This window comes from Actinacidiphila sp. bgisy144 (assembly GCF_057708105.1).
In genome coordinates this window covers 170,225-215,601 of record NZ_JBYIRM010000013.1, presented here as the reverse complement: position 1 = coordinate 215,601, position 45,377 = coordinate 170,225, and the positions used below count along the sequence as shown (strand labels likewise).

35 protein-coding genes (1 of these 35 cut by a window edge) are annotated in these 45,377 nt (G+C 74.6%); 5 read left to right on the top strand and 30 right to left on the bottom strand.

All coding sequences use genetic code 11. The features are described from left to right. Positions 1-85: 85 nt before the first annotated feature. The 3 genes from AC3EVP_RS17715 to thyX form a co-directional block, all read right to left on the bottom strand. The gene (locus AC3EVP_RS17715; RefSeq protein ID WP_335981422.1) at positions 86-1,771 is read right to left on the bottom strand and encodes a ribonuclease J; all 1,686 of its coding nucleotides are present in this window, start codon (positions 1,769-1,771) and stop codon (positions 86-88) included. A gap of 256 nt (positions 1,772-2,027) precedes the next feature. Beyond that, on the bottom strand, positions 2,028-2,927 hold the full coding sequence (gene dapA / locus AC3EVP_RS17710; protein WP_335981425.1) for a 4-hydroxy-tetrahydrodipicolinate synthase: 900 nt from the start codon (positions 2,925-2,927) through the stop codon (positions 2,028-2,030). A gap of 183 nt (positions 2,928-3,110) precedes the next feature. Further along, positions 3,111-3,866 carry an FAD-dependent thymidylate synthase gene (gene thyX, locus AC3EVP_RS17705; protein WP_435130927.1) on the bottom strand — a complete coding sequence of 252 codons (756 nt, stop codon included), beginning with the start codon at positions 3,864-3,866 and terminating at the stop codon, positions 3,111-3,113. Positions 3,867-4,029: 163 nt separating this feature from the next. Between thyX and AC3EVP_RS17700 the strand changes: the two genes are divergently transcribed. Then, positions 4,030-4,572 (top strand): hypothetical protein, encoded by a 543-nt coding sequence (locus AC3EVP_RS17700; protein WP_335981428.1) that lies wholly within the window; start codon positions 4,030-4,032, stop codon positions 4,570-4,572. A 34-nt stretch (positions 4,573-4,606) separates the two neighbouring features. Here AC3EVP_RS17700 and AC3EVP_RS17695 read toward each other — a convergent pair whose 3' ends face one another. The 6 genes from AC3EVP_RS17695 to AC3EVP_RS17670 form a co-directional block, all read right to left on the bottom strand. Further along, positions 4,607-5,107: a tetratricopeptide repeat protein gene (locus AC3EVP_RS17695; protein ID WP_335981430.1), complete on the bottom strand. Its 501-nt coding sequence runs from the start codon at positions 5,105-5,107 to the stop codon at positions 4,607-4,609. 5 nt (positions 5,108-5,112) lie between these two features. Continuing rightward, positions 5,113-5,910: a 4-hydroxy-tetrahydrodipicolinate reductase gene (gene dapB, locus AC3EVP_RS17690; protein ID WP_435130925.1), complete on the bottom strand. Its 798-nt coding sequence runs from the start codon at positions 5,908-5,910 to the stop codon at positions 5,113-5,115. A 91-nt stretch (positions 5,911-6,001) separates the two neighbouring features. Then, positions 6,002-7,378 carry a M16 family metallopeptidase gene (locus AC3EVP_RS17685; RefSeq protein ID WP_435130923.1) on the bottom strand — a complete coding sequence of 459 codons (1,377 nt, stop codon included), beginning with the start codon at positions 7,376-7,378 and terminating at the stop codon, positions 6,002-6,004. Continuing rightward, positions 7,375-9,594 carry a polyribonucleotide nucleotidyltransferase gene (locus AC3EVP_RS17680; RefSeq protein ID WP_335981436.1) on the bottom strand — a complete coding sequence of 740 codons (2,220 nt, stop codon included), beginning with the start codon at positions 9,592-9,594 and terminating at the stop codon, positions 7,375-7,377. Before AC3EVP_RS17680 ends, AC3EVP_RS17685 begins: the two co-directional genes overlap by 4 nt. A 411-nt stretch (positions 9,595-10,005) precedes the next feature. Further along, positions 10,006-10,293 carry a 30S ribosomal protein S15 gene (gene rpsO / locus AC3EVP_RS17675; protein WP_033173003.1) on the bottom strand — a complete coding sequence of 96 codons (288 nt, stop codon included), beginning with the start codon at positions 10,291-10,293 and terminating at the stop codon, positions 10,006-10,008. A 152-nt stretch (positions 10,294-10,445) separates the two neighbouring features. Beyond that, positions 10,446-11,102, bottom strand: coding sequence for a chloramphenicol phosphotransferase CPT family protein (locus AC3EVP_RS17670; RefSeq protein WP_435130920.1), 657 nt, complete (start codon positions 11,100-11,102; stop codon positions 10,446-10,448). A 317-nt stretch (positions 11,103-11,419) separates the two neighbouring features. Here AC3EVP_RS17670 and AC3EVP_RS17665 point away from each other — a divergent pair, with 317 nt between their 5' ends. Next, positions 11,420-14,797: an SCO5717 family growth-regulating ATPase gene (locus AC3EVP_RS17665; protein ID WP_435130917.1), complete on the top strand. Its 3,378-nt coding sequence runs from the start codon at positions 11,420-11,422 to the stop codon at positions 14,795-14,797. 199 nt (positions 14,798-14,996) lie between these two features. Here AC3EVP_RS17665 and AC3EVP_RS17660 read toward each other — a convergent pair whose 3' ends face one another. From AC3EVP_RS17660 to rimP, 12 genes are all read right to left on the bottom strand, one after another. Beyond that, positions 14,997-15,956 carry a bifunctional riboflavin kinase/FAD synthetase gene (locus AC3EVP_RS17660; protein ID WP_335981450.1) on the bottom strand — a complete coding sequence of 320 codons (960 nt, stop codon included), beginning with the start codon at positions 15,954-15,956 and terminating at the stop codon, positions 14,997-14,999. Positions 15,957-16,090: 134 nt separating this feature from the next. Then, a complete protein-coding gene (locus tag AC3EVP_RS17655; protein WP_435130915.1) occupies positions 16,091-16,849 on the bottom strand; it encodes a protein tyrosine phosphatase family protein in 759 nt (252 codons plus the stop codon). An 81-nt stretch (positions 16,850-16,930) separates the two neighbouring features. Continuing rightward, positions 16,931-17,860, bottom strand: coding sequence for a hypothetical protein (locus tag AC3EVP_RS17650; RefSeq protein WP_435130912.1), 930 nt, complete (start codon positions 17,858-17,860; stop codon positions 16,931-16,933). Then, positions 17,857-20,322 carry a PEP/pyruvate-binding domain-containing protein gene (locus AC3EVP_RS17645; protein WP_435130910.1) on the bottom strand — a complete coding sequence of 822 codons (2,466 nt, stop codon included), beginning with the start codon at positions 20,320-20,322 and terminating at the stop codon, positions 17,857-17,859. The genes AC3EVP_RS17650 and AC3EVP_RS17645 overlap by 4 nt, the downstream gene beginning before the upstream one ends. Before the next feature lie 261 nt (positions 20,323-20,583). Continuing rightward, the gene (locus tag AC3EVP_RS17640) at positions 20,584-24,621 is read right to left on the bottom strand and encodes a serine protease (RefSeq protein ID WP_435130908.1); all 4,038 of its coding nucleotides are present in this window, start codon (positions 24,619-24,621) and stop codon (positions 20,584-20,586) included. A gap of 296 nt (positions 24,622-24,917) precedes the next feature. Continuing rightward, positions 24,918-25,814: a tRNA pseudouridine(55) synthase TruB gene (gene truB, locus AC3EVP_RS17635; RefSeq protein WP_435130906.1), complete on the bottom strand. Its 897-nt coding sequence runs from the start codon at positions 25,812-25,814 to the stop codon at positions 24,918-24,920. Next, a complete protein-coding gene (gene rbfA / locus AC3EVP_RS17630; RefSeq protein ID WP_435130903.1) occupies positions 25,811-26,350 on the bottom strand; it encodes a 30S ribosome-binding factor RbfA in 540 nt (179 codons plus the stop codon). The genes truB and rbfA overlap by 4 nt, the downstream gene beginning before the upstream one ends. 44 nt (positions 26,351-26,394) lie before the next feature. Next, entirely contained in the window at positions 26,395-26,688 is a 294-nt protein-coding gene (locus AC3EVP_RS17625) for a DUF503 domain-containing protein (protein WP_335981463.1), read from the bottom strand. A gap of 109 nt (positions 26,689-26,797) precedes the next feature. Further along, positions 26,798-29,881: a translation initiation factor IF-2 gene (infB, locus tag AC3EVP_RS17620; protein ID WP_435130901.1), complete on the bottom strand. Its 3,084-nt coding sequence runs from the start codon at positions 29,879-29,881 to the stop codon at positions 26,798-26,800. A 173-nt stretch (positions 29,882-30,054) separates the two neighbouring features. Beyond that, positions 30,055-30,333, bottom strand: a complete 279-nt coding sequence (locus AC3EVP_RS17615; RefSeq protein WP_335981467.1) for a YlxR family protein — start codon at positions 30,331-30,333, stop codon at positions 30,055-30,057. Between the two features lie 97 nt (positions 30,334-30,430). Beyond that, positions 30,431-31,414 (bottom strand): transcription termination factor NusA, encoded by a 984-nt coding sequence (gene nusA / locus AC3EVP_RS17610; RefSeq protein ID WP_335981468.1) that lies wholly within the window; start codon positions 31,412-31,414, stop codon positions 30,431-30,433. 2 nt (positions 31,415-31,416) lie between these two features. Next, positions 31,417-31,998 carry a ribosome maturation factor RimP gene (gene rimP, locus AC3EVP_RS17605; RefSeq protein ID WP_435130899.1) on the bottom strand — a complete coding sequence of 194 codons (582 nt, stop codon included), beginning with the start codon at positions 31,996-31,998 and terminating at the stop codon, positions 31,417-31,419. A 137-nt stretch (positions 31,999-32,135) separates the two neighbouring features. Here rimP and AC3EVP_RS17600 point away from each other — a divergent pair, with 137 nt between their 5' ends. The 3 genes from AC3EVP_RS17600 to AC3EVP_RS17590 are packed head-to-tail and all read left to right on the top strand — an operon-like array spanning position 32,136 to position 34,134. Then, positions 32,136-32,663: a hypothetical protein gene (locus tag AC3EVP_RS17600; protein WP_435130896.1), complete on the top strand. Its 528-nt coding sequence runs from the start codon at positions 32,136-32,138 to the stop codon at positions 32,661-32,663. A 7-nt stretch (positions 32,664-32,670) separates the two neighbouring features. Then, positions 32,671-33,096, top strand: a complete 426-nt coding sequence (locus AC3EVP_RS17595; protein WP_335981474.1) for a ferritin-like domain-containing protein — start codon at positions 32,671-32,673, stop codon at positions 33,094-33,096. Positions 33,097-33,138: 42 nt separating this feature from the next. Then, entirely contained in the window at positions 33,139-34,134 is a 996-nt protein-coding gene (locus AC3EVP_RS17590; RefSeq protein WP_435130893.1) for an aminoglycoside phosphotransferase family protein, read from the top strand. A 15-nt stretch (positions 34,135-34,149) separates the two neighbouring features. Here AC3EVP_RS17590 and proS read toward each other — a convergent pair whose 3' ends face one another. From proS to AC3EVP_RS17545, 9 genes are all read right to left on the bottom strand, one after another. Beyond that, positions 34,150-35,403, bottom strand: coding sequence for a proline--tRNA ligase (gene proS / locus AC3EVP_RS17585; protein ID WP_435130891.1), 1,254 nt, complete (start codon positions 35,401-35,403; stop codon positions 34,150-34,152). A gap of 80 nt (positions 35,404-35,483) precedes the next feature. Continuing rightward, positions 35,484-36,026, bottom strand: coding sequence for a GNAT family N-acetyltransferase (locus AC3EVP_RS17580; protein ID WP_335981478.1), 543 nt, complete (start codon positions 36,024-36,026; stop codon positions 35,484-35,486). A gap of 170 nt (positions 36,027-36,196) precedes the next feature. After that, entirely contained in the window at positions 36,197-37,042 is an 846-nt protein-coding gene (locus AC3EVP_RS17575) for a GNAT family N-acetyltransferase (protein ID WP_435130964.1), read from the bottom strand. 133 nt (positions 37,043-37,175) lie between these two features. Beyond that, complete coding sequence (gene ispG, locus AC3EVP_RS17570) at positions 37,176-38,330, bottom strand: flavodoxin-dependent (E)-4-hydroxy-3-methylbut-2-enyl-diphosphate synthase (protein WP_335981482.1); 1,155 nt, start codon at positions 38,328-38,330, stop codon at positions 37,176-37,178. Positions 38,331-38,431: 101 nt separating this feature from the next. After that, positions 38,432-39,751: a M50 family metallopeptidase gene (locus AC3EVP_RS17565; RefSeq protein WP_435130889.1), complete on the bottom strand. Its 1,320-nt coding sequence runs from the start codon at positions 39,749-39,751 to the stop codon at positions 38,432-38,434. Further along, complete coding sequence (gene dxr / locus AC3EVP_RS17560; protein ID WP_435130887.1) at positions 39,748-40,998, bottom strand: 1-deoxy-D-xylulose-5-phosphate reductoisomerase; 1,251 nt, start codon at positions 40,996-40,998, stop codon at positions 39,748-39,750. Before dxr ends, AC3EVP_RS17565 begins: the two co-directional genes overlap by 4 nt. 316 nt (positions 40,999-41,314) lie before the next feature. Next, positions 41,315-43,237 (bottom strand): acyl-CoA dehydrogenase family protein, encoded by a 1,923-nt coding sequence (locus AC3EVP_RS17555; protein ID WP_435130885.1) that lies wholly within the window; start codon positions 43,235-43,237, stop codon positions 41,315-41,317. A 140-nt stretch (positions 43,238-43,377) separates the two neighbouring features. Continuing rightward, positions 43,378-44,838: an aldehyde dehydrogenase family protein gene (locus tag AC3EVP_RS17550; protein ID WP_435130883.1), complete on the bottom strand. Its 1,461-nt coding sequence runs from the start codon at positions 44,836-44,838 to the stop codon at positions 43,378-43,380. A 94-nt stretch (positions 44,839-44,932) separates the two neighbouring features. Then, a protein-coding gene (locus AC3EVP_RS17545) for a PucR family transcriptional regulator (protein ID WP_435130881.1) crosses the window boundary here: on the bottom strand, positions 44,933-45,377 show its 3' end. 1,139 nt of this gene lie beyond the right edge of the window; only the last 445 of its 1,584 coding nucleotides appear in the window; its start codon lies beyond the right edge, outside the window; the stop codon is at positions 44,933-44,935.

Genomic DNA, 45,377 nt, shown 5'->3' with positions numbered 1-45,377 from the left:
CCCCCCCCCACCCCCCCCCCCCCCCCCCCCCCCCCCCCCCCCCCCCCCCCCCCCCCCCGCTCCCTGGAACGATCTTGACGGTGCGTCAGACTTCGACGACCACCGGCAGGATCATCGGACGGCGGCGGTAGGTGTCGGACACCCACTTGCCGACCGAGCGACGGATGATCTGCTGGATCTGCCGGGTCTCCATGACACCGTCGGAGGCCGAACGGGACAGCCCCTCCTCGATCTTGGGGATCACGGCGGCGAACGCGTCGTCCTCGATGCCCGAGCCCCTGGCGTGGATGTGGGGACCGCCGACGAGCTTGCCCGTGGTGCTGTCGACCACGACGAAGACCGAGACGATGCCTTCCTCGCCCAGGATGCGACGGTCCTTCAGGGACGACTCGGTGATGTCGCCGACCGACAGGCCGTCGACGTACACATAGCCGGCCTGGACCTTGCCCGCGATCTTCGCCTTGCCGTCGATGAGGTCGACGGCGACGCCGTCCTCCGCGATGACGGTGCGGTCGCGGGGGATGCCGGTGAGCATGCCCAGGTCGGCGTTGGCCCGCAGATGGCGCCACTCGCCGTGGATGGGCATGAGGTTGCGCGGCTTGCAGATGTTGTAGAAGTACAGCAGCTCGCCGGCCGAGGCGTGCCCGGAGACGTGGACCTTCGCGTTGCCCTTGTGGACGACGTTGGCGCCCCAGCGGGTCAGTCCGTTGATCACGCGGTAGACCGCGTTCTCGTTGCCCGGGATGAGGGACGAGGCGAGGACGACGGTGTCGCCCTCGACGATGCGGATCTGGTGGTCGCGGTTGGCCATCCGGGACAGTGCGGCCATCGGCTCGCCCTGGGAACCGGTGCAGACCAGCACGACCTTCTCGTCGGGCAGGTCGTCGAGCACCTTGACGTCGACGATGAGCCCGCTCGGCACCTTGAGATAGCCGAGGTCGCGGGCGATGCCCATGTTCCGGACCATGGAGCGGCCGACGAACGCGACCTTGCGGCCCCGCTCGTGGGCGGCGTCCAGCACCTGCTGGATGCGGTGCACATGGCTGGCGAAACTCGCGACGATGATCCGCTTCTCCGCCTTGGCGAAGGTCTGCCGGAGCACCTGCGAGATGTCGCGCTCCGGCGGCACGAAACCGGGGACCTCGGCGTTCGTGGAGTCGGCGAGGAGCAGGTCGATGCCCTCCTCGCCGAGCCGCGCGAAGGTCGGCAGGTCCGTCAGGCGCCCGTCCAGCGGGAGCTGGTCCATCTTGAAGTCGCCGGTGACGACGACATTGCCGGCCGGGGTGCGGATGGCGACCGCGAGCGCGTCCGGGATGGAGTGGTTGACCGCGACGAACTCGCAGTCGAAGGGGCCGATCCGCTCCCGGTCGCCCTCCTTGACCTCCAGGGCGTACGGGCGGATGCGGTGCTCCTGGAGCTTCGCCTCGACCAGGGCGAGGGTGAGCTTGGAGCCGATCAGCGGGATGTCGTCCTTCTCGCGGAGCAGGAAGGGGACGGCGCCGATGTGGTCCTCGTGGCCGTGCGTCAGGACGATGCCGACCACGTCGTTCAGCCGGTCGCGGATGGAAGTGAAGTCCGGCAGGATCAGGTCGACGCCGGGCTGCTCCTCTTCGGGGAAGAGGACACCGCAGTCGACGATGAGCAGCCGGCCGGCGTATTCGAAGACGGTCATGTTGCGGCCGATCTCGCCCAGTCCGCCGAGCGGGGTGATGCGCAGACCGCCCTCCGCGAGTGCCGGCGGGGGACCGAGTTCAGGGTGCGGATGACTCAAAGGGTTTCTCCTTACCGCGCATGCCAGAGGGCCCCTCGTGGGGGCCGCGGCCGGCGCGACGCTGTTCCGGTGTTCGAGTGGTGCTGCCGCGTTCGGAAGGCTTTTCCGACGCTGCCGTTTTCGTGGTCCGGCGTCCTGCGGACCGAAGTGTGGCGTCCGGCGTCTCCGCGGGCCGCGCGCGGCCTGCCCGGGCCCGGGCGGTGCCGCGGAGCGCTGCGGTATTCAGTTGTGAGGTCCTGTGGTGTTCCGGCCGTGCTCAGAGGTGTACCCCGCCCGCGGCGAGATCCTTCCTGAGCTGCTCGGTCTCCTCCTCGCCGAGGGGGACCAGGGGCAGCCGGAGCGGGCCTGCGGGCAGTCCGCGCAGCGCGAGGGCGGTCTTGGTGGTGATGACGCCCTGGGCGCGGAACATGCCGGTGTAGACGGGCAGCAGGCACTGGTGGATCTCGGTGGCCTTGGCGACGTCCCCGCTGGTGTACGCGTCCAGGAGGGCGCGCAGCTCGCTGGAGACGAGGTGGCCGACGACGGAGACGAAGCCGGTGGCGCCGATCGACAGCAGCGGCAGGTTGAGCATGTCGTCGCCGGAGTACCAGGCGAGGCCGCTGCGGGAGATGGCCCAGCTCGCGGCGGCGAGGTCGCCCTTCGCGTCCTTGTTGGCGACGATCCGGGGGTGGTCGCCGAGCCGGACCAGGGTCTCCGTCTCGATGGGGACGGCGCTGCGGCCGGGGATGTCGTAGAGCATGACCGGCAGGGCGGTGGCGTCGGCGATCGCGGTGAAGTGCCGGTACAGGCCCTCCTGCGGGGGCTTGCTGTAGTACGGCGTCACGGCGAGCAGGCCATGGGCGCCGGCGCGCTCGGCCTGGCGGGCGAGGGCGGTGCTGTGCGCGGTGTCATTGGTCCCGACGCCGGCGACGACGTGGGCGCGGTCGCCCACGGCTTCGAGGACGGCGCGGACCAGCCGGTCCTTCTCGTCGTCGCTGGTGGTGGGCGACTCACCCGTGGTGCCGTTGACGACGAGTCCGTCGTTGCCCTGGTCCACGAGGTGGGCGGCGAGCCGCTGTGCGCCGTCGGCATCGAGGGCGCCGTCGGCGGTGAACGGCGTGACCATGGCGGTCAGCACCCGCCCGAAGGGGGCGTCAGGGGTGGAAGTCGGAGCCATACGTCCCACGTTACTGGGTGTGTGTGCGGCTGCGCAGCCATGGTCGGCGCGGCCTGTGGACAACCGGGTCCGCGATGAGGACTCCAGCGCTGCCTGCTCGGGGGTTCAGGCAGCACCGGAGTCCGTTTCCGCAGCCTAGATGAACTTCGTGAATGCCTGCAATCCGAACACTTCGGACATTTTCTAGGGGGCGACTCGGCCGTTCGCGTTGAACGCGGCGTGCGTGAGCGGCATCAGCTTCGCCCACTCCGCCTCCATCAGCTCGCCGACCATCTCGATCTCCCGCTGCGGGAAGGACGGGACCCGGGCCAGCTCGTGCTGTGTCCGCAACCCGAGGAAGTGCATCAGCGACCGGGCGTTGCACGTGGCGTACATCGACGAGAACAGCCCCACCGGCAGCGTCGACCTGGCCACTTCCCGGGCCACCCCGGCCGCCAGCAGCTCCTGGTAGGCCGCGTACGACCGCTCGTACGACTCCGCCATCACGGCGAGCGCCGCCTCGCGCTGCTCATCGCTCCCGGCCACGAACTCGTACTTCCCCGGCCGGCCCTGCTGCACGAGCTTGCGCTCCTTGCCCGGCACGTAGAACACCGGCCGCAGCTCCCGGTACCTCCCGGACTCCTCGTTGTAAGACCATCCGGCGCGGTGGCGCATGAACTCGCGGATGACGAAGATCGGGGCGCTGATGAAGAAGGTCATCGAGTTGTGCTCGAAGGGGCTGCCGTGGCGGTCGCGCATCAGGTAGTTGATCAGGCCCTTGGAGCGCTCGGGGTCCTTGGTCAGCTCTTCGAGGGACTGCTCGCCCGCGGTGGAGACGCGGGCCGCCCACAGGACGTCGGTGTCGGACGCGCTGTGCTTGACGAGCTCGACCGTGACGTCGTCCCGCAAGTGGACGGGGGCGGGGGCGGGGGTCTCGGTGGCGGGCTGGTCGGTGGACACCGGCGGGTCCTTCCTGTTGTCTGTTGTGCGCCGCTCAGCTTATGGGGTGGGTCCGGGCGGCAGCCGCAGCCGGGCCGACCCGGAGCTTGGCCGCCGCGACCGGGCCGGATAATCTCACCCGTCAACAGCCCTTGCACCTGACAGCAGCCGAAGGATTCTCCGCGTGTCCTTGCCCTTCCGCTCCGCCGCCGCCGTTGACGACGAGTACGCGACCGGCCGGCCGCTGCCCGCCGACCTGCGGGACCGCTGGATGCGCCCGTACCGTCCGGGCCCCTGGCGGGTCGCCGTCGCCGCGCTGGCGCTGATGCTCGCCGCCTACCTGCTGTTCGCCGCGCTGATCATGGTCGCCGCCAAGAGCGTGCAGGGCGGGGGTGTGCTGGTCCTGTTGGCCGCACTGGTGATCGCGGGCACGCTGCGGCTGCTGCGGATGGGCGTGTGGCTCAGCGGCAGGGGGCTGCGGCAGGTCGGGTACTTCACCACGGTCACCGTGCCCTGGCCGCAGGTGACGTCGGTGCGCACCGCGCAGCAGCCGGTGCGGGTGCTGGGGCTGCCGCGCAGCGTGCAGGGGCAAGCGCTGGTGATCAGCCGGCGCGGTACCGCGCTGCGGCCGCTGATGACCGACCACAACGCGGACTTCCTGGGGCGGGCGGAGGCGTTCGACGTCGCCGCGGACGCCATAGAGGGCTGGTCGCTGGAACTGCGCTGAGGGCACCGCGCGCCTGCGGTGGGCCCGTTGTCGGCTACCGCGGGTCGTCCGCGGCCTGCTGGGCGGCGCCCGCCGCCCGTACGGGCGGATGTGCCGCCTGCGCGTCATGGAGGCGGATGGCGCGCTGCATGGCCTTGCGGGCGCGCGGGGTGTCGCGGGCGTCGAAGTAGGCGACGGCGAGGCGGAACCAGTTGCGCCAGTCCTCGGGGTCGGCCTCGGTCTCGGCCTGGCGCCTGGCGAACACGGCGTCGGCCGAGGCGCGGTCGATACGGCCGCTGGGGGTGCGGGCCAGCTCGTCCACGGGCAGCCCGCCCTCGGCCTCGAGCTCCCGGCCCAGCCGTCCGGCGTGCCGGGCGAACTGGGTGGTGTGCCACAGGAACCAGGCGCCGATCAGCGGGAGCACCAGGACGGCGAGGCCGAAGGCGACGGTGACGGGCCGGCCGTCGGCGATCAGCAGCACTCCGCGGTCGCCGACGAGCACGAAGTAGAAGACGAGGACGACCGCGGAGACGGTGTAGCTGAGCTTGGCGCGCATCGGGTTCAGTCTCCCTGGTGCCCGGCGGCGGTGGTGCCGTCCGCCGCGCCGGGTCCGTCGGTGAGGAAGTGCTCCAGGCCGAAGGTGAGGCCGGGGACGCCGGGGACGGTGCGGACGGCGAGCAGGATGCCGGGCATGAAGCTGCCGTGATGCAGCGAGTCGTGGCGGATGGTGAGGGTCTCGCCGGTGCCGCCGAGCAGGACCTCCTGGTGGGCGAGCAGGCCGCGCAGCCGTACGGAGTGCACCGGGACGCCGTCGACGTCGGCGCCGCGGGCGCCGTCGAGGCCGTGGGTGGTGGGGTCGTGCTGTGCCGGGCGGCCGGCCTCGGTGCGGGCGGCGGCGATCAGCTGGGCGGTGCGGGTGGCGGTGCCGCTGGGCGCGTCGGCCTTGTTGTCGTGGTGCAGCTCGATGACCTCGACGGACTCGAACCAGGGGGCCGCCTGCTGGGCGAAGCGCATGGTGAGGACGGCGCCGATGGAGAAGTTGGGGGCGATGAGCGCGCCGGTGCCGGGCGAGGCGTCGAGCCAGCCGCTCAGGGTCTCCAGCCGCTCGGGGGTCCAGCCGGTGGTGCCGACCACGGTGTGGATGCCGTGGCCGACACAGAACTCCAGGTTGGCAAGGACGGAGTCGGGGTGGGTGAGTTCGACCGCGACCTGGGCGCCGGATTCGGTCAGCGCCTCCAGCCGGTCGCCGCGGCCGACCGCGGCGACCAGGTCGAGGTCGTCGGCGGCCTCGACGGCGCGGACCGCCTCCGAGCCGATCCGGCCCTTCGCACCGATGACGGCCACTCGCAGCTTGCTCATCGTTGGGGAGTCCTCCGGGTGTAAGGGTCACGCAGCAGGGCGTGCGGGTGTTACACGGTGCCTGCCTGCGCACCTGCGGACAGTGCGCAGGCTACGCGATGGCCTCGTGCAGCCGTGCGGCCTGCTTCTCCTTGACCGGCCCTATGACCGCCAGGGAGGGCCGGTGCCCCAGTACATCGCGGGCCACCTCGCGTACCTGGGCCGGGGTCACCGCGGCGATCCGGGCCAGCAGGTCGTCCACGGACAGCTGCTCGCCCCAGCACAGTTCGCTCTTGCCGATCCGGTTCATCAGGGCGCCGGTGTCCTCCAGGCCCAGCACGGTGGAGCCGGAGAGCTGGCCGATGGCGCGGCGCAGTTCCTCGTCGCTGAGGCCCTGCTCGGCGACGTGGTGGAGTTCGTCGCGGCAGATCTTGAGGACGTCGGGCAGGCGGCGCGGCTGGCAGCCGGCGTAGACGCCGAACATGCCGCAGTCGGCGTAGGAGGAGGTGTAGGAGTACACGGAGTAGGCCAGGCCGCGCTTCTCGCGGACCTCCTGGAAGAGCCGGGAGCTCATGCCGCCGCCGAGCGCGGTGTTGAGGACGCCCAGGGCCCAGCGGCGTTCGTCGGTGCGGGACAGGCCGGGCATGCCGAGCACCACGTGGGCCTGTTCGGTGCGCCGGTCGAGGATCTCGACGTGTCCGCCGCCGCGGATCGTCCGCTTCCCGGCGCGGGGCGGCTGGGGTGCGGCGCCGGTGTCGGTGAGGGCGCCGGCGCGTTCGAAGGCGCGGCGGACCTGGCGGACGACGGTGGCGTGGTCGATGTTGCCCGCAGCGGCGACGACGAGCCGGGTGGGGTCGTAGTGCTTGCGGTAGAAGCGGGCGACCTGGTCGCGGGTGAGGGCGTTGACGGTCTCGACGGTGCCGAGGACGGGGCGGCCGAGCGGGGAGTCGCCCAGGAGCGCGGTGGTGAACAGGTCGTGCACCTGGTCGCCGGGGTCGTCCTCGGTCATGGCGATCTCCTCCAGGACGACGCCGCGTTCGGCGTCGATGTCCTCCTGGCGGATCAGGGACCCGGTGAGCATGTCGCAGACCACGTCGATGGCGAGCGGCAGGTCGGTGTCGAGCACCCTGGCGTAGTAGCAGGTGTACTCCTTGGCGGTGAAGGCGTTCATCTCGCCGCCGACGGCGTCGATCGCCGCGGAGATGTCGAGGGCGCTGCGCCGCTGGGTGCCCTTGAAGAGCACGTGCTCCAGGTAGTGCGTGGCGCCGTTGAGGACGGGGGTCTCGTCGCGGGAGCCGACGCCGGCCCAGATGCCGAAGGTGGCCGAGCGCACGGTGGGCAGTGTCTCGGTGACGACGCGCAGGCCGCCGGGGAGCACTGAGCGGCGTACGGTGCCGGTGCCGTCGGTGCCGGGCAGGAGGGTCCGTGTGCGGACGGCCCGCCCCTTGGTGGAGGGGCGGGCCGTCACTGCGGTGGAGCGGGTCGTCACTTGGCCGACTCGTCCTTCTGCTCCGCGCCGTCGTCCTCGCCCTCGATGACGGGGATCAGGGAGAGCTTGCCGCGCTGGTCGATCTCGGCGATCTCGACCTGGACCTTGGTGCCGACGCCGAGGACGTCCTCGACGTTCTCGACGCGCTTGCCGCCGGCGAGCTTGCGGATCTGCGAGATGTGCAGCAGTCCGTCCTTGCCGGGCATCAGCGAGACGAAGGCGCCGAAGGTGGTGGTCTTCACCACGGTGCCCAGGTACCGCTCGCCGACCTCGGGCATGGTCGGGTTGGCGATCTGGTTGATCATCGCCCGCGCGGCCTCGGCCTGGGAGCCCTCGGTGGCGCCGATCAGGACGGTGCCGTCGTCCTCGATCGAGATGTCGGCGCCGGTGTCCTCCTGGATCTGGTTGATCATCTTGCCCTTGGGGCCGATGACCTCGCCGATCTTGTCCACGGGGATCTTGATGCTGATGATCCGCGGGGCGTTGGGGGACATCTCGTCCGGGGAGTCGATGGCCTCCATCATCACGTCGAGGATGTGCAGGCGGGCGTCGCGGGCCTGCTTGAGGGCCGCGGCCAGCACCGACGCGGGGATGCCGTCGAGCTTGGTGTCGAGCTGGAGGGCGGTGACGAACTTCTTGGTGCCGGCGACCTTGAAGTCCATGTCGCCGTACGCATCCTCGGCGCCGAGGATGTCGGTCAGCGCGACGTAGTGCGTCTCGCCCTCGATCTCCTGGGAGATCAGGCCCATGGCGATACCGGCGACGGGGGCCTTGAGCGGCACACCGGCGTTCAGCAGCGACATGGTGGAGGCGCAGACCGAGCCCATGGAGGTGGACCCGTTGGAGCCGAGCGCTTCGGAGACCTGCCGGATCGCGTAGGGGAACTCCTCGCGGGTGGGCAGGACCGGGAGCAGGGCGCGCTCGGCGAGCGCGCCGTGGCCGATCTCGCGGCGCTTGGGGGAGCCGACTCGGCCGGTCTCGCCGACGGAGTACGGCGGGAAGTTGTAGTTGTGCATGTAGCGCTTGCGCGTCTCGGGCGCGAGCGTGTCGAGCTGCTGCTCCATGCGGAGCATGTTGAGGGTGGTGACGCCCAGGATCTGGGTCTCACCGCGCTCGAACAGCGCCGAGCCGTGCACCCGCGGGATCGCCTCGACCTCGGCGGCCAGGGTGCGGATGTCGGTGACGCCGCGGCCGTCGATGCGGACCTTGTCGCGGATGACGCGCTGGCGGACCAGCTTCTTGGTCAGGGCGCGGTAGGCGGCGGAGATCTCCTTCTCGCGCCCCTCGAACTGCGGCAGCAGCTTCTCGGCGGCCAGGCCCTTGACCCGGTCCAGCTCGGCCTCGCGGGCCTGCTTGCCGGGGATGGTGAGCGCCTGCGCGAGCTCGCCGGTGACCGCGGACTCCAGCGCCTCCAGCACGTCGTCCTGGTAGTCCAGGAAGATCGGGAACTCGGCGGTGGGCTTGGCGCCCTTGGCGGCCAGTTCGGACTGCGCCTTGCACAGCACCTTGATGAACGGCTTGGCGGCCTCCAGGCCGGCGGCCACGACCTCCTCGGTCGGCGCCTCGACACCGCCCTCGACCAGCTTGATGGTGTGCGCGGTGGCCTCGGCCTCGACCATCATGATCGCGACGTCGCCGTCGTCCAGCACGCGGCCGGCGACGACCATGTCGAAGACGGCCTCCTCCAGCTCGCTGTGGGTCGGGAACGCCACCCACTGGTTCTTGATCAGCGCGACCCGGACACCGCCGATGGGGCCGGAGAACGGCAGGCCGGCCAGCTGCGTGGAGCAGGAGGCGGCGTTGATGGCGACCACGTCGTAGAGGTGGTCGGGGTTGAGCGCCATGACGGTGCAGACGACCTGGATCTCGTTGCGCAGGCCCTTGACGAAGGACGGGCGCAGCGGGCGGTCGATCAGCCGGCAGGTGAGGATGGCGTCCTCGGAGGGGCGGCCCTCGCGGCGGAAGAAGGAGCCGGGGATGCGGCCGGCGGCGTACATGCGCTCCTCGACGTCCACCGTGAGGGGGAAGAAGTCGAAGTGCTCCTTGGGCTGCTTCGAGGCGCTCGTCGCCGACAGCACCATGGTGTCGTCGTCCAGGTAGGCCACGGCGGAGCCGGCGGCCTGGCGGGCCAGGCGGCCCGTCTCGAAGCGGATGGTGCGGGTGCCGAAGGAACCGTTGTCGATCACGGCTTCGGCGTAGTGGGTCTCGTTCTCCACTATCGGGTTTCTCCTCGTTTTTGCCCGCAGGGCGTGTCCCTGCCGGGCCTTCGGTGGAGGTGCGTCGTCCCGCCGGGGCCGGTCTTCGATCGAAGCCTCCGGTGGCGGGTGCCACCCGGGGGCCACTACCGAGGACCGGCGTATGCGGCGGTCAGGAGGACGCTCCTCCTCGTGCGTTGCCAACACCCGAACGGTGTCAACAGCCCCATTGCACCAGACGCGGGCCGGATCGCGCACGTCATGCGCGCGGCCCGGGCGGGTGCCGCGGGTCCGTCGAACGGCTGCTCGGAGCCGTCCGCCGGAAAGTCGTACGGAACATACGGATACGGAACATACGGAACGGTCGTACGGAAGGCCGTACGGAAAAGGGAGCGGTCCCGTGTCGAACGGGGACCGCTCCCTGGTGGCTTCCTAGCGGACGCCGGCCGCACCGGCACGGATGCCGAGGCGCTCGCGCAGCTCACGGAAGCGCGTGATGTCCTTCTTGGCCAGGTACTGCAGCAGACGGCGGCGCTGGCCGACCAGGATCAGCAGACCACGACGCGAGTGGTGGTCGTGCTTGTGGGTCTTGAGGTGCTCGGTCAGGTCCGAGATCCGGCGCGACAGCAGTGCGACCTGGACCTCGGGGGAGCCGGTGTCGCCCTCCTTGGTGCCGAACTCGGCGATGATCTGCTTCTTCGTCTCGACGTCGAGCGACATACGGACTCCTCAGGGTGTCTACGGCCTTCGAGCGCCCCCGGTCTGCATCGCGGGGGAATCTCACATGACTCGCAAGGCGCTGCCACGCGGTGCGTGCACACGCGTGGCCGCCAGCCAGGGTAGCAGGGCGCGTCGACCTCCCTACCCGCGGGTCACCCCGGGTGGGCGGCGTGGCCGGCCGGGTACGCCGACCAGGGCGCGCCCGGGTACGCCGCGCGGGCCGCCCGGGCCGCCTGTGCCTCCCGCGCGGCCCGGATCGCGCGCAGCCGGCGGAAGGCGGTCGGCGGGCGGCCGCAGGCGACGCGCGACTCGACGTACTCCTTGACGAGCTCCGCGCAGGCACGCGGCGAGGCGGTGCCGGTGTCGCACTCGAAGTCGTACACGCCGTGGGCGTGCACCCGGGTGTACTGGTAGGCGGCCAGGCCCGGCGGGCGGTCGGCGCGCGCCTGCTCGCGGCGCTTGAGCTCCGGCAGCGGGCAGTGCACGCCGATGAGGAAGACCTCGGCGTCGGCGAGGACGGTCAGGCAGTCGTCCAGCCGCCACGGCTCGCTCAGCACGTGGTCGACGACGAGGTCGTTGCCCGCGGCGGCCATTCCCGCCACGGCGCGGTGGAATCCCATCCGGGTGCGGGTGAGCACCGCGTCGAGCGCGTCGGGGGCGACGTCCTTGGCCGCGCGCATGGCGTTGATGCCGTCGACCGGGAAGTGGAAGTAGGGGTCGCCGTCGAGGATCGCCAACAGCTCGCGGGCGATGCTCGACTTGCCCGCGCTGGACGTGCCGTTGAGGAAGATGATCCGCCCGGGGCGCATGGAGGCGATCGTATACGCGCTTCACAGCGCGGCGACAGCACGGCCGCGCGGGCGGTGGCAGGCGGTGGCGGGTGGCGGCGGGTGGCGGCACGCGGCGGCGGGCCGGGCGGGGCGGGGCCGAGGCGCGGCCGAGGTGTCCGGGGCGATTCGGGCGGGAAGGAGCGGAAAGGGTGTCCGAACGGCCTGACGGCGTACGGCGACCGGCTATTAGGCTGTCCGTCGAAGTGGCGGGGACCGCGGGGCACAGAAGAGCCCGTGCGGCACACGGGGTGGGGAGACGGTGACGCGTTGCTCCCCGACGCAGACCTGGAGGCATTGTGAGCAGCGATCGGGACGACAACCGCGCGGGCGGGGCCGCCCCTGTCGAGGGCCCCTCCGGGGGTGAGGTCACGGACATCACCGGCGAATACCGCTTCGATTTCACCCCTCCGGCCTGGTACATGCAGAGCGGCAGCGACCCGGACGCCGACAGCGGCGCCGACGCCGAAGCGGAGCCGGACAGCTCCGCCGCGGCCGCGGCGGAGCCCGAGGGCTCGGGGTCGCGCGCGCCGGTCTGGGAGCCGCGGCCCGAGGCGGGCGCGGGTGCCGCGCCGGGTGACGCGTCGTCGTGGTCGGCCGCCTCGCTGCCTCCGGTGGGGGGCCTGGGCAGCGGTTCGGCCTCCGGCGCCCGGGTCGCCGCGGGCGGCTCGGCGCAGCCGGAGGACGCCAGGCCCTCCTGGTCCGCCTCCTCCGTACCGTCCGTGCCCGCCCCTGCTGCCGTCGAGCCGAAGGACGCGCCTGCCGGTGCGCCGGAGCCGGAGGACGCCAAGCCCGCCTGGACGCAGGACGAGGAGGAAGAGGACGACGGCTTGCCCCCGCTTCCGCCCGGGTCCGAACTCATGGCCAAGAAGAGCGACGCCCCGGCGGCACGGGGGTCGTCGGCCGAGGGCGACCACCGCTCCCCCGCCGCGATGCGCCGCGAGATCGAGGAGCGGGCGGCCGCGATGCTGGCGAAGGCGGAGTGGCCGCCGCGGGACACGCGGCCCGCGGCCGAGCCGGCGGCGCCCCCGCAGGACGCCCGCCCGCAGGACACCCGCCCGCAGGCCCGGCCGGAGAACGAGGCCCCCGAGGACGCGCGGCCGGCTGCCGCCCAGGAGCCCGAGGCGCAGGACGCGCCGGCGCAGAAGCGCGCGCCGGTGTGGACGCCGCTGCCGGTGCCGCCCGCCGAGGACCCGAAGCCGTGGACGCCGGACGCGCCGCGCGGCCCGATGCCGCCGCTGCCCCCGCAGTTCCAGCGCGCCGAGGAGCCGGCGCCGCCCGCACCGGCTCCCCCGGCCGCGCCCGTCGCCGGCGGCCCGGGGGCGGACTTCCCGCCGCCGGTCGGGCAGCCGGTCGTCCCGGCCGGGTACGGCTTCCCGCCGCCGTCCGCGCAGCCGCAGCCCGCCCAGCAGCAACCGCAGCCCGAGGCGCCGCAACCGGCCGCGCCTGCCGAGCAGTTGCCCGCGCCCACGGGGTACGCGCAGCCGCAGCCGGCCGCCGCGCCGCTGCCGCCGCCCGCGCCCCAGGCCCAGCCGTCCGGTTTCGAACTGCCGCGCCCGACGGGGTACGCGCAGCCGCAACCCGCCGCGACGCCCCCCGCTCCCCCGGCGCCGGCGCCTGCTCCGACCGCGCCTCAGGAGCCCCAGGCGGCGCAGACCGCCCCCGCCGGGCCCGGTTACGGCTTCCCGCAGCAGCAGCCCCCCGCGCCCGCCGGTCCGACCGGTTACGCCCAGCCGCAGCCCGCCGCGGCTCCCCCGGCACCGGTACCGGCCCCCGCCCAGGAGCCCCCGGCCGCCGCCGGATACGGCTTCCCGCAGCAGGGCCCGCCCGGTCAGCCGGCCCAGCCGCACGCCGCGCCCGCGCTCCCCGCCGCGGAAGGCCCGCAGCCGCACGCCCCGGCACCCGCACCGGCCCCAGCTCCGGCCGCCGCACCAGTGCCGCCCGGCGGCATCCCGCCGCAGCCCGGGTACCCGCAGCCGGGCCCGTCGCAGCTTCCGGCGGCCGCCGGGGCCGGACCGGACGGCGGGTACGGCTACCCGCGCCAGCCCGGCCAGCCGCAGCCCGAGGCCGGTTCGCTCCAGCCGCTGCCCCAGCACGGCGCGTACGGCTTCCCGCAGCAGAACCCGCCGGGTGCGGCCGCCGCGCCCGAACCGGCGCCCCAGGCGCCCCCGGCGGCCGCCCCGCCCGTCGACCCCCGCGCGGGCGGCTGGCCGACGGTGACGCCCGACCAGCGCCAGCGCACCACGCAGGGCGGCGCGCCGCTCGGCTACACCGCGGCCGTCGAGCTGAGCTCGGAGCGGCTGCTGCGCAACCAGCCGAAGCCGAAGCGGCCGGGTGCCAACGCGCAGCCGTCGCGGTTCAAGCTCGGCGGCAAGAAGGAGGAGGCCGAGCGGAAGCGGAAGCTGGAGCTGATCCGCACCCCGGTGCTGTCCTGCTACCGGATCGCGGTGATCAGCCTCAAGGGCGGCGTCGGCAAGACGACCACCACGACCGCGCTCGGCGCGACGCTGGCCAGCGAACGGCAGGACAAGATCCTCGCGATCGACGCCAACCCGGACGCGGGCACCCTCGGCCGCCGGGTGCGGCGGGAGACCGGCGCGACCATCCGCGACCTGGTGCAGGCGATTCCCTACCTCAACAGCTACATGGACATCCGGCGGTTCACCTCGCAGGCGCCCTCCGGCCTGGAGATCATCGCCAACGACGTGGACCCGGCGGTGTCCACCGCGTTCAGCGACGAGGACTACCGGCGCGCCATCGACGTGCTGGGCCGCCAGTACCCGGTGATCCTCACCGACTCCGGCACCGGCCTGCTCTACAGCGCGATGCGCGGCGTGCTGGACCTGGCCGACCAGCTGATCATCGTCTCGACGCCGTCCGTCGACGGCGCCTCCAGCGCCAGCACCACCCTCGACTGGCTGTCCGCGCACGGTTACGCCGAGCTGGTCTCCCGCAGCCTGACCGTCATCTCCGGGGTGCGCGAGACCGGCAAGATGATCAAGGTGGACGACATCGTGGCGCACTTCCAGACCCGCTGCCGCGGCGTGCTGGTCGTGCCCTTCGACGAGCACCTGGCCGCGGGCGCCGAGGTCGACCTCGACATGATGCGGCCGAAGACCCGCGAGGCGTACTTCAACCTCTCGGCGATGGTCGCCGAGGACTTCGTACGGGCCCAGCAGGCGCAGGGGCTGTGGACGCAGGACGGCAACAACCCGCCGCCGGTGCAGGCGCCGCCGATGCCGGGGCAGCCCGGCCAGCCCGCGGCGTTCCCGCCGCCCGGTCCGTACGGCGCCCCCCAGGACGGCGGCGGGCCGTACCCGGTGCCGGGCGGGCAGCCCGGCCCCGAGCAGCCCCCGAACCCGTACGGCGCCCCGCCCGCGGGCCCGTACGGGCAGCCGCAGCCCGGGCCGTACGGCGGGCAGCCGATGCCGCCCGGCCAGGTCCCGCCGGGCCAGTACGGCGCCGCGCCGGCCGGTCCGCCGCAGCCGTACCCGCCGGCGCCGGGGCAGCCGGGGGCCGGGCAGCCGGGCTTCCAGCCGGAGTCGGCGCAGCCGCAGGCGCCACAGGCCCAGCAGGGCTGGCCGGGACAACCGGACCAGCCCGGGCAGCCGCAGAACCCGCAGCCTCCCCAGCAGGGCTACGGCTACCCCTCGCCCCCGCCGCCCCCGCAGCACTGACCGCCCGCGCCCGACGCGTCCGACGACGCGCCGGGCGCGCGCACGCGCGACCCCAGGGCCGCCGCCGTGGCGGCGGCCCTGGCGGCGTACGAACGGCCCGCCGGACGACGACCGGATGGAGCGGCAGCCGGGTGCTGGTCACACGCGAAGTCCGCGACCGCGTGCAGGCCGTCGGCTACGCGTACGGCCGGCCCGGCGGTCAGGTGCGGGGCGGTTCGGCGGTCTCCAGGAGTTCGCGGGCGCGCTTGACGTCGTCGGACATCCGCTCCAGCAGCGCGTCGATGGTGTCGAACTTCTCCATGCCGCGCAGGTAGGCGAGGAAGTCGACGGCGACGTGGAGGCCGTAGAGGTCCAGACCCACGCGGTCGATGGCGTAGGCCTCGACGGTGCGGGCGGTGCCGTCGAAGGTGGGGTTGGTGCCGACGGAGATGGCGGCGGGCATCGGCTCGCCGTCGACGTGCAGCCAGCCCGCGTAGACGCCGTCGGCGGGGATCGCGGTGTGCGGGAGCGTCTCCACGTTGGCGGTGGGGAAGCCCAGTTCGCGGCCGCGCTGGGCGCCGCGCACCACCACGCCCTCGACGCGGTGCGGGCGGCCCAGCACCTCCGCGGCGCCGGCCACGTCGCCCTCGGCGATCAACCGCCGGGTCAGCGAGGAGGAGAACGGCTCGCCGCCGCCGGCGGTGCCCCGGACGAACAGGTCCACGACCTCCAGGTCGTAGTCGTACTTCAGGCCCAGTGCGGACAGGAAGTCCACGTCGCCGGCGGCCTTGTGGCCAAAGCGGAAGTTGGGGCCCTCCACCACGAGCTTCGCGTGCAGCCCGTCCACCAGCACGGTGCGCACGAACTCACTCGGCGTCAGCTTGGAGAACTCACTGGTGAACGGCAGGATCAGCAGCGCGTCCACCCCCAGTTCCGCGACGAGTTCGGCCCGCCGGTGGTGCGCCGACAGCAGCGGCGGGTGGGTGCCGGGCCGGACCACCTCGCTGGGATGCGGGTCGAAGGTCACCACGACCGAGGGCAGCCCCAGTTCCTTCGCCCGCTGCACGGCCCGCCCCATGATGAGCTGGTGCCCGCGGTGCACACCGTCGTACGACCCGATGGTGACGACGCTGCGGCCCCAGTCACCGGGAACGTCCTCCAAGCCCCGCCACCGCTGCACCTTGACGCTCCGCTTCTGCTGGTCGGCCGCTGCTGGGCCGGGTCTTCACTGTCTCAAGCCGTCATCGCTCTACCGCGCTGCCGTCATGGCTCTACCGCGCTACGGACAAGCCTGCCATGCCGCCGCGCGCCGCCTCACAGCGACGCCTTGATCCGCCGGGGCGCGTCGAGCAGCCGGCTGATCCCGCTGACCAGTGCGGGCGGCTGCCTGCTGTCGTGCCGGCCGGCGTGCAGCACGTAGTAGACCTGCTCGATGGAGGGCGGGCCGACCGCCACGGTGCGCAGCGCGGCCTGCTCGGGGGTGGCCTGGCCGGTGCGCACCAGATACGCGGCGACCATCGCGCCGGTGCGCCCGACGCCCGCGCCGCAGTGCACGTAGACCGGCCCGTCGGAGGCCCGCACCACCCGCAGGAAGGCGTCGACCTGCGGCCCGGTCGGGGTCTGGCCGTCGCGGATCGGCAGCCGCACGGCGGTCAGCCCGGCCCGGGCGGGCAGCGCGGACTCCCGGGCGGACAGGTCCTCCGCGCGCAGGTCCACCACCGTGCGGATGCCGTCGGCGGCCAGTTCGCGGTAGCCGGCGGCGGTGGGCGCGGAGCCGCGGTAGACCTTGGCGTCGACCTTGAGGAAGTGGTTGATCCCGGCGGGCGTGTGGCGGCCGCCGGACGCGTCGTGCCGGGCCCACGCGGTGAGCGCGAGCATGCCGCCGGCTGCGCCCGCCCACAGCACGCCGTAGCCGAGCAGGCAGCACACCAGCACCTTCGCGGTGCGCCGGACCAGCGCCTGTACGGTCCAGGCGTCCGTGGCCGCGTCCCCGTCCACCGGAACGGGGAGCGGGGGCGCGGTCGGGAGGGCGGGGGCGGGTGGAGCCGGGGCCTGGGACAAGGCGCTGTTCACCACCTGGGTGGAAAACGGGGGACGGTGGCCACAGGCTACTCCGCCGCGGCGCCGGCGCGGTCAGAGCGACCGCGGCCGCGGTCAGTGCGGAGGCGCGGCCTGGCCGTCGCCGAGGACCTTCGCCGACACGCGGTTGGCGGAGGCGTCGGTGAGGCAGCCGCGCAGCCGCAGTACGTCATGGGGGCTCAGCGCGGGCCGGATCACGCCCGCGTACACGCCGTCGGACAGCACGCCGAGACTGGCGTCCGGGCTCGGCGCGGAGGTGGAGCGGCGGCAACCCTCCCACAGGTCGCGGGCTGCCAGTTCACGGGCGGGCGCGTCGGCCCGGCCGTGCACCTTGACCTGGAAGACGACCGTGGTGGCCGCGGCGTTCGGCCGCGCCTCCTCCCGGGTCTCGGTGGCGTCGGCGAGCGCGTACACGCCCCACACCAGCAGGGCGACCGCGGCCACCGCCCCGGCCACCGACAGCAGTACCCGCAGCCGCCGGGCCGGCGGCACCGCGGGCCGGTCCTCCAACTGCGGTACGGCGCCGTGCACTCCGCCCGGCGGCGCGGCCAGCGGCGCCAGCCGTCCGGCGAGGCGGCGCTCGGCGCCCGGCCGGGCGGTGGCGGCCGCGATCCGCTGGATCACCCACGCCACGCCGGACAGCGCGGCCCCGGTCACCATCAGGATCGGCACGAAGACGAAGGTGCGCGAGGCGCCCTCGCCGGGGTCGGCGCCGTCCCCGCGGCCGTCGCCGAGCCAGCGGAAGGGGTGGGTGGCGGACTGTTCGCGGGCGTGCTCCAGCCGGCGCCGGATCTCCTCGGCGCGGGCGTCGGAGTCGTTGAGCCGGCGCTCCAGCCGCCCCATCCGGCCGAGCAGGATCGCGAGGACGAGGAAGCCCTCGACGGCGAGCAGCAGCACCCCGCAGAGCACCGCGCGCTGCCACTCCCAGCGGTACAGGTAGACGACGAGGTAGACCGCGGCGGCGAGGGTGGACAGGCCGCCGAACAGGTAGCTGACGTACTTCATGCCGCGGCCCCCTTGCCCTGCGCGGCGCCCCCGGCGTCCGGCGGCGGTACGGGCGCGGCGGCGGGTACGCCCGTCGCCGCCGACGACGGGTCAGCGGGCCCGTCAGCCGCGGCAACGGAATCACCTCCCGTGCCGAGCCCCTTGCCGCCGTCCGGCGGCGGATCGCCGCCGGGGAAGGCGTCCTCGCCCGGACCGCCGGGGTTCCGAGGACCGGGCACGGTGCGGACCGGCCCAGCGGGACTCCCAGGACCGGTGGCGCCAACCCGCCCGCCGGGGCTGCCGGGTGCGGGTGAGGTCTCGGGCTCCTGGCCGGGGGCAGGACGTCCGCCGGGGGCCGGCTCGCCGGAGTGCCCGACCGCGCCGGTCACGCCGGTCACGCCGTCCACTGTCAGCGCCGTGCCCGGGACGTAGCGCTCGACGGCGCGGGGGACGCCCACCGCGGTCGGCACGCCGTACTCGCGGGCCAGCACCGCCAGGTGGGACAGCACGCTGCCGGTCTCCGCGACGAGCCCGGCCAGACCGGGCAGCAGCGGGGCGAGCGCCGGGTCGAGGGTGCGGACGACCAGCACCGGGTGGGGCGGGCGCGGCTCGCTGCCGTGCCACGCGGTGCCTGTGCCGCGGCCGCCGCCCGCGCCCTGGCCGGTCTCCGCGCCCCGCGTCCCGCGGCCGGTGCGCACCGCCTGCGGCCGGCCGTCGGCGGCGAGCCGGAACGCCGCCGGGAGCGGGGCGGCCGCGGGGCGCGGCAGCCGCTCGGCGAGGTCGGCGGGCCGGGGGCCGCCGTCGGCCACCGCCATGAGTTCGCGCCAGCGCAGCTGGGCGATCCGGCCCCGTTCGGCGGCCGGGCCGTGCGTGTCGATCCGCCCGCCGATCTCCCGCACCATCGCGGCCTGCATCTCCTGCACCCACCGGATGCGCAGCCGCAGCCCCTCGCGGACGGACAGGAACCCGACGCCGCGCGGCACCCCGTTCCATCCCACGCGCTCCGGCAGGTCGGGGTGCTCGCCGAGCGACGGCGGCAGCAGGGCCAGCAACACCGGCTGGCGGCGGAGCAGTTCGCGGTCGGGACGGCCGCCCGCCCGGCCCTCGGCGAGCACCGCCAGGGCCTCGCCCGCGGCGGTGCTCCCGGGGTCGGCGTCCAGCAGGGCGCCGGCCAGGGACTCCTGCGCGTGCAGCGACGCGAGCACCGTACGCCCCCAGGCGACCGCGGTCAGCAGCTCGCCGCTGAGCATGTGGCGGGGCGCGGCGAAGTTGTGCAGTTGCCGGTCGACGTCGGCCATCAGGTCCCGGGCGAGCAGCGGCAGCGCCGTCCGCAGCCGGCCGACCCGCCACGCGGCGGCGGCACGGCGGGCGCCGGGCGCGGGGTTGACGAAGTCGAGCACCGGGTGCGCGGCGGGCACCGCCCCGAGCAGCCGCAGGTCGGCGGCGGCCCGGCCGTCCACCGCGGTGGCCACCGGAAGTCTGCGCAGCTTGCGGCGGGGCGCGGCCCCGGCGATGTCCAGGGCGAGGGCCAGCCCCTGGTTCATCGGGGCCAGCCACAGGTCCTCCTCCAGGGGTTGGAGGACGCCCGGGAGTGTCTCGGCGACCGGCCCGGGGCCCAGCAGCCGCGCGCCGCGGGGCGAGCGGGACGCCATCGCGGTGATCGGCCGGGTCTGGAAGAGCCAGAGCCGGCCGGCCGGGTCGAAGCCGAACTCGACGTCCTGCGGGCCGCCGTGGACCGACTCGGTGCGGCGGGCCAGCCGGACGAGTTGGGCCAGTTTCCGGCGGTCGAGCGGTCCGGTGCCGTGCGGCTGGGCCGGTTCGGTGTGCAGCAGCCGCCCACGGCGGGTGAGTTGGTAGCGCACGCCTTGGGTGCTGCCGTCCACGAGCCGGTCGGGGCCGCCGGCGACCGCGCTGACCAGGATGTGGTCGTAGCGGCCCTCGACGGGGTCGGCGCCGAACATCACGCCGCCCGCGGCCGCTTGGAGCATCGGCTGCACCAGCACGGCCATCCCGTACAGCGGGTGGCCGGCCTCCGCCCCGTCCGCCGGTGCCACCCGCAGCGCGGAGTCGAGCACCTGGCGGACCGCCCGGGTGAAGGCGTCCCAGCCGCGTACGTCGAGCACCGAGTCGAAGCGGCCGGCCATCGAGGAGTCCTCGGTGTCCTCATGGGCGGAGGAGGAGCGCACCACCAGCGCGGCCGGTTCACGGGCCTCTTGCGGTGCGGGTCCCGCTGTGCCGCCCGCCAGCTGTTCCCACGCCGCGCGCACCGCGCCGGCCCCGGCGGGTGCGTCCGGCGCCCGGTCGGCGGCGACCAGGACGAAGCCCGGCAGCACCGGCAGGCCCGCGGCGGCGGCCCGCGCGAGGTTCGCCGCTTTCGCCCCGGCCACGGACGGGTCGGCGGCCGCCGCGGTGTCCAGCGGCGCCACCGCCATGGCCACGGCTGTCGTGTCGAACCCCTCGATCCCCTCGATCCCTTGGGCCATTGCCTGCTCCTTCCGGCGGTCGCCGTCCCTCGGGGCGCTCCGCGGCGGCGGCCGCGGAGCGCGCGACCGCCTCCGACCACCCTCAGCGTCAAGGACAACGCCTCTTCACCTACGAGACTTTCCGCCGTCGCCGCCGAGTTGCCTCGCGGTGGGGGCCGACCGATCCGTTCCGGCCACGGCCCGATGAACAGAGGAACCGACGGACCGACGAACCGACCGGTCGGCGGGCCGATGTGACCGGCCGTCGGCCCGCCGGATCTTTCAGGAGGCCACGAGCAGGTCGTGGCGGGCGCTGGGGCCCAGCAAGGTGTCCCAGGTGACGTCAGTGAGCCACGTACGCAGCAGGTGGGCGAACGGGGGGTACTCCGCGGCGAGCGCGACGACGGTGCGGTCGAAGCGGACGGCGCCCTCGGGGGTGCGGGTGAGCAGCATCGCCAGGCGGTGCACGAGGTCGCGGGTGAGCAGCGGGTGCTGGGTGGGCGCGGCGCGGGCCGCGGCGGCCAGGAGCGCGGCGAGCACGTCCGGATCGCGCTCGGTCTCCAGGGCGGCGTCCAGCAGTTCGTGGCGCAGCGGCTGCGAGAGGTGGGTGCCGGGTGTGGCGAAGACCGGCAGCAGGACCGCCCGGACGGGCGCGGGGTGCTCGCGCAGCAGCTCGGCGGTGACGCTGAGCAGCAACGGACGGGCGCCCGGGCCGTGTTCGAGCCGCAGGTCGAGGTAGCGGGCGACGTCCGGGGCGGCCTCCGGGTGCTGCCGCAGGTGGTCCTGGACGAGGACGGCGGCCCGGCGGGCGAGCACCGGCTCCCGTACGGCGGCCAGCGCGGCGAGCACCTCGGCCGCGCGCGCCGCCGCGCGGCCCTCGACCGCACCGGCCGGCCCGAGCACGCCCGCCGGCCCGAGCACGCCCGCCGGCCGCGCGCCGCCGATCGCCGCTTTCGCGCCGGTCTCGCCGTCCACCGCCCGCAACCGGGTCCGGAAGGCGTCGAGCACCATCTCCGGGTGGGTGTCCATCGCCTCCACCAGGGCGTCGGGCGAAAGCCCCGGGTCGCCCGCGGCGAAGCCGCGCAGCGCGGCCGGCAGGTAGCGCACCCGGGTCGGGAGGTCGCGGACCAGCACCCCCAGCGCCGCGCCGTGCAGGCCGGTCTCGTCGGCCCGGGCGAGCAGGGCGAGCGCGGCGTAGCGCAGCAGTTCGCGGTCGGCGGGGCCGCGGGCGAAGCGGGCGACCCGGGCGCCGTAGGTGGCGGCGGCGACCCGGCGGGCGGGGCGCGGGTCGTGCGCCCAGCGGTCGACGGCCCGGCAGATCGCGCCCGGGTGGTCCTCGGCGAGTGCGGCGAGCACCGCGTCGGCGCCCGGGTGCCCTGCGTCGACCAGCGCCTCGGTGAGCGCGTCGGGCGCGCGGCGGCTGTGGGTGTGCAGCAGGGCCTGCGCGGCCGAGGCGACGGTCAGCCGCCCGCCGACGGTGAACGGGTGCGCCGCTTGGAGCGGGCGGTCGTCGTCGAACCAGCCGCACACCACGGGCAGCGCCGCCCCGCCCTGCTCGCGCAGCAGCTGCGCCGCGACCCCCAGGAACCGGTCCTGCCGCGGATGCTGGCCGGGCGGCCCGTCGGCCGGCAGCAGCACCCGCAGCAGCTCGAGCCGGTCCGGCACCGCCAGCGGCACCGCCCGCCAGAACCACGGCCCGAACCCGCCCAGCGCGCCCAGGTGTTCGGGGACGAAGCCGCCGACCGCGATCGCGCGCACGACGATCCGCCCGGCCAGCGCGCGCAGCACGGGCAGCAGCGGCCCGGCGTCCTCGACCCGCAGCAGCGCCTCCCGCAGCAGGTGCGCGGCCCACCACTGGGCCTCGGCCCGGCGCCGCGCCGCCCCGGGCGCCGCCCCGGCCGGCCGGGGCGGCGCCGTCCAAGGGCCGGCCGCCCGGACCCGCCCGTTCGGCACGGTGTCCGCGTCCAGGTCCGCGCCCTCGGGCTCCCACCGGACGGGCGGGCGCTCCTGGCGCGCCCGGGGCCACGACGGCCCGGGGGGGCCGGTCCGCCCGTCGTCCAACACCTCGACCAGCGCCCCGAGATGCTCCGCCAGAGCCTCGGGCGGCGCCAGCAGCAGGGCGCCGACCACCGGCCCGGCCCGGTGCCGCGGCACCGGCAGCGAACGGGGGCGCCCGGACGGGCCGACCGCCGGTGCGGGCGGCACCGGCGGCGCCCCGGGCGTCAGCCCCGGGCCGCCGGTCCCGCCGAACCGGCCCGCGGTGCGCGCCGGCAGCCGGACCGGCGCGTCACCGGGCACCAGGGGCGGTACGGAGTGGCCCGCGGCGGGCGACCAGCGGTGCACCAGGGCGTTCAGCGCGGTCGGCAGGTCGAGGTGGAGGGACTGGACCCAGTCGCCGAACTCCTCGTGGGCGAAGCGGTAGCCCGCGCCGGCCGGCACGAGCAGGCCCTCGGCGAGGACCGCCGACGCCCAGCCCGTACGCCACGGGAACAGCTCCTCGAACGCCTCCCGGTCCAGTTCGCCCTGGCCCGGGCCCAGGCAGCGCCGGGCCGCCTCATGGGTCTGCCCGGCCACCCGGGCGGCGAGCCGGCGCAGCCCCCGGCCGCGGACCGGCGGCGCGTCCGGTGCCGCGGCGCCCAGCCGCACCGCGATCCGCAGGCACGCCGCGTCCAGGTGGGCCGCGAAGACCTCCGCGCGGCTGGGCGGCGGGCCGGGCGCCACCCGCGGGCCGATCTCGGCCCGCACCTGGGACAGCAGCCGCAGCGCCAGCACGTGCCCGGCGTCCTTCGCGCGCAGCGCGCCCTCGGGCAGGCCGTGCCGCGCGCGGGCCTCGGCGGCCTCCGCCCCGGCGAGGTCCCCCACCCGCACGCACGGCGGCAACGGCCGTACGGGGACGCCGGGTTCGCCCTGCCCGTCCCCCGCGCCCGCGCCCGCCCTCGGCTCGTGGACCAGCTCGGCGGGGAGCAGCGCGCCGGCCTGCTCCCAGAACTCCGGGCGGCACGCCACGACCAGCCGGGCCCGGCTGGTGCGCAGCCACCCGGCGGTCGCGGCGATCCACCCGGCCAGTTCGTGGGCGAGGACAGGCGGCATCTCCTCGGGCGCGTCGAGCAGCACGACCAGCGGGCGGCCGGCGGCGCGAGCGAGGGCCGCGACCTCCTCGGCGGGGTCGGCCGCGCCGTACGCGAGCGGTGCGGGCAGCGGCCGCCCAGGGGTGTGGCTGTCCGGGCCGACCACCCGGGCGGCGGCCCGCAGCGCGCGCTCCACGGCGTCCTTGACGCTGCCGTCGCCCGGCCGCAGTTCCGCGCCGCGCACCCACACCGTGGGCGCCGGGTCGGCGGCCTCGCGGCGGCGGGCGGCCAGGGCGGCGAGTTCGGTGCTGCGGCCGGTGCCTGGCTCGCCGACCAGGCCCGCGGCGAGCGGCGCGGCCTCGCCGCGGCGGCTGAGGAAGTGGTCGAGCGCGGCGGCGATCCCGGGTCTGGGCACCGCCTCCCGGCACGGTTCGCCGGCGCCCGCGGCGGCATCGACGCTCGCGTCGGCCAGCCGGAGGGCCCCGGCGAGGTTGAGGTGCGCGCCGTACGCCGGGACGGTCGCGGCGGCCCGGACGATCAGCTCGGCCAGCGGCGCGGGCGCCGCCCCGGAGTGCAGCGGCACCGCGAAGCCGCCGGCGCGGTGCCCGGAGTGCAGTGCGGTGACCACCACCGCGAGCACCGCGCCGGTCGCCGCGTCGACCACCGGGGTGCCGGACGCCTGCGGGCCGGCCGCCGCCAGGTCGGCGCCGTCGAGCGCCAGTTCATGGACGCCCTCCAGCAGGTGGAAGCGGTCGGTGGCGGTGTACGTGACCGAGGTGGTGCCCAGCACGGTCGCCGCGGCGGGCTGCGGCAGCCGCAGGACGGCCCGCCGGTCGCGGTGCCCGGCGCCGGAGCCTGGGGGCGCGATCGGCAGGGGGCGCACGTCGAGCCCCTCGGTCGCCACCAGCGCGAGCCCGCACCCCGGCAGCGGGGTGACCGCCTCGGCCTCGACCAGGCACACCTGGTCGCCGGGGGCGTGCAGCACCAGCCGCGCCAGCCCGTCGACCGCCTCGTGACTGGTGATCAAGGTCCCCTCGCGGTCGGCGAGGAAGCCGGTGCCGCGCGGGCGTCCGGCCAGGTCGCAGACCCGGATGAGCGCACCCGCGCCCCCCGAGCCGCCGCCGGCCCCGCTCCCGGTGCCGCCGGGCGCGCCGTCCCGTACGCCGTCGCGTGCGCCGGTCCGTCCGCCGGCCTGCTCGCCGATGTGCCCGCCCCGTCCCCGGGTCCTGCCGCCGCCGCGCACCACTGTCATGGCCTGCACTCCCCCACTCCACCCGCCCCCCACGCCCCGTTTCGTCCCGCTATCGACGGTAGGTGGCGGACGGTCCGGCGCCAAGATCGCCTGGGGAACGCGCCCCCTCCACGACCCGCCCTTCACTCCGAGCGCCCCGCCATCCGGGTGATTTCGGCGGCCCGAATGGATAGGGACAGCTCGGGGGGCGGAGGGGGTCGTGGGGCGGGACCGCCAAGGGGACAGGCAGTCCCGCCGTACGGCGAGGCGTTCGCCGTACGGCGGGCAGGGGTCCGGCCGTAGAAGCGGGCGGGCGGCTACTGGCCGAAGCCCGCCACGATCTTCGCACGGCCCTGGTGCTCCTCGACCAGCGCCAGGAAGCGGCCGTCGGGCCCGAACACCGCGTGGGTGCCGGCGCCGAGCGCGGGCGTGCCGATCCGGACCCCGTTGCCGAGCAGCCGCGCCTGGTCGGCGTCGACGTCCCAGCGGGGGAAGGCAGCCGCCGCGGCCCGCTCGATCGGCAGCACCTCGAAGGACTCCTCCAACTGCTCCAGGGTGCGCGCGACGGTGAGGTCGTACGGCCCGACGCGGGTGCGGCGCAGCGCCGTGAGGTGGCCGCCGACCCCGAGCCCCGCGCCGAGGTCGCGGGCGAGCGCGCGGATGTACGTGCCGGAGGAGCAGGTCACGGTGACGTCGAGGTCCAGCAGGCCGGGCGCGCCCTCGGGCACCCGCACCTCGCCGACCGTGAACGCGCTGACCGTCACCGGCCGGGCGGCGAGTTCGAACTCCTCGCCCTCGCGGACCCGGGTGTAGGACCGCACCCCGTTGACCTTGATGGCGCTGACCTTGGAGGGCACCTGGAGGATCGGCCCGGTGAGCGCGGCGACCCCGGCGTCCACGGCGGCCCGGGTGACCGCGGCGGCGGACGTCTCCGCGGTGACCTCGCCCTCGGCGTCGTCGGTGACGGTGGACTGGCCGAGCCGGATGGTGGCCGCGTACTCCTTCTCGGTGAGTGCGAGGTGCCCGAGCAGCCGGGTGGCGCGCTCCACCCCGATCACCAGCACCCCGGTGGCCATGGGGTCGAGGGTGCCGGCGTGGCCGACCCGCCGGGTGCCGGCCAGCCGGCGCATTCGGGCCACCACGCCGTGCGAGGTGAGCCCGCCGGGCTTGTCGACGACGACCAAGCCCGAGGGGCCTTCCTTCCTGGGACTCATGCCTGGCCGCGACCGTCCTCGTCATCGGCCGCGCCGGCCGCTGCCTGCTCGCCGGTCTCCTCGGCGCCGGTCTCCTCGGCGGCGTCCGTTTCTTCGGCGTCCTCGGCGTCCTCGTCGTCGGCCGGCTTGCGGTACGGGTCGGCGTCGCCGGCGTACTGCGCGTCGGTGGCGGTCTTGCGCACCTGCTCGTCGGCCGCGCGGGCCTTGGCGAGCAGGTCGTCGATGGTGCGGGCGTTGTCGGGCAGCGCGTCGGCGACGAACGCCAGGGTCGGGGTGAACCGCACCCCGGTCTGCCGGCCGACCTCGGAGCGCAGCACACCCTTCGCGCTCTCCAGGGCGGCGGCGGACGCGGCGCGCTCCTCGTCGTCCCCGTAGACCGTGTAGAAGACCGTCGCCTCCCGCAGGTCACCGGTGACCCGGGTGTCGGTGATCGTCACGTATCCCAGCCGCGGGTCCTTGATCCGCCGCTGGAGGGTCTCGGCGACCACGACGCGGATGCGGTCCGCGAGCTTTCGCGCCCGCGCGGTGTCGGTCATCGTGTTCTTCTCTCTTCACTCGGTTCGTTCGGTCCGTCGTCCGGTCACTCGTCGTCGCCGTGGATGCGCTGCCGGGCGGAGAGCAGATCCACCTCCGGCCGGGCGGCCATCCAGCGCTCGCACCGGTCGAGGACGTCCCTGACGTGTCCGAGGTCGCCGGAGACCGTCGCGATCCCTATCTCCGCCCTGCGGTACAGGTCCTGGTCACCGGTCTCGGCCACGCTCACCGCGAACCTGCGGTGCAGTTCGGCGACGATCGGGCGGACCACGGACCTCTTCTCCTTCAGCGACCGTACGTCACCGAGCAGCAGGTCGAAACGCACTGTGCCTACGTACATGACCATGAACGGTACAGGCGACGGCCGGGGCCGATCGACGGCTTTTTCTGCCGTCGACCGGCCCCGGACCGGTGGTGCCGCCCGCCGCGGTCGGCAGCGGGCCGTGGGATCAGCCGCGCGGCTTCTCCCGCATCTCGTAGGTGGCGATGACGTCGTCGACCTTGATGTCGTTGTAGTTGCCGAGGTTGATACCGCCCTCGTAACCCTCACGGATCTCGGTGACATCGTCCTTGAAGCGGCGCAGGCCCTCGATGTTGAGGTTCTCCGCCATGACCTTGCCGTCGCGCAGCAGGCGGGCCTTGGTGTTGCGCCGGACCTCGCCGGAGCGCACCAGCACACCGGCGATGTTGCCGAGCTTGGAGGAGCGGAAGATCTCGCGGATCTCGGCGGTGCCGAGCTCCACCTCCTCGTACTCGGGCTTCAGCATGCCCTTGAGCGCCGCCTCGATCTCCTCGATGGCCTGGTAGATCACCGAGTAGTAGCGGACGTCGACGCCTTCGCGCTCGGCCATCTGGGTGGCACGCCCGGCGGCGCGCACGTTGAAGCCGATGACGATGGCGTCGGAGCCGGTCGCCAGGTTGATGTCGGACTCGGTGACCGCACCCACGCCGCGGTGCAGCACGCGGATGTCGACCTCCTCGCCGACGTCGAGCTGGAGCAGTGCCGATTCCAGCGCCTCGACCGAACCGGACGCGTCGCCCTTGATGATGAGGTTGAGTTCCTGCACCTCACCGGCCTTGAGCGCCTCGTCCAGGTTCTCCAGCGAGAACCTGCGGCCCTTGCGGGCGAACGCCGCGTTCCGCTCGCGGGCGGCACGCTTCTCGGCGATCTGCCGGGCGGTGCGGTCCTCGTCGACGACGAGGAAGTTGTCGCCCGCGCCGGGCACGTTGGTCAGACCGAGCACCAGCACCGGAGTCGACGGGGTCGCCTCCTCCACGCTGGCGCCGCTGTCGTCGAGCAGCGCCCGGACCCGGCCGTACGCGTCGCCGACCACCATGGTGTCGCCGACCCGCAGGGTGCCGCGCTGGACCAGGACGGTCGCCACGGCGCCGCGGCCGCGGTCGAGGTGCGCCTCGATCGCGATGCCCTGCGCGTCCTGGTCCGGGTTGGCCCGCAGGTCGAGCGAGGCGTCCGCGGTCAGGACCACGGCCTCCAGCAGGCTGTCGATGTGCAGGCCCTGCTTGGCGGAGATGTCGACGAACATCGTGTCGCCGCCGTACTCCTCGGCGACCAGGCCGAACTCGGTGAGCTGGCCGCGCACCTTCGTCGGGTCGGCGCCCTCGACGTCGATCTTGTTGACCGCGACCACGATCGGCACGTCGGCGGCCTTGGCGTGGTTGAGCGCCTCGATCGTCTGCGGCATCACACCGTCGTTCGCCGCGACCACGAGGATCGCGATGTCGGTGGACTTCGCACCGCGGGCACGCATGGCGGTGAACGCCTCGTGACCGGGGGTGTCGATGAAGGTGATGGCGCGCTCTTCGCCGTTGACCTCGGTGGCGACCTGGTAGGCACCGATGTGCTGGGTGATGCCGCCGGCCTCGCCCGCGACCACGTTGGTCTTGCGGATCGCGTCGAGCAGGCGGGTCTTGCCGTGGTCGACGTGACCCATGACGGTCACCACCGGCGGGCGGGAGACCAGGGCCTCTTCGCCGCCCTCGTCCTCGCCGAACTCGATGGAGAAGGACTCGAGCAGCTCGCGGTCCTCCTCCTCCGGGCTGACGATCTCCAGCACGTAGTTCATCTCGCCGGCGAGCAGCTCCAGGGTGGAGTCGGACACCGACTGGGTGGCGGTCACCATCTCGCCGAGGTTCAGCATCACCTGGACGAGCGACGCCGGGTTGGCGTTGATCTTCTCGGCGAAGTCGGTGAGCGAGGCACCGCGCGACAGGCGCACGGTCTGGCCGTTGCCGCGGGGCAGCAGCACGCCGCCCACGGACGGGGCCTGCATGGCCTCGTACTCCTGGCGCCGCTGGCGCTTGCTCTTGCGACCGCGCGCCGGACGGCCACCGGGGCCGCGACCGAAGGCACCCTGCGTTCCGCCACGGCCGCCCGGGCCGCCCGGACGCCCGCCGAAGCCGCCGGGGCGCGGACCGAAGCCGCCACCCGGGGCGCCGCCACCGGGACGGGGGCCGCCGAAGCCGCCACCGCCACCACCGGGACGACCGCCGCCGCCGGGACCGGCCGGACGGCCGGCGAAGCCGCCGCCACCACCGGGACGACCGCCGCCGCCACCGGGACGGCCACCGGGACCGCCCGGACGGCCGCCGGGACCGCCGGGACGCCCACCGGTGGAGGGCGCGGGGCGCTGCGGCATCATGCCCGGGTTCGGGCGCGGGCCCGAGGACTGCGGGCGGGGCATGCCGCCCGGGGTCGGACGGGCGCCGCCGGGGCCGCCCTGGCCGCCGCCGGGACGCGGGGCGCCACCGGGGCGCGGAGCGCCGCCGCCGGGACCCGCGGGACGCGGGGCACCGCCCTGGCCGCCGCCGGGACGCGCCGCGCCACCGGGGCGCGGCATGCCGGTGGAGCCGGACGTGAACGGGTTGTTGCCGGGACGCGGGCCGGCCGGACGCGGCGCGGCCGGACGGGCGCCCTGGCCGGGCGCGGGGCGGTTGCCGCCGGGGCGGCCGCCGTCACGCTGGCCACCGTCGCGCTGGCCGCCGTCGCGCTGACCGCCGGCCGGGGCCGGACGGGACGGGCGCGGGCCGGGGGCCGGCGCGCCGGGGCGCTGGCCTGCGGCCGGGGGCGCCGACGGGGGTGCCTGGAACTCCGCGGCGGGCACGGGTGCGGCCGGCGCGGGCTTGGGCCCGGGGGTCGGCCGGGGGCCGGGGCGCGGGCCGGACGGCGCGGCGCCGCCGCTCGGGGCGGCCGGAGCCGCCGGGCCGCCGGCCGGCTTGGGCGCCGGGGCAGCAGGACGGGCCGACGCGCCCGGGGTGGGGCCTGCCGGCTTGGGCCCCGGACGGCCTGCCGCCGGGGAGGGCGCCGCCTTGCGCGGCGCGGACGGCTTCGCAGCGGACTTGCCGGCGCCGCCGCCGGGTCCCTGGAAAGCGTCAGTCAGTTTGCGGACAACCGGCGCCTCGATCGTCGAGGACGCCGAACGGACGAATTCGCCGAGTTCCTGGAGCTTGGCCATGACGACCTTGCTCTCGACTCCCATCTCCTTGGCGAGTTCGTATACCCGGACCTTAGCCACTTCGCTCCTTTTAGGTCCGGGGTGATCGTCCGCCGGACCGTCGCTACTTCATGGGCGTACTCATCGCGTACTCATCGAGTGCTCATCGCAATCTCGACCTACTTCCATCTCGCGAGGTACCTGACCGCACGGTGTGCCCGTGCCGTTCCTGTTCTTACGGGGTGTTGCCGGTGTTACGGGGCTGCCTGCTCGACGTACCGGCGCAACTCCGCGGTGTCCGGCGCGACCGGCCCTCTGAAGGCCCGGGCGAACGCCCGACGGCGGACCGCCAGGTCGAGACAGGCAAGGGCGGGATGCAGATACGCACCCCGACCGGGCAGCGTACCGCGAAGATCGGGAACGCACGCGCCCCCGCTCGCCGCCACACGCAGCAGATCGCTCTTGGCCGCCCGTTGACGGCAGCCGATGCAGGTTCGCTCCGGGCATGCTGGCGTCAGCGTCCGACCAGACACCTCTAAGTCTACCTCCCCGCGCCAACCTCACTCCTTCGAGTGGGCGAACGTACGGTTGTTCGTCCGGAACCCACAGTTTCGCCGCTCGGCGAAGGCGTCAGTCCTGCTGCTCGGTGTCCGGCCGGATGTCGATCCGCCAGCCGGTCAGCCGCGCGGCCAGCCGCGCGTTCTGGCCTTCCTTGCCGATCGCCAGCGACAGCTGGTAGTCCGGCACGGTCACCCGGGCGGAGCGGGCGGCGGCGTCCACCACCTCGACGTGGGAGACCCGGGCCGGGGACAGCGCGTTGGCGACCATCTCCGCGGGGTCGTCGGACCAGTCCACGATGTCGATCTTCTCGCCGTGCAGTTCGGCCATCACCGCCCGCACCCGCGCGCCCATCGGGCCGATGCAGGCGCCCTTGGCGTTCAGCCCGGACCGGGCGGAGCGCACCGCGATCTTCGTACGGTGCCCGGCCTCGCGGGCGATCGCCTCGATCAGCACCGAGTTGTCGGCGATCTCGGGCACCTCCAGGGCGAAGAGCTTCTTCACCAGGTTCGGGTGGGTGCGCGAGAGGGTGACGGACGGGCCGCGGGTGCCCTTGGCGACCCGCACCACATAGGCGCGCAGCCGGGTGCCGTGACCGTAGTCCTCGCCGGGGACCTGCTCCTGCACCGGCAGGATGGCCTCCAGCTTGCCGATGTCGACCAGGACGTTCTTGGGGTCCTTGCCCTGCTGGACGACGCCGGTGACGATGTCGCCCTCCCGGCCGGCGTACTCCCCGAAGGTGACGTCGTCCTCGGCGTCGCGCAGCCGCTGGAGGATCACCTGCTTGGCGGTGGACGCGGCGATCCGGCCGAAACCGGTGGGCGTGTCGTCGAACTCGCGCGGCTCGGCGCCCTCCCCCGCCTCCTCCTGGTCCTCGGTCGCCCACACGGTGATCTGCCCGCTGTGGCGGTCCAGTTCGACCCGTGCGCGCCGGTGGCTGCCGGGCTCGCGGTGGTACGCGATGAGGAGTGCCGACTCGATCGCCTCGACCAGCAGGTCGAACGAGATCTGCCGTTCGGTCACCAAGCCCCGCAGGGCCTTCATGTCGATGTCCACGGCTACGCCTCCTCAGTGTTCTCGTCGTCAGTGTTGTCGCCGACGGTCTCGTCGCCGACGGTCTCGTCGCCGTCGTCCGCCTCGTCGTCGGCGCCGTCCTCGGCACCGCTCTTGCGGTTGAACTCGATCTCCACCCGGGCCCTGGCGATCTCGGCGAAGTCCGCCCGGGCCGGCTTGGGCTTGCGGCCCTTGACGCCGGGGACCTCCAGGTCCAGGCCCGCGTCGTCCACCGCCATGATCCGTGCGATCAGCTCGCCGCGCTCCTTGAGCTGGAGCTTGACCAGGCGGCCGGTGTTGCGGCGGAAGTGCCGCGGCTCGGTCAGCGGCCGGTCGGTGCCGGGCGAGGTGACCTCGAGGACGTACTCGGCCTCTCCCATGGCGTCGGACGCGTCGAGGGCCTGCGACATCGCGCGGCTCAGCTCGGCCACGGCGTCGAGCTGCACGCCGTCCTCCGCGTCCACGACGACCATCAGCTGGCGGCGCCGGCCGGCCACCGTCACCTTGACGTCCTCCAGCTCCAGTCCCGCCTCGCCGACCAGCGGCTCAAGCAGCGCGCGCAGCCTCTCGCTCTGGGTGGTGCTCATCCGGGTGACTCCTCGGCCGCGTCTGCTGTTGTCATGGAAGGTCGCGTGTTGAGCGGAACTTTACCCGAGTCCGCAGGGCCCGGACGCGGCGCGGGGCGGGCACCGGGATGACAGTGGCTGCGCCTACACTCCCTGTCATGATCCCGAAGCTGACCCGGCGTGGCGCCGTGGCCATGGCGACCGCCGGGGTGCTGGCGGGCTGCTCCGGCGGCCGCAGCGGCGCGGCCACCGCCTCGCGGGCGGACACCGCGCAGGCCGCGCTCCAGGCGCGGGAGGTCCGGGACAGCACAGCGCTGCTGGCGCGCTACGACGCGGTGATCGCGGCGCATCCGCAGCTGGCGGCGCGGCTGGCACCGCTGCGCGCGGACACCGCCGCGCACGTGCGGGTCTTCGACGGCCGGTCGGCGACCGCGCGCACATCCCCGTCGGCCCCTTCCTCGCAGGCCGCACCGCCCGCTTCGGTGCCCCCTTCCGCGACCGGCTCGGACGGCACCGGGTCCGCCGCCTCGTCGCTGGCGGCGCTCGCCACCGCCGAGCGGGAGCTCGCCGACCGCAGGGCCGGCACCCTGCTGAGCGCGCCGGGTGCCCTCGCCCGGCTGCTGGCCTCGGCGGCCGCGGCGAACGCCGCCCACGTCGCCCTGCTCGGCCGCCCGGCCGGAAAGTGAGCGCCCGGTGACCGCGACCACGATCGTCGACGCCGCGCAGGCCGCCCTCGCCGCCGAGCACGCCGCCGTCTACGGCTACAGCGTGGTCGGCGGGAAGGTGGCCGCCGATCGCAGGGCCGAGGCGCAGCAGGCGTACGACGCGCACCGGGCCCGCCGCGACGCCCTGGCCCGCACCGTGACGGACCTCGGCGCGGCGCCGGTGGCCGCGGCGGCCGGCTACGAACTGCCGTTCGCGGTGACCGGCCCCGCCGCGGCGCTGCGGCTGGCCGGCTACCTGGAGGACCGGGTCGCGGGCGCGTACGGCGACCTGGTGGCGGTCGCGATCGGCGGGATACGACAGGACGCGGCGGCCGCGCTGCGTGAGGCGGCGGTGCGCGGGGTGCGCTGGACCGGCGTCGGCGTAGCCTTCCCCGGGGTGGCCGAGCAGCGCTGACCGGCGGGCCGCACGCGCACACGACGGAGGGAACGCAACACGATGAGCGCAGCGGCGCAGGGCGGTGGGGCCGGGAACACGTCCGGGGACGGGTCCGGGAACGCGCGGGCCGCGGGCGTGGTCCTCGCACCTCCCGAGCGGCTCGTGCGCACCGTCTCCGCCTGGGCGGGCGAGCCCGGCCGGCGGTGGCTGGCCGCGCTGCCCGCGACGGTCGCCGGCTACCTCGACCGGTGGGGGCTCACCGCGGAGCGGGTCTTCGCCGCGGGCGGCCAGATCAGCATGATCGTGCTGGTCCGCACCGACGACGGCACGCCGGCCGTCCTGAAGGCGGGCATGGTCACCCAGGAGACCGCCCAGGAGCACGCCGCGCTCGCGCACTGGGGCGGGCGCAGCGCGGTGCGGCTGCTGCGGGCCGACCCGGAGCAGGGCGTGATGCTGCTGGAACGGCTGCACGCCGACGTGTCGCTGCGCTCGCTGGCCGAGCCGAAGGCGATGCTCGAAGCGGCCGGGGTGCTCCAGCGGCTGTGGGTGCCGCCCGCCGGCGGCCACCCCTTCACCACCGTCGAGGAGTACACCGGCGCGCTGGTGCCCCTGCTGCGGGCGCGCCGCGAGGAGCCGTACGCGCAGGACGTGCGGGCGCTGGTCGACGAGGCCCTCGCCGACCACGGCCGGCTCATCGCCACCGCGCCCGAGGCCGTCCTGCTGCACGGCGACTACCACCATGGCAACGTTCTCGCCGGGGACCGCATGCCCTGGCTGGCGATCGACCCCAAGCCGCTGGTCGGCGAGCGCGCCTACGACCTCGCCTGGCTCGTCCGCGACCGGCTCGACACCCTTGTCGCCCAGCCCGGCTCCCGCGCGGCCGCCCGCCGCCGCCTCGCCAAGCTCGCGGCCGCCGTCGACGTCGACCCTGAGCGCCTGCGCGGCTGGTCCCGCTTCCGCGCCGTCGAGGCCGGCGTGTGGAGCCTGTCCGTGGGCGACACCCACGACGGCGAACTCCTGCTGGAGTTCGCCACCTGGCTCGACCCGGCCGCCTGACGCCGACCGGACACGTCAGGCGTCCCTGAGCCGGGCGACCGCCTGGGCCAGCGGCAGTTCGGTGCGGGCGCCGGTGCGGCGGTCCCGCACTTCGAGCACGCCCTCGCCCGCGCGGCGCCCGGCCACGAGGACACGGGGCACCCCGATGAGTTCGGCATCGGTGAACTTCACCCCGGGCGCGACCGCCTCCCGGTCGTCGAGCACCACCCGCAGCCCCGCCGCCTCAACCGATCGCGCGGCGCGCTCGGCGAGTTCGGCGGCCGCCTCCTTCCCCGCGGCCACGATGTGCACATCCGCCGGCGCCACCTCGGCGGGCCAGCACAGCCCGTGGGCGTCGGCGGTCTGCTCGGCCAGCGCCGCGACCGCGCGGGAGACGCCGATGCCGTAGCAGCCCATGGTGACGCGGACCGGCCGCCCGTCGGGGCCGGGGACGTCGAGCCCGAAGGCGTCGCTGTACTTGCGGCCGAGTTGGAAGATGTGGCCGACCTCGATGGCACGGTCCAGCCGCAGTGCGGCGCCGCAGCGGGGGCAGGGCCCGTCGGCCGACGGCGGGTCCGCGGGGCGGGCGACCGCTTCGACGTTAGCGGCGAACCCGCATGCGGGGCAGTCGGCGAAGGTGTCCTCCCCGGCCTGCGCGGGCGCGAGGAACTCCTCGGACGTGGAGCCGCCCATCGCCCCCGACACCGCGGACACGATCCGGACGGTGAGGCCGAGCCGCCGGAAGATCCGGACGTACGCCTCCCGGTGCAGCCGGTACGCCTCGGCGAGCCCTTCGGGCGCGAGGTCGAAGGAGTAGGCGTCCTTCATCTGGAACTCGCGGCCGCGCAGCACCCCGGAGCGGGGGCGGGCCTCGTCGCGGTACTTGGTCTGGATCTGGTAGAGGATCACCGGCAGGTCCCGGTAGGAGGTGACCTGGTCCTTCACCAGCAGCGTGAAGGGCTCCTCGTGGGTGGGCCCGAGGACGTACGCGGCGCCCTTGCGGTCGGTGAGCGAGAAGAGCAGGTCGCCGTACTCGGCGGCGCGGCCGGTGGTGTCGTACGTCTGCCGGGGCAGCAGCGCCGGCAGCAGCACCTCCTGGCCGCCGATCGCGTCCATCTCCTCGCGGACGATCCGCGCCACGTTGTCCAGCACGCGCTTGCCCAGCGGCAGCCAGCTCCACACCCCTGCCGACGAGCGGCGTACGTACCCGGCCCGGACCAGCAGCCGGTGGCTGGCGGTCTCCGCGTCGGCCGGGTCGTCGCGCAGTGTCTTGAGCAGCAGCCTGGACATCCGCAGGACCATGGTGGGGCTCCGTGTCTCCTCGAAGGTCCGGGGAGGATATCGAGGCCGGGCACGGCGGGCGTAGCGGTTTATTCCGGGCGCGGTAGCGGGAGGGGGGCGCCCATGACGGCGTAGGGGCGGGGGGCGCTGGGGAAGTGGACGGGGCGGGCGAGGTCGCGGTAGCCGAGGGTGCGGTAGAGGTGGCGGGCGGGGCTCTCGACGTCGATCGCGGAGAGGATGCTGCGCGGCTCGGTGGCGGTGTCGGTGATCTCGGTGATCAGGCGGCGGCCGATGCCGCGGGCCTGGAAGTCGGGCAGCACATGCAGTTCGGTGATGACGAAGGAGTCGTCGAGCCAGCTGTCGTTGCCGCGCATCCGCAGGTAGGGCTGGACGACGCTGGACCACCAGTGCGAGCGGTCGTTGGGCATGCCGTAGACGAAGCCGACCATCCGGCCGTCGCGGGTGTGGTGCGCGGCCCAGGCCCGCGCCCCCGTACAGGCCAGGTGGCGCAGCACGATCTGGCGGCGGATCGCGACCTCCTCCGGGCCGAGCCCGAACGCCACCGCCTGCACGCCCAGCGCCTCGTCCACGTGTTCGGCCAGTTCACACGGGCGGACCACCACGTTCTCCATGACGCGCGACCTTATCGCCTCCCGCCCGCCGCGACCCTCCCGGTATGCCGAGCGAGCCAAAGGGCGCGCCGGTGTCGAAAGGGAGAGCGCGCGGAGTTTCCCGAGGAACGAGGGAATCGAGCACGGTCGACCGTCGACACCGGGTTAAAGCACCCGGAGGCGAGCGAGGCTCAGAAGAGGACCGACATCAGGGCGCCGACTTCGGTGAAGCCGACGCGGCGGTAGGCGGCGCGGGCGGGGGCGTTGAAGTCGTTGACGTAGAGGCTGGCGACGGGGGCGACGTCGCGCAGCGCGTAGTGCAGGACGGCGGCCATGCCGGTCTCGGACAGCCCGCGGCCGCGGTACTCCGGGGCGACCCAGACCCCCTGGATCTGGCAGGTGTGCCGGGTGACCGCGCCGAGTTCGGCCTTGAAGACCACCCGGCCGTCCTCGATCCGGGCGAACGCCCGCCCGGTGGAGACGAGTTCGGCGACCCGCGCCTGGTAGAGCAGCCCGCCGTCGCCGGCCAGCGGCGAGATCCCGACCTCCTCGGTGAACATCGCCACGCACGCGGGCATGAGCACGTCCATCTCGTCGCGCCGGACCCGGCGCACCAGCGGGTCGGGCGCCACGTCCTTGGGCAGCGCCCGGGTGGTCATCAGGGGCTGCCGGGCGCGGACCTCGCGGGCCGGCCCCCAGTGCGGCTCCAGCCGCGCCCACAGGTCGGCGGTGGCCTCGGCCGGGCCGACGATCGACGCGCAGCGGCGGCCGGCCCGGCGGGCGCGCTCGGCGAAGGCGCCGACCGCCTCGGGCGTGGCGCAGATCGGCACCAGGTTGGCGCCGGCGTAGCACAGGGAGGTGAGGCGGCCGCCGGAGTACCAGCCCCACATCTCGCCGCCCAGCCGCCACGGGTCGAGCCCGGCGATGCCGACGCGGGAGGTGACGAAGGCGTTGGCGACCGGGTCGCGGTCCAGGACGGCGAGGGCGGCGTCGAGGTCCTGGGGTTCCAGGACGCGCGTGGTCGGCTGGGTCAGCACGGGCACCCCTGACCGTACGGGCCGCGCTCCCCGGCCGGAGCGGGGATCGCCGGGCACCGTACTCGGCTGCGGTCGGGCGGGCCGGGTGTCGCGTGCGGCGCCGCGGACGCGGCACCCGGCCTGAGGCATGCGGTCAGGAGATGCTCACCTGCGGCTCGCCGGAAGCGACACCGGCCGCCTCCATCTGCTCGGCCAGCTTCATGGCCTCCTCGATCAGGGTCTCGACGATCTGCGACTCGGGCACGGTCTTGATGACCTCGCCCTTGACGAAGATCTGCCCCTTGCCGTTGCCGGAGGCGACGCCGAGGTCGGCCTCGCGGGCCTCACCGGGGCCGTTGACGACGCAGCCCATCACGGCGACCCGCAGCGGGACCTCCATGCCGTCGAGGCCCGCGGAGACCTGGTCGGCGAGCTTGTAGACGTCGACCTGGGCGCGGCCGCAGGACGGGCAGGAGACGATCTCCAGGCGGCGCTGACGCAGGTTCAGCGACTCCAGGATCTGGATGCCGACCTTGACCTCCTCGGCCGGGGGCGCCGACAGCGAGACGCGGATGGTGTCGCCGATGCCCTCCGACAGCAGGGCGCCGAAGGCGACCGCGGACTTGATGGTGCCCTGGAACGCCGGGCCGGCCTCGGTGACGCCGAGGTGGAGCGGGTAGTCGCACTTCTGCGCCAGCAGCCGGTAGGCGTTGACCATGACGACCGGGTCGTTGTGCTTCACCGAGATCTTGATGTCGCGGAAGTCGTGCTCCTCGAAGAGCGACGCCTCCCACAGCGCGGACTCGACCAGGGCCTCGGGGGTGGCCTTGCCGTACTTCTCCAGCAGCCGGCGGTCCAGCGAGCCGGCGTTGACGCCGATCCGGATCGGCACCCGGGCCGCGGCGGCGGCCTTGGCGATCTCCTTGACCTTGTCGTCGAACTGCTTGATGTTGCCGGGGTTGACCCGGACCGCCGCGCAGCCCGCGTCGATGGCCGCGAAGACGTACTTCGGCTGGAAGTGGATGTCGGCGATGACCGGGATCTGCGACTTCTTCGCGATGGTGGCCAGCGCGTCCGCGTCGTCCTGCGTGGGGCAGGCGACGCGGACGATCTGGCAGCCGGACGCGGTCAGCTCGGCGATCTGCTGGAGGGTGGCGCCGATGTCGGACGTGCGGGTGGTGGTCATCGACTGCACGGAGACCGGCGCGTCGCCGCCCACCGCGACACTTCCGACCTGGATCTGACGGCTTTTGCGGCGGTCGGCGAGTTTGGTCGGAACATCCGGCATACCGAGCGAAATCGCGGTCATTTGCGTGGCATCCCCAAGGTGTGGATCGAGGTCCCGGTGTGATCGGGCTCCAGGGTCGAGATTACGACACCGCGCCCGCGGCTCTCACTCGGCTCGGGGCCTCACGAGCTCAGTTTGACCGGGTTGACCACATCCGCGATGAGAACCAGCAGCGTGAAGCAGACGAAGATGCCCGCCACGACGTAGGCGACCGGCATGAGCTTGGCCACGTCGAACGGCCCCGGGTCGGGGCGGCGGAAGACGCGCGCGGCGTGCCGCCGGATCGCCTCCCACAGCGCGCCGGCGATGTGTCCGCCGTCCAGCGGCAGCAGCGGCACCATGTTGAACAGGAACAGCGACAGGTTGAAGCCGGCCACCAGCATCACCATCGTCACCACCCGGTCGACCGCGGGGGCCTTCATCGCGAAGACCTCGCCGCCGACCCGGGCCGCACCGACCACGCCCATCGGCGAGTCGGCCTTGCGCGGCGCGTGGTGGAAGGCGGCGTTCCACAGGTCGGGGATGCGCTCGGGCAGCGAGACCAGCGAGTCCACGCCCTGCTTGGCCATGTCGCCCATGTGCTGCACGGAGTCGGCGAAGCCGAGCGGCTGGATGTGGCTGGCCGGGCTGAAGCCGAGGAAGCCGGCCTTCACCGGGTCGCCGTCGGTCGGGTTCCCGTCGCTGTCGGTCCTGGCCACCGTGTTGGTGGTGATGGTCGGGTGCAGGGTGACCCGCTGGCCGTGCCGCAGCACCACGATCGTGGCCGGGCCGGCGCCCTTGCGGATGTCCTCCGACAGCTCCGACCAGTTCTTCACCGGCTTGCCGTTGAACTCCAGGAACTTGTCACCGGCCTTGAGCCCGGCGGTCTTGGCGGGCGCGACCGGGTCGCTCGAGCGGCACGGGTTGTCCGCGTCGCGGTGCGAGGTGTCGGCCTGCGAGATCACGCAGTCGCTGACCTGGCCGACCACGGTCGTCGACATGCTGATGCCGAAGCCCATGAAGACGGTCAGGAACAGCGCGACGGCGAGCACCAGGTTCATGAACGGTCCGGCGAACATGACGATGACGCGCTTCCACGGCTTGCGCGTGTAGAACATCCGCGTCTCGTCGCCCGGTTGCAGCTCCTCGTACGCGGCGCTCCTGGCGTCCTCGATCATGCTGCGCCACGGCGAGGTGGAGCGGGCGGAGATCCGGCCGTCCTCCCCGGGCGGGAACATGCCGATCATCCGGATGTAGCCGCCCAGCGGGATCGCCTTGAAGCCGTACTCGGTGTCGCCCTTCTTCCGCGACCACAGGGTGGGCCCGAAGCCGACCATGTACTGCGGCACGCGGATCTTGAAGATCTTCGCCCACATCAGGTGGCCCAGCTCGTGCCACGCGATGGAGATCATCAGACCGACGGCGAAGACGACTATGCCGAGGACCGTCATGAGAGCCGTCATACGCCTGCTGCCTCCGATGCTTGCGCCAGTTCGCCGGCCCGGGCCCGTGCCCAGGTCTCCGCTTCGAGGACGTCCTCGACCCGCAGCCGAGTTCCCGCCGCCGGGGTGCCGTGCTCCTCGACGACCCGGGCGACGGTGTCCACGATCCCGGTGAAGGGCAGCCGGCCGGCGCGGAAGGCTTCGACGCATTCCTCGTTGGCCGCGTTGAACACCGCGGGTGCGGTGCCCCCGAGGCTACCGACATGCCGGGCCAGCGCGACGGAAGGGAACGCGTCGTCGTCGAGCGGGAAGAACTCCCAGGTGGCGGCCTTCGTCCAGTCGACGCCCGGCGCGGCGTCCGGCACCCGGTGCGGCCAGCCCAGGCCCAGCGCGATCGGCATCCGCATGTCCGGCGGGCTGGCCTGCGCCAGCGTGGAGCCGTCGGTGAACTCCACCATCGAGTGAATGTAGGACTGCGGGTGGACGACGACCTCGATCCGGTCGAAGGGCACGTCGAAGAGCAGGTGCGCCTCGATGACCTCCAGGCCCTTGTTGACCAGGGTCGCGGAGTTGATCGTCACCACCGGGCCCATGTCCCACGTCGGGTGCGCCATCGCCTGCTCGACGGTGACGCCGGCCAGCTGCGCGCGGGTGCGGCCGCGGAAGGGCCCGCCGGAGGCGGTCACGACCAGCTTGCGGACCTCGGCGCGGCTGCCGCCGAGCAGCGCCTGGAACAGCGCGGAGTGCTCGGAGTCGACCGGGACCACCTGGCCGGGCTTGGCCAGCGCCTTCACCAGCGGGCCGCCGACGATCAGCGACTCCTTGTTGGCGAGGATCAGCACCCGGCCGGCGGCCAGCGCGGCGAGCGTGGGCCGCAGGCCGATGGAGCCGGTGATGCCGTTCAGCACGGAGTGGCAGGGCAGGCCCGCGGCCTCGGTGGCGGCCTGCGGTCCGGCGAGGATCTCCGGCAGCGGCCGGCTGCCGTACCGCCCGGCCAGCGCCTCGCGCAGCGCGGGCACCGCCGACGCGTCGGCGACGGCGACGGTGTGCACGTCCAGCCGGTGGGCCTGCTCGGCCAGCAGGGCGACCCGGCCGCCCGCGGCGGACAGCGCGACCACCCGGAACCGGTCGGGGTTGCGCAGGGCCACGTCGATGGCCTGGGTGCCGATCGAGCCGGTCGAGCCGAGGATCACGATGTCCCGCGGCCCGTCGCCGGGTCCGGCGGGCTCGTACGGGCGGTGGTGCGGGTCAGCGAGAGCGTCCGTCATGGGGGTCATTGTGTCCTGCCCGGGCCCCTGCCCACGCACGGGCCCGGGTCGGGTGGGGTCGCTGCGGGTGGCGGGCGGTGTACGGCGGGTGGCCGGTACGGGCCCCGGTGCGCGGTCCGGTGCGGCGGTCCGCACGGGGCGCTGGCCAGGGTACGCCCGGCGGCTGTGCGCGGCGCCGACGCGTGCGCGGCCCGGCTGGGGCGCGGACCGGCGCACGGGAGCGGGGCGGGGCGCGGGCGGGCCGTACGAGGCGGGGCGGCCCCGGGGCGGTCGTACGGCCCTGCCCGGCCGCGCGGTGCGGCGCGGGCGGCGGCGTTCAGCGCACGGGGCGCCGTACGTTCTCGGTGGCGGCCGGGCCCGGGCTCGCGTCGGCGATCCAGGCGCCGTCGTCCGCACGGTCCACGATGCCCTCCTCCAGCCAGCCGGCCTTGCCCTCGCGCACCGCCCGGGCCAGCTTCCGGTCGGTGTCGTCGGTGTTGCTCCACAGCCGGGTGAACAGCTCCTCCACCCGCAGCCGGGACTGGCGGCAGAACGCGTCGGCCAGGCCCCGGGCGGCCGGGCCGTGCTCCGCCGTGGCGGCCAGGTGCTCGGCGCGCACGCACGCCGCGCTCATCGCGAACAGCTCGGCGCCGATGTCCACGATCCTGGCCAGGAAGTTCTGCTTCAGCTCCATCCGGCCCTGCCAGCGGGACATGGCGTAGAAGGTGCTGCGCGCCAGCCGGCGCGAGGCCCGCTCGACGAACCGCAGATGCCCGGCCAGCTCCCCGAACTCCCCGTACGAGGTGGGAAGTTGACCGGGTCCGGCGACGAGCTTCGGCAGCCAGCGGGCGTAGAAGCCGCCCGCCTTGGCGCCGGCCCTGGCCTTGTCGGCGAGCGTGCTGTCGGGGTCGATGAGGCCGCCGGCCACCGACAGGTGGGCGTCGACGGCCTCCCGGGCGATCAGCAGGTGCATGATCTCGGTGGAGCCCTCGAAGATCCGGTTGATCCGCAGGTCGCGCAGCATCTGCTCGGCCGGGACCGCCTTCTCGCCGCGCGCGGCCAGCGAGTCGGCGGTCTCGTAGCCGCGGCCGCCGCGGATCTGCACCAGCTCGTCGGCGATCCGCCAGGCCGCCTCGGAGCCGAAGAGCTTGGCGAGCGCGGCCTCGATGCGGATGTCGTTGCGGTCCTCGTCGGCCATCTGCGAGGACAGGTCGACCACCGCCTCCAGCGCGAAGGTGGTCGCCGCCATGTAGGCGATCTTCGCGCCGACCGCTTCGTGCTCGGCGATCGGCTTGCCCCACTGCTCGCGGGCCGCCGACCACTGCCGGGCCGTCCGCAGGCACCACTTGGCGGTGCCGACGCAGGCCGCGGGCAGCGAGAGCCGGCCGGTGTTGAGGGTGGTCAGCGCGATCTTCAGGCCGGCGCCCTCGGGGCCGATCCGGTTGGCCGCGGGTACCCGCACCCGGTGCAGGCGGGTGACGCCGTTCTCGATGCCGCGCAGCCCCATGAAGGCGTTGCGGTGCTCCACGGTGATGCCCTCGCGGTCCGCCTCGACCACGAACGCGCTGATGCCGCCGGGGTGGCCCTCGCCGCGCGGCACCCGCGCCATCACCACCAGCAGGTCGGCGACGACGCCGTTGGTGGTCCACAGCTTGACGCCGTCGAGCAGGTAGTCGTCGCCGTCGGGCACGGCGGTGGTGGCCAGCCGCGCCGGGTCGGAGCCGACGTCCGGTTCGGTGAGCAGGAAGGCGCTGATGTCGGTGCGGGCGCAGCGCGGCAGGAACGCGTCCTTCTGCTCCTGCGTGCCGAACATCCGCAGCGGCTGCGGCACGCCGATCGACTGGTGGGCCGACAGCAGCGCGCCGACCGCGGGGCTGACCGAGCCGATCATGGCCAGCGCCTTGTCGTAGTACACCTGGGTGAGGCCGAGGCCGCCGTAGGACTCGTCGATCCGCATGCCGAGCGCGCCCAGTTCCTTCAGGCCGCGCACCACCTCGTCGGGGATCCGCGCCTCGCGCTCGATCCGGGCGGGGTCCACCTGCGTGCGCAGGAAGTCGCCGAGCCGGGCGAGGAACGCCTCGCCCTTCGCCACCGCCTCGGGTGCCGGCAGCGGGTGCGGGTGGATCAGGTCCAGCCGGAAGCGGCCGAGGAACAGCTCCTTGGCGAAGCTGGGCTTGTGCCACTCCTGTTCGCGGGCGGCCTCGGCCACCTGCCGGGCCTCGCGTTCCGAGACGTTGCGCGTTGCGGTGGGTGCGGACACGGTTTGCGTCACCTCCGGGCGGGCCGGCGACCGGCCGGCGTACGTGTCCGTCCTATCCGACATCGCCCGAAGCGGCCACCGAAGGACGGCCGGGCCGCAGGCAGGGTGCCGGCGGCCCGGCCGGAGGTGCGCGTCCGCTGCTACAGGTCCAGCCCGGTCAGCACCATCACCCGCTCGTAGGTGTAGTCGTCCATCGCGTACCTGACGCCCTCGCGGCCCTGCCCGGAGTCCTTGACCCCGCCGTAGGGCATCTGGTCGGCCCGGTAGGAGGGGGCGTCGCCGATGATCACCCCGCCGACCTCCAGTTCCCGGTGGGCCCGGAACGCGGTCTGCAGGTCGTGGGTGAACACGCCGGTCTGGAGGCCGAACCGGGAGTCGTTGACCGCCGCGAACGCCTCGTCGGTGCCGTCCACCCGGTGCAGCGACAGCACCGGCCCGAACGCCTCCGCGGAGGCCAGCACCGCGTCGGCGGGCAGGTCCGCGAGCACCGTGGGCGCGTACGTCGCGCCGTCGCGGGCGCCGCCGGTGAGCAGCTTCGCGCCCTTGGCGACGGCGTCGTCCACCCAGCGCTCGACGCGCTCCGCGGCCGCCTCGCTGACCAGCGGGCCGACGTCGGTGGCCGGGTCCGTCGGGTCGCCGGTGACCTGGGCGCGCACCTTGGCGACGACCTTCTCGGCGAGCGCGTCGTACACGGCGGTGTCGGCGATGACCCGCTGCACCGAGATGCAGGACTGGCCGGCCTGGTAGTTGGCGAAGGTGGCGATGCGGGTGGCCGCCCACTCCAGGTCCTGCTCGCTCGACCAGTCGGCGAGCACCACGGCCGCCGCGTTGCCGCCCAGCTCCAGGGTGACGTGCTTGCGCGGCACGGAGTCCGCGATCTGGTAGCCGACGGTGTCCGACCCGGTGAAGGAGATCACCGGCAGCCGCGGGTCCTGCACGAGCGCGGGCATCCGGTCGTTCGGCACCGGCAGCACGCTCCAGGCGCCCGCCGGCAGGCCCTCGGTCTCGGCGAGCAGCTCGCCGAGCAGCAGCGCCGACAGCGGGGTGGCCGGCGCCGGCTTGAGGATGATCGGCGCGCCGACCGCGAGGGCGGGGGCGACCTTGTGCGCGACCAGGTTCAGCGGGAAGTTGAACGGCGCGATGCCCAGCACCGGGCCGCGCGGGAAGCGGCGGGTCAGCGCGAGGCGGCCGACGCCGCCCGGGTCGGTGTCCAGGCGCTGCGCCTCGCCGCCGTTGAAGCGGCGCGCCTCCTGGGCGGCGAGCCGGAACACCGACACGGCCCGGCCGACCTCGCCGCGCGACCACTTCAGCGGCTTGCCGTTCTCCGCGGTGATCAGCGCGGCCACTTCCCCGGCCCGCTCCGCGAGCCGCTGCGCCACGTGGTCCAGTGCCGCGGCCCGGACGTGGGCCGGCGTCGCCGCGAAGCCGGCGGTGGCCGCGGCTGCCGCCGCGACGGCCTGCTCGACCTGTGCCTCGTCGGGTACGGACACCCGGCCGACCAGGCCGCCGTCCCACGAGCTGGTCACGTCGAACGTCTCCGTGCCGCGCGCCGGGCGGCCGGCGATCCAGAACCCGTGCGGCGCTGTGTCTGTGGTCGTCATACGCCGCACGGTAGTTCGCGCCGCCGCGGCGCCCTGTTGTCCGCGGTGGAGCGCCGCCGGGCGGCGCCGCACCGAATTGGCCAGGGCGCCCGGTTCACTGCTCCGTCTTGAGGGCGAGCCACAGCTCCATGCGGACGTCCGGGTCGTCCAGGGAGCGGCCGAGGATCTCCTCCACCCGCCGCATGCGGTAGCGCAGGGTGTGCCGGTGCACCCCCAGGTCGGCAGCCGCGGAGTCCCACTGCCCGTGGTGGGCGAGCCACGCGGCGAGCGAGGCCACCAGGTCCCCGCGCGAGGTGGCGTCGTGCTCGCGCAGCGGCCGCAGCAGCCCCTCGGCGAAGGCCCGCACCGCGTCGTCGGCGAGCAGCGGGACGACCGAGCCGACCCCGACCTCGCCGTGCTCCACCAGGTTCACCCCGCGCCGCCGGGCCACCGCGAGGGCCCGCTCGGCCTGGCCGCGCGCGGTGGGCGCGTCGGCGGGGTCCAGTGGGGCCGACAGCCCGGCCGCGAGGCCCTCCTCCGCCCCGGCCAGGTCCGCGGCC

What these genes read in the sequence shown, in the direction of transcription:
- dapA (WP_335981425.1), bottom strand. Translation starts at nt 2,927, where the DNA reads ATGGCTCCGACTTCCACCCCTGACGCCCCCTTCGGGCGGGTGCTGACC.
- AC3EVP_RS17695 (WP_335981430.1), bottom strand. Translation starts at nt 5,107, where the DNA reads ATGCGCGCCAAGCTCAGCTACACCGTCTCCGCGGTCGTCCTCGTCTTC.
- dapB (WP_435130925.1), bottom strand. Translation starts at nt 5,910, where the DNA reads ATGAGCAAGCTGCGAGTGGCCGTCATCGGTGCGAAGGGCCGGATCGGC.
- rpsO (WP_033173003.1), bottom strand. Translation starts at nt 10,293, where the DNA reads ATGTCGCTCGACGTCGAGACGAAGAAGCAGATCATCGCCGAGTTCGGC.
- AC3EVP_RS17670 (WP_435130920.1), bottom strand. Translation starts at nt 11,102, where the DNA reads ATGCGCCCCGGGCGGATCATCTTCCTCAACGGCACGTCCAGCGCGGGC.
- AC3EVP_RS17650 (WP_435130912.1), bottom strand. Translation starts at nt 17,860, where the DNA reads ATGAAGTACGTCAGCTACCTGTTCGGCGGCCTGTCCACCCTCGCCGCC.
- AC3EVP_RS17645 (WP_435130910.1), bottom strand. Translation starts at nt 20,322, where the DNA reads ATGGCCCAAGGGATCGAGGGGATCGAGGGGTTCGACACGACAGCCGTG.
- AC3EVP_RS17640 (WP_435130908.1), bottom strand. Translation starts at nt 24,621, where the DNA reads ATGACAGTGGTGCGCGGCGGCGGCAGGACCCGGGGACGGGGCGGGCAC.
- truB (WP_435130906.1), bottom strand. Translation starts at nt 25,814, where the DNA reads ATGAGTCCCAGGAAGGAAGGCCCCTCGGGCTTGGTCGTCGTCGACAAG.
- rbfA (WP_435130903.1), bottom strand. Translation starts at nt 26,350, where the DNA reads ATGACCGACACCGCGCGGGCGCGAAAGCTCGCGGACCGCATCCGCGTC.
- AC3EVP_RS17625 (WP_335981463.1), bottom strand. Translation starts at nt 26,688, where the DNA reads ATGTACGTAGGCACAGTGCGTTTCGACCTGCTGCTCGGTGACGTACGG.
- rimP (WP_435130899.1), bottom strand. Translation starts at nt 31,998, where the DNA reads ATGAGCACCACCCAGAGCGAGAGGCTGCGCGCGCTGCTTGAGCCGCTG.
- AC3EVP_RS17600 (WP_435130896.1), top strand. Translation starts at nt 32,136, where the DNA reads ATGATCCCGAAGCTGACCCGGCGTGGCGCCGTGGCCATGGCGACCGCC.
- AC3EVP_RS17590 (WP_435130893.1), top strand. Translation starts at nt 33,139, where the DNA reads ATGAGCGCAGCGGCGCAGGGCGGTGGGGCCGGGAACACGTCCGGGGAC.
- proS (WP_435130891.1), bottom strand. Translation starts at nt 35,403, where the DNA reads ATGTCCAGGCTGCTGCTCAAGACACTGCGCGACGACCCGGCCGACGCG.
- AC3EVP_RS17580 (WP_335981478.1), bottom strand. Translation starts at nt 36,026, where the DNA reads ATGGAGAACGTGGTGGTCCGCCCGTGTGAACTGGCCGAACACGTGGAC.
- ispG (WP_335981482.1), bottom strand. Translation starts at nt 38,330, where the DNA reads ATGACCGCGATTTCGCTCGGTATGCCGGATGTTCCGACCAAACTCGCC.
- AC3EVP_RS17565 (WP_435130889.1), bottom strand. Translation starts at nt 39,751, where the DNA reads ATGACGGCTCTCATGACGGTCCTCGGCATAGTCGTCTTCGCCGTCGGT.
- dxr (WP_435130887.1), bottom strand. Translation starts at nt 40,998, where the DNA reads ATGACGGACGCTCTCGCTGACCCGCACCACCGCCCGTACGAGCCCGCC.
- AC3EVP_RS17550 (WP_435130883.1), bottom strand. Translation starts at nt 44,838, where the DNA reads ATGACGACCACAGACACAGCGCCGCACGGGTTCTGGATCGCCGGCCGC.